The sequence below is a fragment of the Kosakonia sp. genome, from assembly GCF_032052965.1.
Taxonomy (GTDB): domain Bacteria; phylum Pseudomonadota; class Gammaproteobacteria; order Enterobacterales; family Enterobacteriaceae; genus Kosakonia.
Genome location: NZ_DAMBVN010000001.1, coordinates 230,687 through 288,357, shown reverse-complemented (window position 1 = coordinate 288,357; position 57,671 = coordinate 230,687). Strand labels below are relative to the sequence as shown.

Here is a 57,671-nt window from a genome sequence, read left to right as displayed (position 1 = left end):
CTGGTGAAGATCGAGCAGGAATATAACGACATTGCCGCGTTGCCCCGACAGGCAAAACTGAAGATCAAACGGCCGGTAAAAGTCCAGCCTATTGCGCGGGTCTGGTACGCCGGGGAGCAAAAGCAGGTACAGTACGCCTGCCCGACCCCCCTGATTGTGTTGAATGCCGAAGAGAATGGGGCAGCGGTGCCGGATATTGGCGAGCTGCTGGATTATAACGCCGACGCGGTGCAACACCGCTATAAACCGCAGGCACAACCGCTGACGCTGTTGATCCCGCGGTTGCACCTCTATTTAGCAGGTTAAGCAGGTTTCATACTGCCGACCATCGATTCCGGGCGAACCCAACTGTCGAATTCGGCCTCCGTCAGATAGCCCAACGCCAGTGCCGACGCTTTTAGCGTCAGGCCGTCTTTGTGCGCTTTCTTGGCGATTTCCGCCGCTTTATCGTAGCCGATATGGGTATTCAACGCGGTAACCAACATCAGCGACTCATTAAGCAACTGCGCGATACGCTCCCGGTTTGGCTCAATGCCGACGGCACAATGCTCGTTAAAGCTCTCCATACCGTCGGCCAGTAAACGCACCGATTGCAGGAAATTGTGGATCACCATCGGCCGGAATACGTTGAGTTCAAAGTTGCCAGACGCACCGCCAATGTTCACCGCCACATCATTGCCCAGCACCTGAGCACAGAGCATGGTCATCGCCTCACACTGTGTCGGGTTAACTTTACCCGGCATGATAGAACTGCCAGGTTCGTTTTCCGGAATGGCAATTTCGCCGATACCACAGCGCGGGCCGGAAGCCAGCCAGCGAACATCGTTGGCGATCTTCATCAGCGACGATGCCAGACCTTTCAGCGCACCGTGCATATGCACCAGTGCATCGCAGGTCGCCAGCGCTTCAAATTTATTCGGTGCGGTGATAAACGGCTGACCCGTGAAGTGCGCCAGCTCTTCAGCGACTCGCCGGGCATATTCCGGATGCGTATTTAGCCCGGTGCCCACAGCTGTCCCGCCCAGCGCCAGCTCGCCCAGGTGCGGCAGATTCAACTCAATGTGTTTCAGATTGTGCTCCAGCATCGCAACCCAGCCGGAGATCTCCTGGCCAAGGGTCAACGGCGTGGCATCCTGCAGGTGTGTGCGGCCGATTTTGACGATATCGGCAAAAGCGCTGGCTTTCTCACTGAGGGTATTCTTGAGCACCTGAAGTTGCGGGAGCAACTGCTCGCGCACCGCAATCACCGCAGCAACATGCATGGCGGTCGGAAACACATCATTTGAACTCTGGCTTTTGTTAACGTCATCGTTCGGATGGATTTTGCGCTCCATTCCGCGTACGCCGCCGAGGATCTCACTGGCGCGATTCGCCAGTACCTCGTTCATATTCATATTGCTCTGGGTGCCAGAGCCGGTCTGCCAGATAGCCAGCGGAAACTCGTCAGGGTGTTTTCCATCCAGCACTTCGTCCGCCGCGGCAATAATAGCGTTGGCTTTTTCGGCGGGCAGCAGCCCCAGATCCTGATTGACTTTCGCCGCCGCTCGCTTGGTTAGCGCCAGCGCGTGGATCAGCGAGACGGGCATTTTTTCCGTTGAAATACGGAAGTGCTCAAGCGACCGTTGGGTTTGCGCCCCCCACAGTTTATCTGCCGGGACGTCAATCGCGCCCATTGAATCTTTCTCACTGCGATGCGTTGTCATTACTTTCTCCTTGAGTACAAAGTGGTGTTGAGTGCCGACATTGCTCACTTGCAAACAAGTAAAAGTATTGATGCTTTTTATTATGTTGCTTAATGGTTCGTGCTTTAAAAAACCGCCCCGTAGGGCGGTAATGTTATTTCACGCAGCGGGCGCACTGCCCGGACTGGATCTGCTGGAAGAAGTCGTTACCTTTGTCATCCACCAGGATAAACGCCGGGAAATCTTCAACCTCGATTTTCCAGATGGCTTCCATACCCAGTTCCGGGTAGGCCACACACTCCAGACTTTTAATGCTGTTTTGCGCCAGGATCGCCGCCGGGCCGCCGATGCTGCCAAGATAGAAACCGCCATGTTTATGACAGGCGTCTGTTACCTGCTGGCTGCGGTTGCCTTTTGCCAGCATGATCATACTGCCGCCCTGCGACTGTAACTGATCCACGTAGGAGTCCATACGGCCTGCCGTCGTTGGCCCCAGTGAGCCAGAGGCATAGCCTTCAGGCGTTTTAGCCGGTCCGGCATAGTAAATTGGGTGATCTTTAACGTACTGCGGCAGCGGTTCGCCCTTATCCATCAGCTCTTTCAGCCTGGCGTGGGCAATGTCACGCGCCACGATAATGGTTCCGGTCAGCGACAAACGCGTGGAGACGGGATATTGCGTCAGTTGCGCAAGGATATCCGCCATCGGCCGGTTAAGATCCACCTTCACCGCCTCACCCTCGCCTGCCTGGCGCAGTGCCTGCGGAATGTATTTCCCCGGGTTCTGCTCCAGTTTTTCCAGCCAGATCCCCTCGCGGTTGATTTTCGCCTTAATATTGCGATCCGCTGAACAGGACACGCCCATGCCCACCGGGCAAGAAGCTCCGTGGCGCGGCAGGCGGATCACGCGAATATCATGCGCAAAGTATTTACCGCCAAACTGCGCGCCCAGGCCAAGGTTTTGCGCTTCCACCAGCAGTTCCTGCTCCAGTTGCACATCGCGGAAGGCCTGACCATGTTCATTACCTTCCGTTGGCAGCGCATCGTAATATTTGGTAGACGCCAGTTTCACCGTTTTCAGCGTCGCTTCCGCCGAGGTTCCGCCGATGACAAACGCAATATGGTACGGCGGGCAGGCTGCGGTACCGAGCGTGCGCATCTTCTCGACAAGATAGTTTTTCAGCTTCGCCGGGGTGATCAGCGCCTTGGTTTCCTGGTACAGGTAAGTTTTGTTGGCGGAACCGCCGCCTTTAGCAATGCACAGGAATTTATATTCTTCGCCATCGACACTGTAGAGGTCGATCTGCGCTGGCAGGTTGGTGCCAGTATTGACCTCTTTATACATGTCCAGCGCGGCGTTTTGCGAATAGCGCAGGTTGTCTTCGATATAGGTGTTATAGACGCCACGCGCCAGCGCTGCTTCATCGCCGCCACCCGTCCACACACGTTGCCCTTTCTTGCCCATAATGATGGCTGTGCCGGTATCCTGGCAGGTGGGCAAAATACCTTTTGCCGCGATTTCAGAGTTACGCAGGAATTGCAGCGCAACGTATTTGTCGTTTTCGCTGGCTTGTGGGTCATTCAGAATGTCTGCCACCTGCTGCTGGTGCGCCGGGCGCAGTAAAAAAGAGGCGTCATGAAAAGCATGCTGGGCCAGTAAGGTCAGCGCCTGCGGATCAACTTTTAGGATCTCCTGTCCGTCGAATTCCGCCACAGAAACATGGTCACGGCTGAGCAGATAATACTCGGTATCATCCTTTCCTAGCGGGAAAGGATCCTGATAATAAAAGGGTTTGTTCGACATTGTTCTCTCACTTACGGCACGATCTGGTTATTGTTCCGGCAGCGCTTCCTTCTGCCCTGTATCAAAGCGAGTCGACTTATCCTACACAATTTTTTAACAAAAACTGAGACTAATACGACTTTTTATCCCCGCTGGTTACATCGCCCCGCTTTATTGCTTTAATGGCGCGATAGTGTGTTCAATTGAAAGGGCTTGATAATGCAAAAACTCATCAACTCAGTGCAGAACTACGCCTGGGGAAGTAAAACTGCGTTAACGGATCTCTATGGGATCGCCAATCCGAATAACCTGCCGATGGCTGAGTTATGGATGGGCGCCCACCCGAAGAGCAGCTCAAAGGTGCAGGATACCAATGGCGAAACCCGCGCACTGCGCGAGGTGATCGACCAGGATAAGCAGAGCTTGCTGGGCGCGGCTGTGGCAGAACGCTTTGGTGAGCTGCCGTTCCTGTTCAAAGTTCTGTGTGCCGATCAGCCGCTGTCGATCCAGGTGCATCCTAATAAAAAAAACTCAGAGATTGGCTTCGCCAAAGAGAATGACGCGGACATCCCTCTGAACGCCGCAGAACGCAATTACAAGGATCCGAACCACAAACCGGAACTGGTATTCGCCCTGACTCCCTTCCTGGCGATGAATGCGTTTCGTGAATATGCCGACATTGTTTCGCTGTTGCAGCCGGTTGCCGGCGCGCACCCGGCCATTGCCCATTTTTTACAGGCTCCTGGCGCAGAGCGCCTGAGTGAACTGTTCGCCGCGCTACTGAATATGCAGGGCGACGAAAAGTCCCGCGCGCTGGCGGTACTGAAATCGGTGCTTGAGCAGCAACAAGGCGAGCCCTGGCAAACCATCCGTACGATTGCGGCCTTTTACCCGGATGACAGTGGCCTCTTCTCCCCGCTGTTGCTTAACGTAGTGAAACTGAATCCAGGCGAGGCAATGTTCCTGTTTGCCGAAACACCGCACGCTTACCTGCAAGGCGTGGCGCTGGAAGTGATGGCCAACTCTGATAACGTGCTGCGTGCGGGCCTGACGCCAAAATACATTGATATTCCAGAGCTGGTCGCCAACGTCAAATTTACCCCTAAACCGGCTGACACACTGCTGACCCAGCCAACACGTAACGGTGCAGAGCTGGATTTCCCTATCCCGGTGGATGATTTCGCGTTCGCCCTGCATGACCTTTCGGCGAGTGAAACTGCGCTGGCGCAACAGAGCGCAGCGATTGTCTTTTGCGTTGAGGGGGAAGCCGTGCTCAGTAAAGATAGCCAGCGTCTGGTGCTCAAACCTGGCGAATCGGCATTTATTGCCGCCAGCGAGTCACCGGTGGCCGCCAGCGGCACGGGCAGACTGGCGCGAGTGTTTAATAAGTGAGACTAAGTTACTGTATTTTTTAGCAAGGATTGCTAAGCTTGAGGTAACTTATTTCAACAGTCCAGGCGGCGTATACCGCCTGGTTTCATTTTTTATGGATAAACGCTATGAAAAAAACGCTGGTTGCCGCAGGAGTGATTGTTGCGCTGGGGGTCGTCTGGACCGCAGGCGCCTGGTATACAGGGAAACAACTGGAGGGGCGTCTTGCTGAGAGGGTCAGCGAGGCCAACGCGCAAATTAAGCACAACGCGCCGGAAGCCAACATCGAACTTTCCGCGCAGGATTATCATCGCGGCCTCTTTTCCAGCCAGTTTACCTTGCTGATCAAACCGGTTGCAGGTAGCGAGAATACCTGGCTAAAACCTGGTCAGTCTATTGTGTTGCAGGAAGTTGTCGATCACGGCCCCTTTCCGCTGACCCAGGTTAAGTCGTTTAACCTGACCCCGTCAATGGCCTCGGTGCATACGCAACTGGTCAATAACGACGTGACCAAACCGCTGTTCGATATCGCCAAAGGCGAATCGCCATTCATCGCAGATACGCGTATCAGCTATAACGGCGACACCCGTAGCGATATCAGCCTGCGCCCGCTGAATTCAGAAAAAGATGGCGAAAAAGTCTCCTTCAGCGGCGGCGAGTTCCGCCTGAATGTGGACAAAGACGGCAATGCTATTGGGCTGAGCGGTTCAGCTGAAAGCGGCCTTGTCGATGCCGTGAACGAATATGGCCAGAAAGTCCAGCTGTCGTTTAATAACCTGAAAACCGACGGTATCAGCGAAGTCGCCAGTTTCGAAGAGCGTGTTGGCAGCCAGAAACTGAGTGTGGATAAGCTCACTATCGCGATTGAGAATAAAGAGATGGCGGTGCTGGATGGAATGCATTTCACCGCCAAATCCGAGGTGGCGGCAGACAAAAAAACCATTAACAGCCAGCTGGATTACGACCTTAACAGCCTGAAAGTACAGGGGCAGGATCTGGGTAGCGGCAAACTGACACTGAAAGTCGGGCAAATTGATGGCCAGGCGTGGCACCAGTTCAGCCAGCAATATAATGCGCAGACCCGCGCGCTAATGGCGCAGCCGGAGGTGATGCAAAACCCGGAACTTTATCAGCAAAAAGCCACTGAAGCGTTTCTGAATGCCGTGCCGGTGCTGCTGAAAGGCGAGCCGGTGATCACTGTAGCCCCGTTGAGCTGGAAAAATGCCAAAGGGGAGACAACGTTCAACCTTTCGCTGTTCCTGAAAGATCCATCCACTGCGACCGGGACGCCGCAAACTCTGGCAGAGCAAGTCGACCGGAATGTGAAGTCACTCGATAGCAAGCTGACCATTCCGGTAGATATGGCCACAGAATTTATGACGCAGGTGGCGAAACTGCAAGGTTATCAGCAAGAAGATGCCACAAAACTGGCCAACCAGCAGGTGAAAGGCCTGGCGGCAATGGGCCAGATGTTCCGTATCACTACGCTGGAAAATAACAACATTCTCACCAGCCTGCAGTATGCCAACGGTCAGGTCACACTGAACGGCGAGAAAATGCCGCTGGAGCAGTTTGTGGGTATGTTTGGTTTGCCGTCTCTGCAACAGCCGGATAGCAACACCCCACCCGTACCTGCCGTGCCGCAGCAATAATCATCCAGCCCCTCTTTTGAGGGGCTTTTTTTGTTTTGCACTCTTGTTGAAATCTTAAAAAGCGACGTGCGCTTAATTACGTGCGTTGCCTCGCAACAAAACCCGATAAAATCCTTACTCTCTGCGGTCCTGACTCTTATTACACATTTAAATTGAGGACGCGTTATGACAGGGAAAACTGCACAAAAGATCACCCTCTGGGCGTTTTTTCAGCAGCTTGGAAAAACATTTATGCTGCCGGTGGCGCTGCTCTCGTTCTGCGGGATCATGCTCGGCATCGGCAGTTCATTAAGCAGTCGCGACGTGATCACCCTGCTGCCGTTATTAGGCCACCCCATATTGCAGGCAGTCTTCATCTGGATGAGCAAAATCGGTTCCTTCGCCTTCAGCTTTTTACCGGTGATGTTTTGCATTGCCATTCCGCTGGGGCTGGCACGGGAAGAGAAAGGTGTCGCCGCGTTTTCAGGGTTCGTTGGCTATGCCGTGATGAATCTGGCGGTCAACTTCTGGCTGACCGCACAAGGCGTTTTGCCCACCAGCGATGCAGCGATCCTGAAAGCGTACAATGTGCAGACTGTGCTGGGTATCCCGTCGATTGATACCGGTATTCTTGGCGCGGTCATTGCCGGCGTGATTATCTGGCGTCTTCATGAACGTTTTCACGCTTTACGTCTGCCGGACGCGCTGGCCTTTTTCGGCGGCACCCGCTCTGTGCCGATCGTTACCAGCGTGGTGATGGGGCTGATTGGTCTGCTGATCCCGCTGGTATGGCCATGGTTTGCGCTGGGTATTAGCGGCCTTGGGCACCTTATCGATCGCGCCGGTGAGCTCGGCCCGATGATCTTTGGCACCGGCGAACGCCTGCTGCTCCCCTTCGGCCTGCAGCATATTCTGGTGGCGCTAATCCGCTTTACCGAAGCAGGCGGCACAATGGACGTGTGCGGACACACCGTTAACGGCGCGCTGACCATTTTCCAGGCTCAGTTAAGCTGCCCCGAAACAGAAGGCTTCTCGGAAACTGCGACACGATTTCTGTCGCAAGGCAAAATGCCAGCCTTCCTGGGAGGTCTACCCGGTGCGGCGCTGGCGATGTATCACTGTGCCAGGCCGGAAAACCGCCATAAGATTAAAGGGTTAATGATTTCAGGTGTTATCGCATGCGTGGTCGGCGGCACCACAGAACCTATTGAGTTTTTGTTTCTTTTTGTGGCTCCGGCGCTCTATTTAATCCATGCACTGCTCACCGGTTTGGGTTTCACCGTGATGGCAATGCTCGGCGTGACGATTGGCAATACCGACGGCAATGTGATCGACTTTATTGTTTTTGGCGTATTGCATGGATTGTCGACCAAATGGTACCTGGTACCGGTCGTCGCGGCACTGTGGTTTGCCGTTTACTACGCCCTGTTCCGTTTCGCCATTACCCGCTTTAATCTGCAGACTCCCGGGCGCGAGAGCGCCGCGGCCGACCCCGCGATAGCGGGAAACGTTGGCGCATCGGGGTATAATGCCCCGGCGTTGCTGGCGGCACTCGGCGGTGCAGGGAATATCACCTCGCTGGATAACTGCATCACCCGTTTACGGCTGTCGGTTAATAAGATGGAACAGGTTAGCGCCGACGCCCTGAAGGCTAACGGCGCGATTGGCGTGATTAAGGTTAATCAGCACAACTTACAGGTGGTGATTGGCCCCCAGGTGCAGTCGGTGAAAGATGAAATGGCCTCGCTGATACGCGCATCAACGGCCGGAGGGGAAACCGGGCATGAGTGAAAAAAAATTCGATTTTTCGACAGTCATCGATCGCCATGGCACCTGGTGTACACAGTGGGACTTCGTCGCTGACCGTTTTGGTCGCGCCGATCTCCTGCCGTTTACCATCTCCGATATGGATTTTGCCACTGCGCCCTGCGTTATCACCGCTATGCAGCAACGCCTGGCGCATGGTGTATTAGGTTACAGTCGCTGGAAAAACGACGACTTTCTCGGCGCGATTGAACACTGGCTGGCAAGCCGTTTTCATACCGCCATTGACACCCAGGCCCTTGTTTATGGCCCTTCTGTCATCTGGATGATTGCCGAACTTATTCGCCAGTGGTCACATCCCGGCGATGCGGTAGTGGTGCATACCCCCGCTTACGATGCGTTTTATAAGACCCTTGCCAGCAACCAGCGTGAGTTACTGGCGGTGCCGTTAACGCCAGACGAGACGGGCTGGCAGTGCGATATGGCCCGTCTTGAAGCAGCGCTTGCGCGCCCACAGAGTAAAATCCTGTTGCTGTGTAGTCCGCACAATCCCACCGGTAAAGTCTGGACGGAGCAGGAGTTACACACGATGGCTACGCTGTGCGAGCGCCATAACGTGAAGGTGATCAGCGACGAAATCCATATGGATATGGTCTGGAGCACGCAGCCACACATCCCGTGGGCCAGGGTTGCACGCGGCCCGTGGGCGCTATTCTCTTCGGCATCAAAAAGTTTCAACATTCCAGGGCTGACCGGTGCATGGGGCCTGATTGACGACACGCCCTCCCGCGAGCGCTGGTTGAATGCGCTGAAAGACAGCAATGGCCTCTCTTCACCTGCAGTGCTCTCGATCGTCGCCCACATTGCAGCTTACCGTGAGGGGGCGGACTGGCTGGATGCGTTACGTGGTTATTTGCGGGCTAACCTCGCGTATGTCGCCAGTACCTTGAATGGCGCATTTCCGGCGTTGCGCTGGCAAATCCCGGCGTCGACCTATCTGGCATGGATCGATCTGCGTCCATTGATGATCGACGACACGGCACTCCACGTTGCGCTCATTGAGCAACAGAAGATCGCCATGATGCGCGGCGACACGTATGGCCCGGAAGGCCGGGGGTTTTTGCGGTTAAATGTCGGATGCCCGCGGCTAAAACTGGAACGTGGCGTACATGGATTGATTGCTGCCCTGCAGTCGCTGACCTGAAACCCGGCGTCAGCCATCTGCCTGCTCATGCGTGCATTATTATGAAAGGTGATCGGTAACAGAGGGGGTGTTATGATATGAAAGCAACTAAGATAACTTGCAACGTAATGATAAATTGCACATTTTATGATGGATTTTCATACGCTTCTCATTTCTGTTAAGCACCTGTTTCCTGCGGGCGAACTCATTAAAGCAGTGACCAATGTTAAAATTATTCACTAAATACACATCTGTTGGGGTATAGATTTATGCCCGCTCGAAATCCTTTATTTTGCTCATCTCAGGCTAGCATTCTTCTTTTCCACATCTTGCCAGAGCCTTTTAAGAAAAATCACCAACGGAAAAAGCCGGTGGAGTATTTTAGGTAGAATTACCGATACTAAGTGTCGCATACCGACATTCTGAAAAGATCTACACCATATCCAGTGCCTGCATATCCATCACTTTTATACCCCGCCGCCGTATGGGGACTTTTTATGTACCTGATTGTAGCGGCAAGTATTGCTTTTGGTTATTTACTCAACGTGTATAAAGGGTTGCAATATATTGTTCCTGTCATCTTGTTATGCCTGCTCAATAAGACCACCGATCAGGACAAATCATTACGTGAATCCCACAATGGCAATCTGCCTTACGCGACAGCTAAAGACGTCAGCCAGTTTATGATTGATCAGGTTATCAGTGCAGATAAGGCCGGACGTAAGTCGATGACGCTGATTGTTCCTAAAGGTGATGATATTGATAACTGGCCTTTTCCGCTCACCCGGGGCAAAGAGATCGCGGAAACATTGAAATCTAACGGAGTGATTAAGAACGATATCGATATTACGGTACAGGCGGATCGAGCCGTCAACGAAAAATTCCATTTACCACCTGGATTTTAATCCTTCATGGCCACCGTTACGGTGGATTTTTTTTGCGCCAGCGAGACGGTTAATTTAACCGCATTGTTCTGCTGGTCGTGAAAATTAACCGTGCTCTTTCCCTCCCCGAAAACGGTTGCGTTGATAATGCATACTGAAAAACAGACGTGAGGCAGCAATATATGTAATCACCCTGGCTGCTGATGTATAATAACGTGCACATTTTCAAAAATAAGAGTGCGACCATGATTGATCCTAACCTGCCACTAACTGATATTCATCGTCATCTCGACGGCAACATCCGTGCCCAAACAATTCTGGATCTTGGCCGCCAGTTCAACTTATCTCTGCCAGCTGAGACTCTCGACGCCCTGCGGCCGCATGTCCAGGTCACCTCTAACGAACCGGATTTGGTGAGTTTCCTTGCCAAACTTGACTGGGGTGTGAAAGTTCTGGGCTCGCTGGAGGCCTGCCGCCGCGTCGCGTATGAGAATATGCAGGATGCAGCGCAAAACGGTTTGCATTATGTCGAGCTGCGTTTTTCTCCGGGTTATATGGCAATGACCCATAACCTGCCGGTGGCAGGTGTGGTAGAGGCGGTGATTGCTGGCGTGCGCGAAGGCAGCCGCGATTTTGGAGTTGAGGTACGCCTGATTGGCATCATGAGTCGTACTTTTGGCGAAGCTGCCTGCTTGCAGGAGCTGGAAGCCCTGCTGGCTCATCGCGACGGCATCACTGCGCTGGACCTGGCGGGTGACGAGCTGGGTTTCCCCGGAAGTCTCTTCCTGTCGCACTTTAATCGCGCCCGCGATGCCGGCTGGCATATCACTGTCCATGCAGGTGAAGCGGCCGGGCCGGAGAGCATCTGGCAGGCGATCCGCGAGCTGGGTGCCGTGCGCATCGGGCATGGGGTGAAAGCCGTTGAAGATGCCGCGCTGATGGACTTCCTCGCCAGCCAGCGAATTGGCATTGAATCCTGTCTGACATCGAACATCCAAACCAGCACCGTCCCGTCACTGGCGCGTCATCCGCTGAAAACGTTCCTTGAGCATGGCATTCTGGCCAGCATCAATACAGACGATCCCGCCGTTCAGGGCGTGGAGATTGGTCATGAATATCAGGTCGCTGCTCTGGCAGCGGGATTAAGCCGCGAGCAGATCCGCCAGGCGCAGGTTAACGGTCTGGAGATGGCCTTCCTGAGCGCTGCAGAAAAACAGGCGCTGCGGGATAAGGTCGCAAACGCCTGAGAAAAACCGCTCACGTTGCGGCGTGAGCGGTCTGTTTTCAGGTCAGATTCAGCGTAGCGCGGTGTTTAGCCGATTCAATACCCAGCTCGATCAATTCCATAATCTGAATAGCCTGACTGGCCGGAACCGGATTATCACCGACGCCGTTCAGCGCATCGCGGATGGCGGCATAATAAGCCGGATAATTGCCCGGCAGCGTCAGCCAGTTCTCTTCTTTACGTTCTTCGCCATCAACTCGGGTTAATACCCCGTCACGCATATCGTAGCCCCAGTCGGCCTGCGGCAGGCGCGCACCATTTTTCAGGCACTCCTCCTGTGGATCCAGACCATATTTCACATAGCTTCCACGCGTGCCATGCACGATATAGCGCGCAGATTCTGCCGCCGCCAGCATGGTACCGTGCAAGACCACGCGACGCTGTGGATAAGCCAGCACAGCATGGAAATAGTCCGTCGCCTGCGCACCCGGGCGCAACTGTGCCAGATCGACCGTCATTGAAACCGGTAAACCAAACAGATTTACTGCCTGATCGAGCAAATGCGGCGCCAAATCATACCAGATGCCGCTACCCGGCCCGCCCTGTTCGCGCCAGCGGTTACGCACCTGCGGGCGAAAACGGTCGAAATGCGATTCAAAGTAGGCCACTTCTCCTAACGCACCGTCGGCCAGTAAAGCTTTAACTGTCAAAAAGTCGCTGTCCCAGCGGCGATTGTGAAACACCGATAATACGCGGCCAAGGCTGCGCGCCAGCGCATCCAGTTCACGCGCCTGTGACAGTGTCACGGTAAAGGGTTTGTCTACCACCACGTGCTTTCCGGCTTCCAGCGCGGCTTTTGCCAGCGGGAAGTGAGTGTCGTTGGGGGTGGGAATGACAATTAAATCGATTTGCGGATCGTTGAACAGGTGTTTTGGTTCTGAAACGACCGGTACCGCCGGCCAGTCTGCTTTCACTTTGGCTTCATCACTGCTGGAAACCGCCGCCAGCTCCATTCCAGCGGTTCCGGCAATCAACGGCGCGTGAAATGTTTTACTGGCATACCCATAACCAATTAATCCGACACGGATATTATCACTCATAGTGCGCCTCTCCTCTTTTGTCAGGCTATTTCACACTATCTGACAGGCCAGGACAACCCGTTCGCACGTGGCCAGGTTAAGTGTATAAAGAGATGCCGTTTCGCCCTGGTTTGGCGCCTCGGAATCTGCTTAAATCCTCCATCAATGCCTTGCCGCGAGCGGGCGGCATCAGTAACATGCGTAGGCTAACATCAGGGAGTAGTAGAAGTATGGCCGCAATCGTCAATCGGATCATTGAATTAATGGGCTGGGTAGTGCTCGGGGTATCGACTATTCTGTTGGTTTTTGCCAGTCATATCGATAATTACCAGCCGCCAGAACAAACAGCCATTGCGCAGAAAAAATAATCGGCTTAATGTCGCCGCTGCGTAAAACGGGGCGTGCAGATGTTTATTGCCAGTCGTGGGGAAGATCGTTAATCTTTTACCGGGGCGCTGTTCTGGCGTCTGGTTTTATTCGCAAAGAAAACTCTTAATTTAATGGCAGGGCGTTAAGCAGCTATTTACGTGCTGTTAAGAATGTTTATTATTCGAACGAATTACACATGCGCATAATCCTGCCTCTTTCAATATATGGATAACCCTCAATATGACCGTCCAGGACTATTTATTAAAATTTCGCAAAATCAGTTCGCTTGAAAGTCTGGAAAAATTATTTGATCACCTCAACTACACGCTGAGCGATAACGACGAGATCATTAACATGTACCGCGCTGCAGATCATCGTCGTGCTGAGTTGGTCTCCGGCGGCCGCTTATTTGACATTGGGTGCGTTCCAAAGTCGGTATGGCATTACGTGCAGTAACGCTACTGGCAATCAGCGTGTAATGCTTTATACTCAGCGACCGGCAAAATGACCAGTAGCTGTAACGCCTTCAGTGAGGAAAAAGCATGACAACAACATCCGCAGAACGCATTGGAGGCTGGTTACTTGCGCCTCTGGCCTGGCTGTTGGTCGTGCTCTTCAGTTCCACACTGGCATTATTGATGTATGCCACGGCACTGCTCACGCCGCAAACTTTCACGCTACTCGGCGCACAGCCGCTAAGTACGCAACTGCTGTGGTTCGCCTCATTCGCGTTTGCTATCGCTATCTGGTTTTACACCCTTTGGCTGGCCATAGCCTTTTTTAAACGCCGTCGCAGCGTGCCAAAGCATTATATTATCTGGTTGTTGATCTCCGTTTTGCTTGCAGTCAAAGCGTTCGCTTTTTCACCGGTTTCCGATGAACTGGCCCTGCGCCAGTTGCTGTTTCCGCTGCTTGCCGCTGCCGTAATGGTGCCCTACTTCAAGCGCTCGACCCGCGTTCAGAAGACCTTTATTAACCCGTAATAACCTTACAGTTATCCTGTTGTCGCCCGGTGCTGTTTGGCCGATAATAGGCGGCTTTTTTTATTTCAGGCCACATAATGACAGACTATCTGCTGCTATTTATCGGAACGGTACTGGTCAATAACTTCGTCCTGGTGAAGTTTCTTGGCTTGTGTCCGTTTATGGGCGTTTCCAAAAAACTGGAAAGCGCAATGGGTATGGGACTGGCGACCACGTTTGTGATGACGCTGGCCTCCATCTGCGCCTGGCTCATCGATACCTGGGTACTGATCCCGCTGGATTTGGTCTACCTGCGCACGCTGGCATTTATTCTGATTATCGCGGTAGTGGTGCAGTTCACGGAAATGGTGGTGCGCAAGACCAGTCCAGCGTTGTATCGCCTGCTGGGCATCTTCCTGCCGCTGATCACCACTAACTGTGCGGTGCTGGGTGTGGCCCTGCTCAACATCAATCTTGGGCACAATTTCATGCAATCCGCATTGTATGGCTTTGCCGCCGCAGTTGGCTTCTCTTTGGTGATGGTGCTGTTCGCCGCAATCCGCGAACGTCTGGCTGTTGCCGATGTACCCGCGCCATTTCGCGGTAATGCGATTGCTTTAATTACTGCGGGTTTAATGTCTCTGGCCTTTATGGGCTTTAGTGGTCTGGTGAAACTGTAATGAGCGCAATTTCGATTGCCGTTGCCGCCCTGAGCGTGCTCGGGTTGCTGTTCGGCCTCATTCTCGGTTATGCCTCCCGCCGTTTTGCGGTGGAAGACGATCCGGTTGTTGAAAAAATTGATGAACTTTTACCGCAAAGCCAGTGTGGGCAGTGCGGCTACCCCGGCTGTCGGCCTTACGCTGAAGCGGTAGGCATTCAGGGTGAAAAAATTAACCGCTGCGCGCCGGGCGGAGAAGCCGTAATGCTGAAGATCGCCACCCTGCTCAATGTCGATCCCCAACCGATTGACGGCGATGCCGATGCGCAAGAGCCGGTACGCATGCTGGCGATTATTGATGAAGATAATTGCATCGGCTGCACCAAATGCATCCAGGCCTGCCCGGTCGACGCGATTGTTGGCGCGACGCGCGCCATGCATACCGTAATGAGCGATCTTTGCACCGGCTGTAATCTTTGCGTAGATCCATGCCCGACGCAGTGTATCGAATTGCGCCCGGTGGAAACGACCACCCAAAGCTGGAAATGGGATTTGCAGACCATTCCTGTGCGCATAATTCCTGTGGAACACCATGCTTAAGTTATTTTCCGCTTTCCGAAAAGAGAAACTGTGGGATTTTCACGGTGGCATTCACCCGCCGGAAATGAAGACGCAGTCCAACGGCACGCCGCTGCGGCAGATACCGCTGGCGCACCGCTTTGTTATTCCGCTGAAACAACATATCGGCGCTGAAGGGGAACTGTGCGTTAAAGTTGGCGACAACGTATTGCGCGGTCAGCCGCTGACGCGTGGTCGTGGGCGTATGCTGCCTGTCCATGCGCCGACCTCGGGCCGGGTTGTGGCCATTGCTCCGCACTCAACCGCCCATCCTTCGGCACTGCCGGAAATGAGCGTCATTCTTGAAGCAGACGGCGAAGATCGCTGGATCGACCGTGATGGCTGGCAGGATTACCGCTCGCACAGTCGTGAAGAGTTGATCACACGAATTCACCAGTTTGGCGTCGCCGGGCTGGGCGGCGCCGGTTTCCCTACCGGCAACAAGCTACAGGGCGGCGGTGACAAGATCACCACGCTTATCATCAACGCCGCGGAGTGCGAACCGTACATTACCGCCGACGATCGTTTAATGCAGGATTGCGCCGCACAGATTATGGAGGGGGTGCGGATTCTGGCGCACATTCTTCAGCCGCGTCAGGTCATGATCGGCATTGAGGATAATAAACCTCAAGCGATTTCGATGATGCGGGCGGTGCTGGCAGGCTCACATGATATTCAGCTGAAAGTGATCCCGACTAAATACCCTTCCGGCGGCGCGAAGCAGTTAACGCAGATCCTGACCGGTAAACAGGTGCCGCACGGCGGACGCTCTTCCGACATCGGTATTTTGATGCAAAACGTCGGTACCGCTTATGCCGTTAAGCGTGCCGTGATCGACGGCGAGCCGCTGACTGAACGTGTCGTCACCCTGACCGGCGAAGCCGTGACCCGGCCCGGTAACGTCTGGGCGCGCCTGGGCACACCGGTACGCCACCTGCTCGACAATGCCGGTTTCTCTCCTTCTGCTGAACAATTAGTCATTATGGGCGGCCCGCTGATGGGCTTTACCCTGCCGTGGCTGGATGTTCCTGTCATAAAGATCACCAACTGCCTGCTGGCACCCTCTGCCAGTGAAATGGGAGAGCCGCAGGAAGAGAAAGGCTGTATTCGCTGTAGCGCCTGTGCCGACGCCTGCCCGGCGGATTTGTTACCCCAGCAGTTGTACTGGTTCAGCAAAGGCCAGCAGCACGATAAAGCGACAGCGCATAATCTTTCCGACTGTATTGAGTGTGGTGCCTGCGCCTGGGTATGCCCGAGTAATATTCCCCTGGTGCAATATTTCCGCCAGGAAAAGGCGGAGATTTACGCCATCGCAGAGGAAGAAAAACGGACTGCCGAAGCTAAAGCACGCTTTGAAGCCCGCCAGGCGCGACTCGAGCGTGACAAGCTTGCCCGCCAGGAGCGTCATAAACAAGCGGCGGTGCAACCCGGCGCGAAAGACCAGCAGGCCATAGATGCCGCGCTTGCCCGTGTGAGGGAAAAACAGACCCGTGCCGCGCAGTCCGTCGTCATTCAGGCAGGCGCGCAGCCCGACAACAGCGAAGTGATTGCTGCCCGCGAAGCACGTAAAGCACAGGCACGCGCTCGTCAGGCGGAGAAAGCACAAAACGCAGCACAATCCGACGCAGCCACGACCAGCGACAGCAATGATCCACGCAAAGCCGCCGTTGAGGCTGCCATTGCCCGCGCCAAAGCGCGCAAACTGACACAGACAGATGCCGCCGCGCCGCAGCCGGACGCGGTTGAGCCGGACACCGTCGACGCGCCTGTCGACCCGCGCAAAGCCGCTGTCGAGGCTGCCATTGCCCGCGCCAAAGCGCGCAAACTGGCACAGGCAGATGCTGCCGCGCCGCAGCCGGACGCGGTTGAGCCGGACACCGTCGACACACCTGTCGACCCGCGCAAAGCCGCAGTCGAGGCTGCCATTGCCCGCGCCAAAGCGCGCAAATTAGCACAGGAGCAGGCGCGAGACACATCGCCTGCCCCGGAAGCCGCCAATGACGACCCGCGCAAAGCCGCCGTCGCCGCTGCCATCGCCAGGGTTCAGGCTAAAAAAGCCGCGCAGCAAGCCGTAAACGAGGATTAAATGGTTTTCAGAATCGCAAGCTCCCCTTATACCCATAACCAGCGCCAGACCTCGCGTATTATGTTGTTGGTCACGCTGGCTACATTGCCGGGTATTGCCGCACAGTGTTGGTTTTTTGGCTGGGGTACGCTGGTACAGATCGTCCTCGCCATTGCCAGCGCTCTGGTCGCCGAAGCGCTGGTGCTGAAATTACGTAAGCAACGTGTGCGGCCGATCCTCGCCGATAACGCTGCACTGCTCACCGGGTTGTTGCTGGCGATCAGCATTCCTTCTTTCGCTCCGTGGTGGATGATCATACTCGGGACGGTATTTGCGGTGATCATTGCCAAGCAACTGTATGGCGGTCTGGGCCATAACCCTTTCAACCCGGCAATGATTGGCTATGTGGTGCTGCTGATCTCATTCCCGGTACAGATGACGAGTTGGTTGCCGCCTTATGAGATTGCCCGTACGGTGCCAGGTTTTATTGATGCGTTACAGGTGATTTTCACCGGACATAGCGCAACAGGCGCGACCATGGACACCCTGCGTATGGGGATTGACGGTGTCAGCCAGGCAACGCCACTCGATACCTTTAAAACATCGCTGCATGCCGGTCATTCCGTTGAGCAAATTCTGCAGTCTGCTATTTATCATGGCGCGCTGGCCGGGGTGGGCTGGCAGTGGGTAAACCTGGGTTACCTGGCTGGCGGTCTGTTCCTGCTGTGGCAGAAAACGATCCGCTGGCATATTCCGGTCAGTTTCCTGCTGACGCTGGCGATTTGCGCGACCCTCGGCTGGATCTTTGCCCCGGAATCGCTGGCGGCCCCGCAGTTGCATCTGCTTTCTGGCGCCACCATGCTCGGTGCGTTCTTTATTTTGACCGATCCGGTCACCGCCTCGACCACCAATAAAGGTCGCCTGATTTTCGGCGCGCTGGCAGGCGTGTTGGTATGGCTGATCCGCAGTTTTGGCGGCTACCCGGACGGTGTTGCTTTTGCCGTCCTGCTGGCGAACATTACCGTGCCGCTGATTGATTACTACACACGTCCCCGCGTGTACGGGCATCGTTAAGGAGTGGCCATGTTAAAGACAATGCGTAAACATGGTGTGACGCTGGCCCTGTTCGCTGCGGGCTCCACCGGGCTGACGGCGGCTATCGATCAACTGACCAAAACCACTATTGCCGAACAGGCGGCAATCCAGCAGAAAGCCCTTTTCGACCAGGTTATCCCGGGTGATAGCTATAATAACGCGCTGCAGCGGAGTTGTTTCGTGGTCAGCGATCCGGCGCTGGGTAAAGGCCCGCACCGGGTGTGGATCGCGAAAAAAGATGACCAGCCCGTGGCGGCGATCGTTGAATCCACCGCACCAGACGGCTATTCCGGCGCCATTCAATTGCTGGTCGGTGTGGATTTTAGCGGTACCGTGCTCGGCGTACGCGTAACGGAACATCACGAAACTCCGGGCCTCGGCGATAAAATTGAACTGCGCGTGACTGACTGGATCACCCATTTCACGGGCAAAAAAATTGACGGTGCGAATGACAGTCATTTTGCCGTGAAAAAAGATGGGGGCGATTTTGACCAGTTTACCGGTGCGACTATCACCCCTCGTGCGGTGGTCAATGCAGTCAAACGTACCGGACTGTATGCCACGACGCTGCCCGAGCAGCTATCCCGTTTACCGGTTTGTGGAGAGTAGCCATGAGCGAAGTGAAAGAGGTTATCGTCCAGGGGTTGTGGAAAAATAACTCCGCGCTGGTTCAGCTTTTGGGAATGTGCCCACTGCTGGCGGTTACTTCCACGGCAACCAATGCCCTTGGTCTGGGGCTGGCGACCACGCTGGTATTAACCCTGACCAACCTGTTTATCTCTACATTGCGGCGCTGGACGCCGGATGAAATCCGTATTCCTGTCTACGTGATGATCATCGCCTCGGTGGTCAGCGCGGTCCAGATGCTGATTAACGCCTATGCATTTGGCCTTTATCAGTCGCTGGGGATCTTTATTCCGCTGATCGTAACCAACTGTATTGTTGTCGGGCGCGCAGAGGCGTTTGCCGCTAAAAAAGGTCCGGCGCTGTCGGCACTGGATGGTTTTTCTATTGGTATGGGAGCCACCAGCGCAATGTTTGTGCTGGGTTCGCTGCGTGAAATCCTCGGCAATGGCACGCTGTTTGACGGCGCAGACGGTCTGCTGGGCGGCTGGGCGAAAATCCTGCGTATTGAAGTATTTCATACGGATTCTCCTTTCCTGCTGGCAATGCTGCCTCCTGGTGCGTTTATCGGCCTCGGAATGATGCTGGCGGTTAAATATCTGATTGACCAGCGTATGAAAAAACGACGTGAAGCGGCAACCCTTGCCAGCGAAGGCCCGCAGGCATCCCCAGAGAAGGCATAATGAATAAAGAGAAACGGCTGGAAATTTTATCCCGTTTGCGGGACAACAATCCCCACCCGACCACCGAACTGAATTTTAGCTCGCCGTTTGAACTGCTGATTGCAGTTCTGCTTTCGGCTCAGGCGACTGATGTCAGTGTTAATAAAGCCACCGCATTGCTTTACCCGGTAGCCAATACGCCAAAAGCCATGCTCGAGTTGGGCGTCGAAGGTGTGAAGCAATACATCAAAACCATCGGCCTGTTTAATAGCAAAGCGGAAAATGTCATCAAGACCTGCCGTATTCTGCTGGAACAGCACGGCGGCGAGGTGCCGGAAGATCGGGCAGCGCTGGAAGCATTACCGGGCGTCGGGCGTAAAACGGCAAACGTGGTGCTGAATACCGCTTTTGGCTGGCCCACTATCGCGGTCGATACGCATATTTTTCGCGTCGCCAACCGCACCCGTTTCGCACCGGGGAAAAATGTAGAGCAGGTGGAAGAGAAGCTGCTGAAAGTCGTGCCGGCGGAGTTTAAAGTTGACTGTCACCACTGGCTGATCCTGCACGGGCGATACACCTGCATCGCCCGTAAACCGCGCTGCGGTTCCTGTATTATCGAAGATCTGTGCGAATACGATAGCAAAGTCGATATCTGACACGCTTCAGAAGGGGCGCAGGATCGCCAGTAGAATAATCACCCCCACCGCCACAATGATAAGCGTAGTCGCTTTGCCGACCATAGCGGTGCCTTTCGCCGCTTCACCTGCAACCCTTCGGCGCAGTGTGGCGGAGAGAAAACCATGCAGCCCAGACAACAACACCACCACCAACGCTTTTAACAGCAGCCAGCCATGCGGCCACTGGCCGTGCGCCAGTACCATGATGATGCCCGCCGCCCACAACAGTAACATTGCGGGCGTAGTGATTCTTCGGCTCCAGCGCCTCACCTCCACCAGTAACCCGTCGGTGAGCGAAGGATCTTTCTGCACCGCACTCCAGCCAGCGACCACTGCCATTACAAACATACCGCCAATCCAGATAATCGCCGCAATAATATGCAACGCGTTGAGCCAGGGGTGAAAATTCATCGGTTAACTCCGTAAAAAAGGATTCAGGAAAGTCTGACAGCCGGACCGCCTGATGTCATGAACAATGCGCGGCTTTTCCACAAAAATTATCTCCTTATTGATCTTTTAAAGCATTCCGTTGCGGCAATACCTGCTGAACGCACTGATTTTCTAGAATTTCAGCACGTGACGATTCTCACATCTTTGAAAGTTTCTTTCTGAGGACGATGATTCGGCTAAACACACCTCACCTGCAGATAATCTGCCGCTTATGCGTAATTAATAAGTTAAAACCTTTTTTTATACGAAAAAAATCCTACTAACCTGTGAGAATGATGACATTGCTAATGCATTGTTAAAAAAGTGTGTTTTATACAGCTCTCAACCTCGGCAGTACAAACTTTACCCACTCCTTGTCGAGACATATGACCAGATATCTTTCACAAACCAGCCCAATACACTACTTCATAGGCAAAACAGCAGAACATATACCTTAATAACCCTAACCACCGGGTTCGAGTAGTGAAAAAAACCATGATTATTGCAATGGTGAAATTTAACTCTGAATAACAATTGAATTCACCGAGGAATGTAACGACACGGATCTATGTAACAGAATATTTCAAAGGGCTTGCCTGAACGGCCAGGATAGTGAACATTACCCGCCGTTTCCCCTCCCAATATAACTATAAGCGTGATGAACTCTGGTCATTACGCGCCGAACACCCCCGTTAATATGGGATGTAAAAAAAGAGGTATATGTGTCGACTGCAAACAAACCAACCGAAAGCGTGAGTTTAAACGCTTTTAAACAACCGAAAGCGTTCTATCTCATTTTCTCCATTGAGCTCTGGGAGCGTTTCGGTTACTACGGCCTGCAAGGGATCATGGCCGTTTACCTGGTTAAACAACTGGGTATGTCAGAAGCGGACTCTATCACTCTGTTCTCCTCTTTCAGTGCGCTGGTGTACGGTCTCGTCGCCATCGGCGGCTGGCTGGGCGATAAAGTACTGGGTACCAAACGCGTGATTATGCTGGGCGCAATCGTACTGGCGGTGGGTTATGCGCTGGTTGCCTGGTCCGGTCATGATGCAGGTATCGTATACATGGGTATGGCGGCTATCGCCGTGGGTAATGGCCTGTTTAAAGCCAACCCGTCTTCCCTGCTCTCTACGTGTTACGAGAAAAATGACCCGCGTCTCGATGGCGCATTCACCATGTATTACATGGCTGTTAACGTTGGCTCCTTCTTCTCCATGCTGGCGACACCGTGGCTGGCTGCACGCTTTGGCTGGAGCACCGCTTTCGGTCTGAGCGTTGTTGGTTTGCTGATTACCATCGTTAACTTTGCATTCTGTAAACGTTGGGTTAAAAACTACGGTTCTAAACCGGACTTCGCACCGGTGCGTGTTGGCTACCTGCTGGCGACTATCGTCGGGATCGTTGTCCTGGTCGCGATTGCAACCTGGTTGCTGCATAACCAGGGCATCGCACGTATGGTTCTCGGCGTCGTAGCGTTGTGCATCATCTGCATTTTTGCAAAAGAGACGTTTGCACTTAAAGGCGCGGCACGTCGCAAAATGATTGTTGCCTTTATTCTGATGCTGCAGGCGATTGTCTTCTTCGTACTGTATAGCCAGATGCCGACCTCGCTGAACTTCTTCGCCATTCGCAACGTAGAGCACACGCTGTTCGGTATTGCGTTTGAACCTGAGCAGTATCAGGCGCTGAACCCGTTCTGGATCATTATTGGTAGCCCGATTCTCGCCGCTATCTATAACAAAATGGGCGATACGCTGCCAATGCCGCACAAATTCGCCATCGGTATGGTGCTGTGCTCCGGTGCGTTCCTGATCCTGCCGCTGGGCGCGAAGTTCGCCTCTGAGGCCGGTATTGTTTCCGTTAACTGGCTGATCGCAAGTTATGGTCTGCAGAGTATCGGTGAGCTGATGATTTCGGGGCTGGGACTGGCCATGGTGGCACAACTGGTGCCGCAGCGCCTGATGGGCTTTATTATGGGTAGCTGGTTCCTGACCACTGCAGGAGCGAACATCATCGCGGGTTATGTGGCAAACCAGATGGCAATCCCGGAAAACGTCACCGATCCGCTGATGTCGCTGAATATTTATGGCAGCGTCTTCCTCCAGATTGGTATCGTCACTGCCGTGATCGCAGTGCTGATGATTCTGGCGGCACCGAAACTTAACCGTATGACGCAGAGCGACGACAGCGCTGCGAAAGCAACGGAAACCGCCGCTGCTTAAGACCTGCGGGGAAGACGACAGAGAAAGCCGATAACGCACGTTATCGGCTTTTTTTTTATGCCTGGGCGTAATAACCTATGCCGGAATTCAGCCATAAGGAAAAAACAATGAAACTGTTTTACAAGCCCGGCGCCTGCTCTCTTGCTTCCCATATCACCCTGCGTGAAGCCGGAAACGAGATCTCCCTGACCAGCGTAGATTTAATGAAAAAACGCCTGGAAAATGGTGAAGACTTTTTTGCTATCAATCCCAAAGGCCAGGTTCCTGCACTGCAACTGGATGACAATACGCTGCTCACCGAGGGTGTGGCGATCATGCAATACGTTGCTGATAACGCACCACAAAGCCAGTTGCTGGCGCCGACAGGCACGCTGCCGCGTTACAAGACGCTGGAGTGGCTGAACTTCATCGCGACTGAACTGCATAAAGGTTTTACGCCGCTGTTCCGCCCGGATACACCGGAAGAGTACAAACCTACCGTACGTGCGCTGCTGGCGAAGAAACTGCAGTATGTCAACGAGGCGTTGGGCAATACAGCGTGGATAAGTGGTGAACATTTCACCATCGCGGATGCCTATCTGTTTACCGTCCTGCGTTGGGCGCGCGCGGTAAAACTGGATATGACCGGCCTTGCGAACATTGATGCGTTTATGGCGCGTGCTGCGGCTCGCCCTGCGGTGGCTGCAGCCATGGCAGCAGAAGGGATTGCCTGAGCAAGGCTCCCGGTTCCCGATATGCATGCCGGTGACACAACGTTACCCGGCATGCAATGCGGTTTTACGCTATGGCGGGGATCTCCCCGCCATTTTTATAACTGCGTGGCGCTAAACAGATGCTCCGGCTGCGCAATGCGGTCCTGCGCCGCCACCACCTGCAGTTCATATTCCTGCATCGCCTGGGTGGTTTTCATTATTTCGTACACCGCTGCAGTGACATGCTCCAGCGCCTCGCGCACGCTGGCTCCCTGCAACAATTTCACTAACAGTAGCCCGCTGGTCACATCGCCGACCCCAACAGGCTGACGCGCGCCAAAATCCACCAGCGGCCGGCTAATATGCCAGGCCTCGTGCGGCGTTACCAGCAACATTTCAAACCTATCCACGCTCAGCCCGGCACGGGCGAGATGCTTCACAAGCACAATTTGCGGCCCCTGCGCAATTAACTCGCGTGCCGCCTGCACAGCTTCTGCTACGGTATTCACCGCATGCTCGCAGAGGATCTCCAGTTCAATCAGATTTGGCGCGATAATATCGCTGGCGGGTAATGCGTGGCGCACATGAAATTCGGCGACGCCCGGCGCCACGATACAGCCCTTTTCAGGGTGGCCCATTACCGGATCGCAAAAGTATTTCGCCTGCGGATTCGCTGCTTTCACCTGTCGCACAATGCCAAGGATATGCTCGCCCTGCTCCGCCGATCCCAGATATCCGCTCAGCACGGCATCGCAATGCTGAAGCTGGTCGATGGCGGCGATACCCTGCACAATCTCCGTTAAATGGGCTGGCGGCATCACGCTGCCGGTCCACTTGCCATATTGCGTATGATTAGAAAACTGCACGGTATTCAATGGCCAGACATTGGCGCCCAGACGGCGCATCGGAAATTCGGCAGCACTGTTCCCCGCATGTCCGAAAACCACATGCGATTGAATGGCGAGGATATTCTTCATGTTGAGGGCCTTGCAAGATAGGGCAATAAAAGAAGGGAGTGATTTCTCACTCCCCTGGAAAGGCAACAGATTACTTCCAGCAAATCAGGCAGTAATTCTTTTTACCGCGACGCAACAGCGTGTAACGACCAAACAGGCGATCGCTGTCGGCAAAGAAATACTCCGGATCGGACTGTTTTTCACCGTTAATGGTCACCGCATTAGAGGCAATGGTTTTACGTGCCTGGCCACGCGACGGCTGCAGCTCAGAATCTACCAGCGCCTGCATCAGATCCGCGCCTTTTTCCATTTCTACCATCGGCACGCCATCCTGCGCCAGCTGTTCAAAGTCAGCCTCGCTCAGCGCGCTCAGCGTACCGTTAAACAGGCTTTCAGTAATGCGTTTCGCCGCAATCAGCCCCTCTTCGCCATGCACCAGACGAGTGACCTGCTCCGCCAGCACATACTGCGCGCGCGGCGCTTTACCGCTGTTCTTGTCCTCTTCTTCCAGCGCATTAATTTCTGCGATGTCCATAAAGGTAAAGAATTTCAGGAAACGGTAGACATCTGCATCTGCGGTGTTGATCCAGAACTGGTAAAACTTATACGGACTGGTTTTCTTCGGATCCAGCCAGACCGCGCCGCCTTCGGTTTTACCAAATTTAGTGCCATCGGCTTTGGTGATCAGCGGAACCGTCAGACCAAACACCTGATTCTGGTGCAGACGACGGGTCAAATCGATACCGGAGGTAATGTTGCCCCACTGATCAGAACCACCAATCTGCAACGCCACGCCGTGCAGTTCGTTCAGGCAGGCAAAGTCATAACCCTGCAGCAGATTGTAGGAAAACTCAGTGAACGAGATGCCGACATCATCGCGGTTCAGACGCTGTTTCACGGCTTCTTTGTTAATCATCTGGTTAACAGAGAAGTGCTTACCGATATCGCGCAGGAAGGTCAGCACATTCATGTTGCCGAACCAGTCATAGTTGTTTGCAGCAATCGCTGAATTATCGCCACAATCGAAATCAAGGAATGGCGCAACCTGCTTACGGATTTTATCCACCCACTCCTGCACGGTGTCTTCGGTATTCAGTTTACGCTCGGTGGCTTTAAAACTCGGGTCGCCGATCAACCCGGTTGCGCCACCCACCAGCGCGACCGGCTTATGGCCCGCCTGCTGAAAGCGTTTCAGGCATAACAATGGAACAAGATGCCCCAAATGCAAGCTGTCAGCGGTGGGATCGAAGCCGCAATAGAGCGCGATCGGGCCCTGCGCCAGTCGCTCTGCTAACGCTTCCTCATCCGTCACCTGGGCCACAAGGCCCCGCTCTTGCAATTGTTTAATCAAGTTACTGCTAGCCATCAAATTCTCCATGTATAAAACGGACTGCACCTATGCCGGTACACGACTTTTCGCCAGATGCGAAAGGATACTTCATGGGGGGCAGATAGAATAAAGCGCCGGCACACGGAGTGCCAGCGCTTAACGCAACATTTTTCAGTGATTACGGGGCAAGACGGTCAATTTTCCACGCGTCATTTTCGCGCTGGTATAAAAAACGATCATGCAGACGGTTTGCGCCCCCCTGCCAGAACTCCATCTGCTCAATACTGATACGGTAACCGCCCCAGAAACTTGGCAGGGGGATCTCGCCTTGCTGGAATTTTTGCTTCAGTTCGAGAAACTTACTTTCCAGAATGCCGCGCGCAGAAATGCGGCTGGACTGTTTTGACACCCAGGCACCAATCTGGCTGTCGCGCGGGCGGCTGTGGAAGTATTTCATTACCTCCAGCGTCGACAGACGCTCTGCCTTACCGGTGACCATCACCTGGCGCTCAAGAATATGCCACGGGAAGAGCAAACTGACGGACGGATTGTGTTCGATATGGTGCGCCTTACGGCTGCCAAGATTGGTGTAGAACACAAGGCCTTTTTCATCATAATGCTTGAGCAACACAATACGCTGGTAGGGCTGGCCGTGCTCATCCACCGTCGCGACCACCATGGCCGTTGGGTCAACCAGTTTTGCTTCGCAAGCCTGGCCCAGCCAGTGTTCAAAGAGTTTCAGCGGTTCAGCGGGGAGGTCGCCGCGGCGCAGGCCACCTTTGGTGTATTCACGGCGCAGATGCGCGATTTGCTGCAATTGATCGTTATCAGACATGGCGTTAGCGAGTGTAGTCATCAGGTAGGGCTATTATGCGCCCCCCTGTGAAAATCTCAACGCTGCGGATTTTGTAACTGGCAGTTATTCAGCACGATACGGTCACGTTTATAGACCGTCGCGGTATCCCCTTTCGACCAGAAGACATACACGCCGTCAGTGTAACGAGCGCCAGATGCGGATAAGCCTTGCTGGAGGTTGAGTAACTTGTCATCCCAGACAAAGCTGACTTGCTGGCGCGAATTATTGCGTTTCACGGTAAGCGGCTTTTCATCACACTGGTACGCAAGCGTATCGGTTTGCATCCGTTCAACAAACTGATGGTAATAACTGCATCCGGCAAGCAGCGCGGGCAGGCAGACGATCAACAATTTTTTCATGTGGTATTCCCGGGACTGTCCTGGTCATGGAGGGCAAACAGCCCTCCCTAAGCATGGTCAGTCTAACGGTGTGCCAGCAAGGTGAAATTAAGTTAACTCTGATTCTGGCGCGGGTTGGCGGGGAAAATCGCCCCCAGCACCGAGGGGGCAGACGCGCCGGTGACCGAAGGTAGATTTCCCGGTAGCCCTGCCAGCGTGCGCCATGCCAGCCAGGCAAAGGCCAGTGCTTCCATATCATCGCCGCTGATACCCGCATCGTCGGTCGTGCCGACCTCAATCCCCGGTAACAGCCCCGCCAGACGCGCCATTACCAGCGGGTTGCGACTACCGCCACCGCATACCAGTAACCGCTCACAGCCACCGCTCAGCAGTACCTGCTCCGAAATGGTGATGGCCGTCAGTTCGGCCAGCGTCGCCTGCACATCGCTTCCGTTCAGTGCCGGGAAGCTTGTCAAATGACGCTCCAGCCAGCCGTAATTAAAATATTCACGGCCTGTGCTCTTGGGCGCGGGGGTTGAAAAATAGGGATCGCTCAGCATATTTTGCAGCAATGGCAACACCACTTTGCCTTCGCTCGCCCACTGGGCATCTTTATCGTACGGCTTACCTTTTTGCCGCCAGATCCAGGCATCCATCAGCATATTACCTGGCCCGGTGTCATATCCGCGCACCGGCTGGCCTGGGATCAGCAATGAAAGATTCGCAATGCCGCCAATATTCAGCACCATGCGGCGTTCGACCGGATGCGCCAGTAGCGCATGATGAAACGCAGGTACTAACGGCGCGCCCTGACCACCAAGCGCCATATCGCGCCGACGAAAATCCCCCACCACGGTCACGCCAGTGCGGGCAGCGATCTGGTTGTTATCGCCAATTTGCAGGGTGTGAGGCGCAATGCCGACAGGTTCATGCCACACGGTCTGCCCGTGGCAGCCGATGGCGACAATGTCTTCCGGGCGCAGGTGTTCTTTGTCCATCAGAGCCAGCACCGCATCGGCAAATAATTTGCCCAGTTGGGTGTCCAGCCTCCCCAGTTGCGAAAGCGTGAGTTGCTGGCCCTGGCAGATGCTGAGGATCGCCTCTTTTAACGGCAGCGGAATAGGAAATGTCAGGCTGGCCTGCTGGGCGACCATCGTTTCGTCAATTGCCGCGAGTACGACATCAATACCGTCCAGACTGGTTCCCGACATCAATCCAATGTAGCGACCCGATTTCATACGCCTTCCTTTAATGCGTGGCAGAGGGTTAACACTCCACCACAAAGTGTAGGTTAACGCCATTACGTACAAACACTTTTTAACAATCCAGTCGCTTTTCGCTAAGTGAAATTCATCTGACCAGCGCTTATAATCGCTTCGTTTAAAACCGGTTAAAGTCCCTTTGATTACTCTTTTTGCCGGGATTTGGCAGAAGATATGACCTGGCCTTGTTAAAATGCCATATAATTTAACCATGACGGATGCTCATACGAGCGTTACATGGTGAACAGGAGATTCATAAATGATGTTACGTGCACTGGCAGTTTCGCTGATTGGTTTTACTTTGGCAGGCTGCGTGAACAACGATACGCTTTCTGGTGATGTTTATTCTGCATCCGAAGCCAAACAAGTGCAAAATGTCACTTACGGCACCATTGTGAACACACGTCCGGTACAGATTCAGGGTGGCGATGAGAATAATGTCATCGGCGCGCTTGGCGGTGCTGTCCTGGGTGGCTTCCTCGGTAACACGGTTGGCGGCGGTACAGGTCGTTCTCTGGCGACGGCAGCCGGTGCTGTGGCAGGTGGCGTAGCGGGTCAGTCGGTACAGGGTTCGCTGAACAAAACACAGGGTGTTGAACTGGAAATCCGTAAAGACGACGGCAACACCATTATGGTGGTACAGAAACAGGGCAATACCCGTTTCGCCGCAGGTCAGCGCGTTGTGCTGGCAAGCAATGGCCGTCAGGTAACCGTTTCCCCGCGCTAAGCCCGGTGGTCACATGGTTTCATTTGCCCTCTCAGGGGCATAAAAAAAGCCTTGCGAATGCAAGGCTTTTTACTGTTAATCACGCGACTGTAGCTCATGAATATTTTGCTCCAGCCGGGCAATCATCTTAATTAATAGATCGAGTTCTTCAGCAGAGATCCCGGAGAGAATTTCCCCCCGCGTTTTGCGAATAACCGTTTCCATCTCTTCGATGATAGGTGACGCTTTTTCTGTCAATTTGATCCGCTTAGCCCGGCGGTCGTTGGCACAGGTCTGGCGGGAAATGAGCCCCTTATCTTCCAGTTGGTCCAGCGTACGCACCAGCGAAGGCTGTTCAATGCCAATCGCTTTTGCCAGTTGAATTTGCGACTGATCGGGAGGCAGCTGGTGAATATTGTGCAGCGTTACCCAGTGAGTCTGCGTTAATTCCAGAGGTTTCAGGCGATGGTCAATCAAAGCGCGCCAGACGCGCACTAAGCGTGCCAGATCAGAACCTAATGGCGATTCCAATTTCATCTCCTTATAATTAGCTTGCTAAGTTATTATACTCATTTTAAAATAGTTTGCAGTATTTATATTGCTAAAACAAATGTATTGCAGCACTCGTCAGGGCAATTGCAGCGCGTTACACCGTTATTATGGTGTAATTTTCGCGCTTTTATGACTGTCTCTCCTGGCCCGGCGATGTGCGTGACGGCACAGGACACCTACGCGTGAAGTTAACTTCCAGTTCCCCGGTTCTCCCCCTGCAGGACCTGATTTTCGGCGCATCGGTTTACTTTCCTCCCTTATTTAAAGCGGTGATGCTGGGCTTTTTACTGTGGCTTATTGCCCACCGCGCCCTGCGTGACTGGATCTATGCCGGCGACATCTGGCACCCCATCCTGATGGATCTTTCTCTGTTTGTTATTGCGCTGAGCCTCGCCCTCGGCTTGTTGATTGTGTGGTCATGATGAATCTGAAATCGCTGAAATATTTTTCCACGTTACTGGTGCTGGCAGTGGCAATTGTCGCCGCAGGGTGGATGTGGAACTATTACATGCAATCGCCCTGGACGCGCGACGGCAAAGTCCGCGCCGAGCAGGTCAGTATTACTCCGCAGGTTTCTGGCAGTATCCGCGAGTTTCATATCACCGATAACCAGTGGGTAAAAGCTGGCGACACACTGTTTCGCATTGACGACACCCCCTACCACATTGCTGTCCTTAACGCCGAAGCTCAGTTGGCCAAAACGCAGACCGAACTGGCAAAAGCCAATAACGAAGCCAACCGCCGTCGTCATCTTTCGCAAAACTACATCTCCGCGGAAGATCTCGATACTGCCAATATTAGTGTAAAAGCGGCACAAGCGAGTGTCGCTGCCGCCGGGGCCCAACTGGCACAGGCAAAATGGCAGTTAACACAAACAGACGTCAAAGCGCCTGTCGATGGCTGGGTCACAAACCTCACCGCGCGCAAAGGGAACTACGCAACCGCCGGGCAACCTATTTTTGCACTGGTGGATGGTCATTCGTTTTATGTGATGGGCTATTTCGAAGAGACCAAACTGCGCCATATTCATCCTGGCGCGACGGCGAAAATTGTTCTCTACAGCGGCAACGTAACGTTACAGGGTCACGTTTCCAGTATTGGTCGTGCCATTTATGATCAGAGCATAGAAACAGACAGCGGACTGGTACCGGATATCAAACCTAACGTGCCGTGGGTGCGCCTGGCGCAACGCGTGCCCGTGCGGATCCAGCTCGACAGTGTGCCGCAGGATGTCACCATGGTTTCCGGCACCACCTGCACCGTAGCCATCGGCGGTCGGTGATGATCTCGCCGCTCTCGCTCTGGAACAAACTGCCGTGGGTGAAAGCCAGCGCCGGTCAGTGGCGATATGCATTGCGCAACGGCATCGCCATGTGTCTGGCGCTGACGGTGGCGTATTATCTTGATCTCGACGAGCCTTACTGGGCGCTGACCTCCGCCGCTGTGGTCAGTTTCCCGACTGTGGGTGGCGTCATCAGTAAAAGCCTTGGGCGTATTGCGGGTAGTCTGCTGGGGGCCTGCGCCGCGCTGATCATTGCCGGGCAGACGCTGAACGATCCATGGCTGTTTCTGTTTATGATGTCCGGCTGGATTGCATTGTGTACCTGGGCCTGCGCCCAGTTCAGCAATAATGTCGCCTATGCCTGCCAGTTGGCCGGTTACACTGCGGCGATCATTGCCTTTACAATGGTGAATGTCACCGATATCACCGAATTGTGGGATATTGCCCAGGCGCGGGTATGCGAGGTAATACTTGGCATCGTGTGCGGCGGCATGATGATGATGATCCTGCCCGGCACCGCCGATGGCCCGGCGCTGCTCACCGCGCTGAAAAAGATGCACGCACGCTTGCTGGAACACGCCAGCCTGCTCTGGCAACCCGAAACAACTGATGCTATCCGCAGCGCCCATGAAAGTGTGATTGGCCAGATCCTGACGACAAATTTACTGCGCATTCAGGCTTTCTGGAGTCATTACCGCTTCCGGCGGCAAAATACGCTGTTGACCTGGTTGCTGCATCAGCAATTACGCATGACCAGCGTGATCTCCAGCCTGCGCAGAATGCTGCTGAACTGGCCCGATGCCCCGGCGAATCTGCGCCCGGTTCTTGAGCAGTTACTGGCTGCGCTGGCGCATCCGCATACCGATGCGCTAACTGTGGCGCGGATCATTGCCCCCCTCGCGCCAACAGAGACTGACGATTACCACCATCGGGCTTTCTGGCAGCGTTTACGTTATTTTTGTCGTTTGTATCTGGTCAGCAGCCGCTGGCTGTTACGAGTGGAGAATGCCACGCCGATCAGCGCTTATACGGTGCCCCGCAGTCCGGGTTTAATGCGCTATACCGACCACGCTGAGGCGCTCTGGAGCGGGCTGCGCACCTTCTGTGCACTCAGTCTGGTTGGGGCATGGAGCATTACCACGCAGTGGGAAAGCGGCCCGGCGGCACTGACACTGGCGGCAATTAGCTGTGTGCTTTACTCGGTTTCACCAGCGCCATTCAACTCATTGACGCTACTGCTGCGCACCTTAACGCTGCTGTCGCTGTTCAGCTTTGTGGTGAAGTTTGGGCTGATGGTGCAAATCAACGAGCTCGCTTCGTTTTTGCTGTTTCTGTTCCCGTTACTGACCACACTGCAGTTGCTAAAACTGCAAATGCCGAAACTGGCCGGACTGTGGGGGCAGTTGATTGTGTTTATGGGCTCGTTTATCGCTGTAACTAATCCGCCGGTGTATGACTTTGCCGATTTCTTAAATGACAACCTGGCGAAGATCCTCGGTGTGGCACTGGCCTGGCTGGCCTTCGCCGTCCTGCGTCCTGGGTCAGACGCGCGAAAAAGTCGCCGTCATATTCGCGCATTGCGCCGCAGTTTTGTCGATCAACTTAGCCGCATACCGCAACTGAGCGAACATGCGTTTGAATCGGTGGTCTACCATCACATCAGTCAACTCAGTAACAGCAAAGATGCCCTGGCGCGCCGCTGGCTGTTGCGCTGGGGCGTCGTATTATTGAACTGTTCACATGTGGTCTGGCAACTGCGTGAATGGGAGATCCGTTCCGATCCTTTATCAAAAGTGCGTGATATTTGCATCGCCTTACTGCGTGATGTGATGAGTGAACGTGGCGTTCAGCAACGAACGCTTACCGCCACGCTGGCAGAACTGCAGCAGATTTGTACGACGCTGGGTAAACACCATCAACCCGCTGCTCGCGAGCTGGCCTCCGTTGTCTGGCGCCTGTATTGCGCACTGTCGCAACTGGAACAGGCACCACCGGCTGGCACGCTTACTTGATAACGCCACAGGCGTAACGCGCGCCACCGCCGCCCAACGGTTTCGGTTGATCGGACATATTATCGCCGCCAACATGCACCATCAGCGCTTTATCTTTCACGTCGCTAAGTTTTTTCAACCGTGGCGCGACCACCGCTTCCGTAGCTTTACCGTCGTTATTCACCACTAGCACGGGTAAATCGCCCAAATGCCCGTCCCCTTCAGGACCAGCATGTTTACCGCTATGTTGAGGATCAAGATGGCCGCCTGCCGCTTCCGCCGCCGACGCTTTGCCCTCTTTCATTGCTGGTTCGCAACTGCCTTTGGCATGCACGTGAAAACCATGTTCGCCCGGCGGCAGGGCTTTCAAATCGGGAGTGAACTCCAGGCCCTTATCGGTTTCGCTGATTTTTACGCTGCCGATCGATTGCCCTATTCCCTGAGCGGTAACGAGATGCATATCCACTTCTTCACTGGCTGCCTGCGCGCCGGCACAGACTAACAACCCCAGTATTGCCAGACTAAAACGCTTCATATGACCTCCTTAGAATTACTTTTACCCTGTAAGTCTAAACCAGGGTAAAAGATTTCACCGGAAAGTCGCCTGTGCGGCTTTATGGAACGTCATAACCCAGCGCCGCTTTACGAATGCGGAACCACTGCTGGCGGGTCATTTGCAACTGTTCTGCCCCTAATGCTGCCCGTACACGTTCGATTTTACCCGAGCCAATGATCGGCAACGGTTGCGACGGCAGACGCATTACCCAGGCATATACCACCTGCTCGATGTTATCCGCATTCAGTTCCTGCGCCACGGCCCTCAGTTCTTCGCGTAGCGGCTGGTATTCCACGTCATTAAATAAACGGCCACCGCCAAGGCAGGACCAGGCCATCGGGCGCACGCGCAGCTGTTGCAACTGATCGAGCGTACCGTCCAGCAGCAGCGGTTGATACAACGGGGAAATTTCCACCTGGTTAGTGGCAAGTGTAAATGGCAAGCGGGATTGCAGCAGCGCAAATTGCGCCGGGGTGAAATTAGAAACGCCGAAGTGGCGCACCTTACCACTCTGGTGCAGGTTGAGGAATGCCTCAGCCACTTCATCCGCATCCATTAACGGATCCGGGCGGTGGATCAACAACAGGTCCAGATAGTCAGTCGACAGATTGCTGAGCGATTGCTCTGCGCTGTGAATAATATGAGAGCGATCGGTAATGTAATGACCAATGGCATGTTCAGCTTTAGCGGTAGTGGCAATACCACATTTGCTGACGATCTCCATCTTCGCGCGCAACTGCGGCACCAGCTTCAACGCCTCGCCAAATGCGGCTTCACACTGATATCCGCCATAAATATCGGCATGATCAACAGTTGTCACACCCAGTTCAAGATGAGATTCAATAAACCCGACCAGTTCCCGGGCAGACATTTTCCATTCCAGTAAACGCCAGTAACCCATAACAAAGCGGGAGAACTCCGGACCTTGCGGCGCAAGGGCAATACGTTGAACCATAACGATTTCCTCGAAGGTAATTTCCTTCGATTATACGCAATTACGGCGTCAAAACAGTGAAGGCTGCTGAGGTTCTTCGGGAGGAAGTGATTTCGCGGCGCGCATTTTGCGCAGCCAACGCTGGCGACACAGACGCAGAACCTCCTGCTTTTGCGTGTCGCTCATGTGCTGCCAGTTGAAACGTTCATCCCGGCTCCGCATACAGCCGCGGCAAAAGCCCTTATCATCGGACTGGCAAATTCCCCGGCACGGGCTCTGGATAGGGAAAAACTCCAGTTGTTCTGGCACTGTCCTCTCCTGCAATGCAAGCGTCTACTTCTATTGAAGACTGCCAGGTCATAACGCGCAACCCCTAAAGCGCATTGTTTGCCAATTGCAACAGACCGATTGGTCTAGTACAGTAATCTGATGACCAGACATACCGAACACGACACACGCGAACATTTACTGGCGACCGGCGAGCGGCTTTGCATGCATCGCGGGTTTACCGGTATGGGCCTGAGCGAATTACTGAAAACAGCCGAAGTACCGAAAGGCTCTTTCTATCACTATTTTCGCTCGAAAGAGGCCTTCGGCGTGGCATTGCTTGAGCGTCATTACGCCGGGTATCACCAGCGACTGGCCAATCACTTTGCCAGTGGCGCAGGAAATTACCGTGACAGAGTGTTGGCCTACTACCAGGAAACGCTCAATCAGTTTTGTCAGCAGGGCATCATTAGCGGTTGTCTGACGGTGAAACTCTCTGCTGAAGTGTGCGATTTGTCGGAAGATATGCGTGCAGCGATGGACAAAGGCGCCAGCGGTGTCATCGCCCTGCTCGCAGATGCGATTGAAAAAGGACGGCGCGAGCAAAGTCTGTCTTTCGCTGGCGATGCGTTCACCCAGGCGCAGGTGTTGTATGCGCTGTGGCTCGGAGCTAATTTGCAGGCAAAAATTTCGCGCAGCGCCCTTCCGCTGGAAAGCGCGCTGGCGCATGTGCAATCCATCATTACCACGTCTGAATAATTCAGGCGTTTTTATTTCTTTTACCACTAGTCGACCGGTCTATTCAGGAGTTGTTATGTCGAGTAAATTATTTACGCCGCTGAAAGTGGGCGCAATTACCGTACCAAACCGTGTTCTGATGGCGCCGCTGACGCGCTTGCGCAGTATTGAGCCGGGCGATATCCCGACGCCATTGATGGCGGAGTACTACCGCCAGCGCGCCAGTTCCGGTCTGATTATCAGTGAAGCCACGCAGATTTCCGCGCAGGCAAAAGGTTATGCCGGTGCGCCAGGGCTGCACAGCCCGGAACAAATCGCCGCATGGAAAAAAATCACCGACGCAGTACATGGTGATGACGGTCGTATTGCTGTACAACTGTGGCACACCGGTCGTATCTCTCATAACAGCCTGCAACCCGGTGGCGCAGCACCAGTAGCCCCTTCCGCCATCAGCGCAGGTACTCGTACCTCACTACGTGATGCCAACGGCAATGCCATTCGTGAAGATACCTCCATGCCACGCGCGCTGGAAACCCACGAAATTCCGGGCATCGTTGACGATTTCCGCCAGGCCGTTGCCAATGCGCGCGAAGCCGGTTTCGATCTGGTCGAACTGCACTCCGCCCACGGCTACCTGCTGCACCAGTTCCTGTCGCCTTCCGCTAACCACCGTACCGATCAGTACGGCGGCAGCGTCGAAAACCGTGCCCGTCTGGTGCTGGAAGTGGTCGATGCCGTGAGCAAAGAGTGGAGCGCCGACCGTATTGGTATTCGTGTTTCTCCGATTGGCTCGTTCCAGAACACCGACAACGGCCCGAATGAAGAAGCTGACGCGTTGTATCTGATTGAAGAGCTGGGCAAACGTGGCATCGCCTATCTGCATATGTCCGAGCCGGATTGGGCAGGCGGCCAGCCTTACACCGAAGCCTTCCGCCAGAAAGTACGTGAACGCTTCCATGGACCGATTATCGGCGCAGGTGCTTATACCCCGGAAAAAGCGGAAGATCTGATTGAAAAAGGCTTAATTGATGCCGTCGCCTTTGGCCGCGCCTATATTGCTAATCCGGATCTGGTAAAACGCCTGCAGTTGAAAGCCGAGCTGAACCCACAATTCCCGGAAACCTTTTACGGTGGTGGCGCCGAGGGCTATACGGACTACCCAACGTTGTGATCCTCTGATTGTTGATTGATAGCGGCGGCTTCCCGCCGCTATACTAAAACAGTGTTTCTGACCGCAAGGTTAAACCATTTATAAAAGAGGACATTATGCGCTTACTTCACACCATGCTGCGCGTTGGCGACCTGCAACGCTCCATCGATTTCTATACCAACGTGCTGGGAATGCAACTGCTGCGCACCAGTGAAAACCCGGAGTATAAGTACTCTCTGGCGTTTGTGGGCTATGGCCCGGAAACCGACGAAGCGGTGATTGAGCTGACCTACAACTGGGGCGTAGAAAGCTATGACCTGGGCACCGCTTACGGTCACATTGCCTTGAGTGTGCCAAATGCGGCAGAAGCCTGCGAAGCGATCCGCAAAAATGGCGGCAACGTTACGCGTGAAGCGGGCCCGGTTAAAGGCGGCACCACCGTTATTGCCTTTGTCGAAGATCCTGACGGCTACAAAATTGAGCTGATTGAAGAGAAAGACGCAGGCCACGGTCTGGGTAACTGATCCTTTCGGGCGCTCTTCGCGCCCGCTGTTTTACATCCCTTCGTAAAATTTGCCATAATGCGCTGCCATTTTTCCGTCTCAAGAGATCCTGATGTCCGATAACGCTCAACTTGCTGGTCTGTGCGACCGTTTTCGCGGTTTTTATCCTGTCGTGATTGATGTCGAAACCGCAGGGTTTAACGCCAAAACCGACGCGCTGCTGGAAGTCGCCGCCATTACCCTGAAAATGGATGAAAACGGCTGGCTGATGCCAGACACTACGCTGCACTTTCACGTTGAGCCATTTGAAGGAGCAAACTTGCAGCCGGAAGCGCTGGCCTTCAACGGTATCGATCCGACCAATCCGCTGCGTGGCGCGGTGAGTGAATACGATGCGCTTCATGCCATATTCAAAATGGTACGCAAGGGCATCAAAGATCAGGGCTGCAATCGTGCCATCATGGTGGCGCATAATGCTACGTTCGATCACAGTTTTATGATGGCCGCCGCAGAACGCGCCTCGCTGAAGCGCAACCCGTTTCACCCCTTTGTCACTTTCGATACCGCGTCACTGAGCGGCCTCGCCCTCGGACAAACGGTGTTATCAAAAGCCTGTACCGCTGCAGGCATTGCTTTCGATGCCACACAGGCACATTCCGCCTTGTACGATACTGAGCAAACCGCCCTGCTTTTCTGCGAAATCGTTAACCGCTGGAAGCGCCTTGGTGGCTGGCCGCTTCCGCCTGCCGAACCACAGGCATAAAAACCCATCCCGCCAGATGACTGGCTTTGATTATCTTGTTTCTGGCAGGCTTTGGTGCCTGCCGGAAGTTACGCCCACCCCGACTCCAGCGCACGATACCCCCCGTCGCAGGCTGTTTTGGTTTCTCGCGCTCGTTGTCTCTTCTCCTGCATTGTAAAAAACATCCTTCATCAGCGCATTTTTTGATTACCGGCGATAACTATTTTTTACCGTGATGGCTGAACGCATCACATATGCTTAACTTTATAAAATATCGTTATAACAACAAAAAACTCATAAACATGCTGAATTAGCTAAGAGTACATAAGATGTAATAAAAAGAATTTTTAGCTATAAATTGTTATTTTTTGGGATTTAAAAACCACAAAATTAAAAACAATACAATTAATGTGTATGAAAAATCACAAATTAAAGCTTAATTATCCCATTTATCCTTCCAGCATAAAATTTGCGTCAGTGCAGCCGATGATCCTTTTGCGTACCTGAATGATGTCCTATGCATGGGTTAATGATTAGCAAAGCAAATGCGTCACACTGCAACATCCCGTTAACACATCTTCGCAGAGGTACCCATTTGGAGATTCTTTAAATTAAGGTGAACTGATGCACATGTTAAAAATTTTCGCTTTTGCGATTTGCGCGCCACTGGCTTATTCAGCCATGGCAGAACCTCAACCTCCAATGTTTAATTGGGATCACGTTACTGCGGGTGTGAACCTGGGCTCACTGGGTGGAAAAACCAGCGAAAGGGCATATTCCCCGGCACAAGGGGGACGTAAAGTCAGCCAACTGGACTGGCGTTATAGCAACGCGGCGGTGATTCAGGGCTCGCTGGAATGGAGTGCCATGCCGTGGTTTTCGCTTGGCACCTCAGGCTGGACCACCTTCACCCGCAAAGAAGGGCGAATGGATGACTATGACTGGCAAAGCGCCTCTCAAAATGGCTGGACAGATCATAGCTCACACCCGAATACGCATCTTAATTTTTCTAACCAGTTCGATATTCACGCGACCGGCTGGATTTTCAAATACCCTGAATGGCGCATGGGTGTCATGGCAGGGTACCAGGAGAGCCGCTTTAGCTTTAACAGCCGTGGCGGGAGTTATAGCTACAATAACGGCGCTAATACCGGCACCTTTGCGCCAAATGTGATGAGTATCGGCTATAAACAGCGTTTCAGCGTGCCGTATATCGGTGTTACCGGTCAGTACCGTTACCGGGATTTTGAAATCGGCGGGACATTTAAATACAGCGCATGGGCGCGGGTTACAGGAAACGATGAGCATTACCTGAGGACCCTGACCTTTACCGATAAGAGCAGCGGCCAAGATTACTTTTCGCTGGCAGCCAATGTCGGTTATTACGTCTCGGAAAATGTCAAAGTTTATGTCGAAGGGACCTGGAATCGTGCAACCAATAAAAAGACCAACGTTAACGTCAATAACTACCGCAGTGGCGTCTCGACAGACTACAGAGACGCTGGCGGCATAGAAAATTACAACTTTCTCACGACAGCGGGAGTGAAATACACCTTCTGATGTAAAGATGCTGCTATAGGAGTCGGTGTTGATTACATCAAAGAAGATATATCCAGCGCCTTAAAACAGGGTCTGCCCTTCAGTGAGATTTAATTCCGGCACGTTAACTTAGGGTCAAAACCCATCGAGGACCGCGTCCGCAGGCTGTGATTTTCTTCTGGCAGTAAAAAAGGGTTCATGCACAAACATGAACCCTTTGACGTTTATGGAATATCAGGCGAGCCTTATTCCGCTGACGGCTGGTCTTTATGTTTTGCTGCAGTCTCTTGAATCAGGGGAACCAGTTCGCCACGCTGGTACATCTCAATGATGATGTCACAGCCGCCAATCAATTCGCCTTCCACCCACAGTTGCGGGAAGGTCGGCCAGTTAGCATATTTCGGCAGTTCAAAACGGATATCCGGATTTTGCAAAATATCCACATAGGCGAAACGTTCGCCACAGGCAGTAAGCGCCTGTACAGCCTGCGCGGAGAAGCCACAGCTTGGCAGCTTCGGAGAACCTTTCATGTACAGCAGAATCGGGTTTTCAGCGATTTGACGTTCGATTTTTTCAATAGTCGTGCTCATTGTCTTACTTCCTTCAACATCTTCGGCAGATACAAACATTGTAACGGCTCATGCCTCTAACAGAAAATAACAATTTGTTAGCGTTTTACGTACTGCTTTCTAAATGTTTCATCTAAACGATGAATGTGCACAATTCGGATTGCGCCTGTTGCTTAACTCTTACTCACGATCGAAACGTTTTGCCGCTTTTTTTTGCGCTTGTTAACGAAACGAAGCTATAGATGCAAAAACACTATTAACTTTTGGGCTTTTTATGGATTAGAATCGACGGGTTTTGAAAATCATATGCATGCATGTTTAATGCCTGCTCTAACAGGGGATTGCTCAGTGGCGCGGATACCTAAGGCTTCAGTCACGCTCTGTGCTTTGTTGTTCACTACGCTTTCTTTCACGCCATTAGCCAGCGCTTCTGAACAAGCGCGAGCGTCGGCCGTGCAAAAATCGCATCTGGTGAAAGCATCCGAACGTAAGAAAAAAAGCACTTCACAAAAGACCACAAAGAAAAACAGTCGCAATGCAGTAACAAAAACAACCACTAAAAAAACCACGGAGACCAAAAAGTCTTCAGTAAAGAAAGTCACCACCAGCAGCAAAGCCAGCCAACTCTCTTCGCGTCGTAGCAAGCCCAGCCAGGTTAAAACCGCAACCGTCACCTGGACGGAAAAATGTACGCCGCGCAAAGGCCACAAGCCACACTGTATAAAAGTCAAAAGCAGCAAACCGGCAACCATTGCTGATGCGCACAAAGTTCGCATCCAGAAAGCGCAAAAAACGGCGATGTCTAAACTGATGAATCAGATTGGCAAACCGTATCACTGGGGTGGCACCTCACCGAACACCGGGTTTGATTGCAGTGGTCTGGTCTACTACGCCTATAAGGATCTGGTGAAATTCCGTATTCCACGTACCGCCAATGAAATGTATCACCTGCGTGATGCCTCGCCCGTGAACGTGGCTGAACTGGAAAGCGGCGACCTGGTATTCTTCCGCACACAAGGGCGCGGGACTGCCGATCATGTCGGCGTATACGTAGGCAACGGCAAATTCATTCAGTCGCCTCGCAGCGGCCAGGATATTCAGGTGACGTCCCTGAGTGAAGATTACTGGCAGCGTCACTATGTCGGCGCACGTCGCGTTGTCACGCCGAAAACCATCCGCTAATTTCATCACCTGCCGCGCAGGCGGCAGGTAACTCTCTCTTTTGCCAGCGCTTTCTATTTGCTACTCTATCCATACACTCAGTAGGGCTATTGAGTGTATTAAAATAATGAAGGAGAGCAGCAATGTCGTTCGAATTACCTGCATTACCGTATGCAAAAGACGCCCTGGCGCCACATATTTCGGCCGAAACACTCGAATACCACTATGGTAAGCACCAACAGGCCTATGTCACAAACCTTAACAACCTGATCAAAGGCACCGCGTTTGAAGGCCAGACGCTGGAAGCGATCATCAAAAACAGCGAAGGCGGCGTGTTCAATAACGCAGCGCAGGTCTGGAACCATACTTTTTACTGGCACTGCCTGGCCCCTCATGCAGGTGGTGAGCCAACTGGCGAACTGGCCGCTGCCATTGAGACATCCTTCGGCAGCGTGGCCGACTTTAAGGCGCAGTTTACTGAAGCAGCAGTGAAAAACTTTGGCGCAGGCTGGACCTGGCTGGTGAAGAAAGCGGATGGCGGACTGGCGATTGTATCGACCTCGAATGCCGGTACACCGCTCACTACCAATGCCACGCCGCTGTTAACGGTGGATGTCTGGGAACATGCTTATTACATTGACTACCGTAACGCCCGTCCGAACTATCTGGAACACTTCTGGGCGTTGGTAAACTGGGAGTTTGTGGCAAAAAATTTCGCCGCCTGAGATGACTGGAGGGGAAATCTCCCCTCCTGCTTAATCACTCTAGCGCAGTACAGACACGCTCCGCTTGCGAACGACGGGTAAACAGCACCAGCAGCAGTCCCAGCCCGGCGATGATCGCCCCCATCACCGGCACAAAGGCGTAACCCAGACCACCCGAAATCACCGCACCGCCGGCGGCGGCACCCAGCGCATTACCGAGATTAAATGCCCCAATATTGACAGAGGACGATAAGCCAGGTGCCTCATGCGCGACACGCATCACGCGCATCTGCAGCGGTGGCACCACAGCAAAGGTCGCCGCACCCCAGATCACCATACTGATAGCCGCACCTGCCTGACTTTGCGCCAGCAACGGGATCGCCAGCATAATAGCTATCAGTAGCACCAGAAAACCTTTCAGCGTAGCGGTTACAGAACGATCCGCCAGCTTACCGCCCAAATAATTACCAATCGAGAAGCCGACACCGATTAATACCAGCATGGCGGTAACAAAGACCGGCGTTGCGTCAGTGAGGGTGTGCAGCACCGGCGCAATATAGGTATAAAGCGTGAACATCGCACCGGCGCCCAACACCGTCGTGAGCAGTGCCGATAAGACTTGCGGACGCAGCAACACGGCCAGCTCTTTACGCACATCGGGGCGCTCGCCCGCGCCACCTTTCGGCAGCGAGAAAAACAGGCTCAGCATCGCTATCACGCCCAGGCCTGCGGTAGCTAAAAACGACATCCGCCAGCCGATGGTTTCGCCCATCCAGGTGGCTGCAGGCACGCCGCCAATATTGGCAATGGTTAGCCCCATAAACATGGTGGCCACGGCGCTGGCCTGTTTCTCTTTCACCACCACACTGGCTGCGACCACCGAGCCAAGACCAAAAAAGGCACCGTGGTTAAGACTGGTAACAATACGCGCCAGCATCAACGTGGCGTAATCCGGTGCGATTGCTGAAAGCACATTACCGAGCGTAAAAATCGCCATTAAAAAGATCAGCGCGTTACGTCTGCCGCGATGTGAAAGTAGCAGTGTCATTAACGGCGCACCGACCATCACACCGACGGCATATGCGCTAATCAACATCCCCGCCGCCGGAATAGAAACATCAACGCCGCGGGCAATCACTGGCAGTAACCCCATCGGGGAGAACTCAGTGGTGCCAATGCCGAAGGCGCCAATCGCCAGGGCAAGCAAAGGAAAATTCACTTTCATAGATAGACTCCGGAAACACCGTGTCGGTGGATGACACTGTTGTAGAAGCCAAAAGTATGACAGTAATCACAAAAAACAGCAGTTAGCAAAATGACAAAAGATTATTGCGGGTTTGATAACAATGGGCAGAAAAGCGGGCAAAACGGAGGGAGAAAAAGCCTCTCCCTCGCGCGGGATCAATGCAGAGCTGCGGTCAGAGCGCCGAAAACAATCAGGCTCAGAACGATAATGGTGGTGAACAGTGAATACTTCAGGTCGGTGCTCATCAATTTTCTCCGTTTTAATTTCCACACAAAAAGTGCGTTAGCGCATTTTTGCACAAATAATCATAAAAATCTTGCAGGAATTCGTGAGACGAATGTTTTATCTCTTCCCCTTTTGCTCAAGATCAGACAAAATTCGACGCTAAATTTATTAGCGTACCGGCCATTGACTCCCCTCCTGACGTCCAGTGTCTTTTTCCCGGCGTACCGCATTCCCTTTCGCGGGTACAGGGTGATTGAAGGCAAACGTTTACCTTATGTATTATCAGGAGCTTAAGATATGGTCTGGAGTGACATCTGATGGCAACGATCAAAGACGTAGCGAAGCGAGCAAACGTTTCCACCACAACTGTATCACACGTAATTAACAAAACCCGTTTCGTCGCCGAAGAGACGCGCAATGCTGTGTGGGCGGCGATCAAAGAGTTGCACTATTCACCCAGCGCCGTCGCGCGCAGCCTGAAGGTGAATCACACCAAATCGATCGGTTTGCTGGCAACCAGTAGCGAAGCGGCGTATTTCGCTGAAATCATTGAAGCTGTCGAGAAAAAGTGTTTTCAGAAAGGGTATACCCTGATTCTCGGCAACGCCTGGAATGACCTTGAAAAACAACGCGCTTATCTGTCCATGATGGCGCAAAAACGCGTCGATGGTTTGTTAGTGATGTGTTCGGAATATCCGGAGTCGCTGCTCAGCATGCTGGAAGAGTACCGCCATATTCCGATGGTGGTGATGGACTGGGGCGAAGCCAAAGCTGACTTTACTGACTCGGTGATTGATAACGCCTTTGAAGGCGGCTATATGGCTGGTCGTTATCTGGTGGAGCGTGGGCATCGTGACATTGGCGTTATTCCCGGGCCGCTGGAGCGCAACACCGGCGCTGGGCGTCTGGCAGGCTTTATGAAAGCCATGACCGAAGCCATGATCACAGTGCCGGAAAGCTGGATTGTGCAGGGTGACTTTGAGCCGGAGTCCGGTTATCGCGCTATGCAGCAGATCCTGTCGCAGGCGCACCGTCCGACAGCCGTCTTCTGTGGGGGCGATATTATGGCCATGGGCGCGCTCTGTGCCGCCGATGAAATGGGCTTGCGCGTACCGCAGGATATTTCGCTCATTGGCTACGACAATGTGCGCAACTCCCGTTTCTTTACGCCGTCACTGACCACTATCCATCAGCCGAAAGACTCGCTGGGAGAAACGGCGTTTACCATGCTGCTGGATCGCATCGTTAACAAACGTGAAGAATCGCAATCCATTGAAGTCCATCCGCGCCTGATTGAGCGCCGTTCGGTTGCTGACGGCCCGTTCCGCGACTACCGTCGTTAATACTTTTCGGTGGGAGCCTTCACTCCGGCTCCCGCAACCATTCCCGGTTCAGTGTTTCACTGTCGCCCAAATAGTCCAGCAACCAGTTTAGCGCTGGCGAGGCTTCGTTTTGTTGCCATGTCAGGCAACAGGCTGCATCCGGGAAGGGATTTTCCAGTTCCAGCGCTACCCAGTCTCCGCTTTCCAGCCATGGTCGGGCAAAATGCGACGGGACCATTCCCACACATACGCCTGCCGACAGACACGCTTCCGACGAGGCCCAATCCGGTACCAGCACCCTCTTCTGGTTATCCAGCAGCCAGGTGATCCGCTTTGGCAGAGAACGGGAAGTATCTTCCTGGATCAATGAAGGCCAGTTGCGCAACGTTTCATCACTCAACGGGCTGTCGAGGCTCGCCAGCGGGTGACGGCTGGAAACAACGCACTTCCAGCTCAACATACCCATATCGCGGAACGCATAGCGCCCGCCCACCGGGATCGCCTGAGTGGCACCAATAGCCAGTTCAACTCGCCCGTCGGCCAGCGCATCCCAGACGCCGTTAAATACTTCCTGGTAGACCTGCAATTCCACATCGTCGAAGTGACGATAAAAATCGACGATCAATTGCCGGGTTCGGGCGGGCCTGACGATATTGTCGACGGCAATCGCCAGTTTCCCACGCCAGCCATTGGCAATCTGTTGACACCGCTGACGTGTGACCTGCATTTTTTTGATAACAGAGCGCCCTTCCTTCAAAAACCAGACGCCTGCAGGTGTTAATTCCACGTCACGGTGGCGACGCTCGAAGAGCGGAACCGCCAGCCACTCCTCCAGCTGGCGCACGGTATAGCTCACCGCAGAAGGCACACGATGCAACTCCTGCGCTGCGCCGCTAAAACTGCCATTCCGTGCGACAGCATCAACCACTTCAAGAGAATATTCAGACCACATAATCTGCCTGCAAAAAAATTGAAATCACCACGCAAATATTAGCGTTTCACAAGCAGCAATGCACTCCTTACACTCGACTCCCCTGAACACCTGCACAAGAGATAAAATATCACCATGCAACCTGGCAAAGGATTTTTAGTCTGGCTCGCGGGCTTAAGCGTACTGGGCTTTTTAGCCACAGATATGTACCTGCCCGCTTTCAGCGCGATACAGCAAGATTTACAAACCTCCTCCGCGGTGGTCAGCGCCACGCTCAGTTTGTTTCTCGCTGGCTTCGCTGTCGCGCAGCTGATTTGGGGGCCGTTATCGGATCGGTATGGTCGCAAACCTGTCCTGTTAAGCGGGCTGGCTATTTTCGCCATCGGCTGCCTGGGCACTCTATGGGTGCGGGATGCCACATTATTGCTGGTCCTGCGTTTTGTACAGGCTGTCGGCGTGTGTGCCGCTACGGTAAGCTGGCAGGCTCTGGTGACGGATCACTATCCGTCACATCGCGTGAACCGTATCTTCGCGACCATTATGCCGCTGGTCGGGCTGACACCGGCACTGGCACCGTTGCTGGGTGCCTGGATCCTCGCGCATCTCTCCTGGCAGGCCATTTTCGCCACGCTGCTGATGATTACCTTACTGTTGATGATCCCGGCGTTACGGCTTAAAACCTCAACAAAAGCAGCCGCGCATGACGCGCAGCCGCTGACTTTTATGGATCTGCTCCGCGCCAGAGATTATCGCGGTAACGTGATTATCTATGCTGCCTGCTCGGCCAGCTTCTTCGCCTGGTTGACCGGTTCGCCGTTTATTCTGCACGACATGGGTTATGGCCCCGCGGTGATCGGCCTGAGCTATGTGCCGCAGACGATTGCTTTTCTGATTGGCGGTTACGGCTGCCGCGCCGCCCTGCAAAAATGGCAGGGAGAGCAGTTATTACCGTGGTTGTTGAGCGGGTTCGCGCTGAGTGTAATGGCAACCTGGGCCGCGGGCTTTATGCCTGGCGTGTCACTCACCGCGCTGCTGATCCCCTTCTGTTTCATGGCAATGGCAAACGGCGCTATCTATCCCATTGTTGTGGCCCAGGCGCTACGCCCTTTCCCGCAGGCCACCGGCCGTGCCGCAGCATTGCAAAATACGCTGCAACTGGGGTTATGTTTCCTCGCCAGTCTGATGGTTTCCTGGCTGATTGCGACACCGCTACTGACCACCACCAGCGTAATGCTATCAATGGTGGTGCTGGCAACGGTTGGTTATCGCCTGCAACGTGCCCAACACCGTGACGCCACTGCAACAGATACCGTCACCACCTCGCGGTAAACATCGCATAGTCGCGCCAGCGACTATGCTTAAGTCACTGATTAGCATGCTAACAGTTTTCTGTTGAATCACCTGATATTGAAGCCTATACTAAATTTCGCTGTTCTATAAATACGATAAATATTATCAATTAACGGGCGTTGGATAGCGCCCGTTGTGCCATGGAAGACCATTCTGGCAAGGGTCGTCTCCCTTCCTCTGTTCTACGTCGGATATCAGCCTCACGGCGAAAACCGTGAGATTTCTCACAAGCCCGAAAAAGCGTCTACGCTGTTTGAAGGTTCTGATCACTGATGAGTGATGGAGAAGTTATGAGTTCATCGTGTATAGAAGAAGTTAGCGTACGGGATGATAATTGGTTCCGTATAGCAAACGAACTACTGAGCCGCGCAGGTATTCAGATTAACGGTCCTGCGGCGTCGGATATTCAGGTGAAAAATCCTGATTTTTTTAAACGCGTATTACAAGAGGGTTCGCTCGGACTCGGCGAAAGTTATATGGACGGCTGGTGGGACTGCGACCGTCTGGATATCTTCTTTACCAAAGTGCTCCGCGCTGGCCTCGAAAAACAACTCCCGCACCACTTAAAAGATACACTCCGCATTGCCGGAGCAAGATTATTTAATCTGCAAAGTAAAAAACGGGCCTGGATTGTCGGTAAAGAGCATTACGATCTTGGTAATGATCTGTTTACCCGCATGCTGGATCCACAGATGCAATACTCTTGCGCCTACTGGAAAGAGGCCAAAACGCTGGACGACGCACAACGGGCTAAGCTGACGCTTTGCTGTGAAAAGCTGCAGTTAAAACCGGGTATGCGCGTGCTGGATATTGGTTGTGGCTGGGGTGGTCTGGCGCAATTTATGGCGCAAAATTATGGTGTCAGCGTGGTGGGCGTGACCATTTCTGCTGAGCAGCAAAAACTGGCGCGGCAGCGTTGCGAAGGGCTGGATGTGGATATTCGCCTGCAGGATTACCGCGATTTGCATGACCAGTTCGACCGCATTGTCTCGGTCGGCATGTTTGAACACGTTGGGCCGAAAAATTACGCCACGTACTTCAGGGTGGTTGACCGTAACCTGAAACCGGACGGGCTGTTTTTACTGCACTCCATCGGTTCAAATCAGACTGACCATAATGTTGACCCGTGGATCAACCGCTACATTTTCCCTAACGGCTGCCTGCCTTCAGTGCGCCAGATAGCCGAAGCCAGCGAACCCCATTTCGTGCTGGAAGACTGGCATAATTTTGGCGCCGATTATGATCGTACACTGATGGCATGGTATGAGCGTTTTCTTGCCGCCTGGCCGGAAATCGCCGACAACTACTCCGAACGTTTTAAACGTATGTTCAGTTACTACCTGAACGCCTGCGCGGGCGCTTTCCGTGCACGGGATATTCAGCTTTGGCAGGTTGTTTTTAGCCGGGGTGTGGAAAACGGGTTGCGCGTCGCGCGCTAACGCATGTCGCAGAGGACCAGAGGCCGCCCTGTTTCCAGTGCGGCCTCTGTTATTTTGCCCGTCAGGATCACTCTTCGTTGATCACCACAACAGCGGCTTCTTTCGCGGCCAGCACACGTTCTACCGTATCCACGACCGCCTGCGTTTGCGGATCGATCTCAATATTCACGCGATGACCCAGTTTCTTCGCCCCAAGCGTAGTGCGCTGTAATGTTTCCGGAATCAAATGAACGCAGAAACGCGTGGGCGTGACTTCACCCACCGTCAGGCTGATACCGTCAATGCCGATAAAGCCTTTATAAAGAATGTATTTCATCAGTGCAGGATCCTGCACCTTGAACCAAATCTGCCGGTTATTTTCGGAGGTGAGGATTTTGACGATTTCAGCGGTGGTCATAATATGGCCGGACATTAAATGCCCGCCGATTTCGTCGCTAAATTTGGCGGCGCGTTCAACATTGACCGTATCCCCGATCTCTAATTCACCGAGGTTAGTAATCCGCAGTGTTTCTTTCACCAAATCAAAACTGATATGGCTACCGTTGATCGCCGTGACCGTCAGGCAACAGCCATTATTGGCGATCGACGCACCGGTTTCGATGCCCTCCAGCATATACTCAGGGAGTTCAACAACGTGGGTGCGGAAATTGGGTTTATCATCAATAGACACCAGTTTTGCCGTGCCCTGTACAATACCAGTAAACATACCTACCACTCCTGTTACCATTCATACGGCGTGACCGTTTTCTTTACGCACAATAACAGGTGAAAATTGCCCTTGCCAGTCACAATCCCGGGGGCACCCGTTTTCCCTGACAGATGATGATAAGTTGTGCAAATCAGCGCCCGATAAGAAATAATTTTGTTCTATGGTTAACGTGGCAAAAAAAGCACATAGCAGGTACTATTTGAGCACATGCCACATTTATTACGCTGTGGCATCGTTTAGCACAAGGATAAAACTCCTTCCTGATTAGCTGTTCCATTCTCTCTAATAACTACAAAACAATATAAAAGGTGTTCACGTGCAGAAGTATGTTGCAGAAGCGCGTCAATTGCTGGCCCTCGCATTGCCAGTTATTTTCGCGCAGGTAGCCCAGACAGCGATGGGCTTCGTTGATACGGTGATGGCCGGGGGTTACAGCGCCACAGATATGGCGGCTGTGGCCATCGGAACCTCTATCTGGTTTCCCGCGATTCTATTTGGCCATGGGTTGTTGCTGGCCATGACCCCGGTCATTGCCCAACTTAACGGTTCGGGTCGTCGCGATCGCATTGCGCACCAGGTCGGGCAAGGTTTCTGGCTGGCAGGTTTTGTCTCATTACTGATCATGATTGTGCTGTGGAATGCCGGGCATATCATTCATGCGATGCAGAACATTGACCCGTTACTGGCCGAAAAAGCGGTACGTTTTTTACGTGCGCTGATGTGGGGCGCGCCGGGTTACCTCTTTTTCCAGGTCATGCGTAACCAGTGCGAAGGCCTTGCCCGTACCAAACCCGGCATGGTAATGGGATTTCTTGGGTTACTGGTCAATATTCCGGTGAACTATATCTTTATTTATGGCCATTTTGGCATGCCGGAGCTGGGCGGTGTGGGTTGCGGTGTAGCGACCGCCTCCGTCTACTGGGTGATGTTTATTGGTATGCGGTTGTATGTAAAACGCGCCCCTGCAATGCGGGATATTCAAAAAATGCAGCGTTTTGCCAAACCCGATGCCGGGGCGCTGAAGCGCCTGACGCAACTGGGGTTGCCTATCGCACTGGCGCTTTTTTTCGAGGTCACGTTATTTGCCGTTGTGGCCCTGCTGGTTTCGCCACTCGGTATTATTGATGTTGCCGGTCACCAGATTGCGCTCAACTTTAGTTCACTGATGTTTGTACTGCCGATGTCGCTGGCGGCTGCGGTGACAATCCGCGTGGGCTTTCGTCTTGGGCAGGGTTCGACACTCGATGCCAAAACGTCAGCCCATACCGGGTTGATTGTCGGTGTCTGTATGGCAGCGCTCACAGCGATTTTTACCGTGCTGATGCGCGAGCACATTGCCCTGCTCTACAACAAAAATCCGGAGGTGGTCGCGCTGGCATCACATCTGATGTTATTAGCGGCGATTTATCAGATCTCAGATTCTGTTCAGGTGATCGGCAGCGGTATCCTGCGTGGTTATAAAGACACCCGCTCGATCTTCTATATCACCTTTATTGCCTACTGGGTGCTGGGATTGCCCGCAGGTTACACGCTGGCATTGACGGATGTGCTGGTCGACAGGATGGGCCCGGCGGGGTTCTGGACAGGCTTTATTATTGGCCTGACATCGGCTGCAATTATGATGATGCTGCGCATGCGTTTCCTGCAACGCCAGCCTTCGGCGACAATTTTGCAGCGCGCTGCGCATTAAAATGGCGGTAGCCGCCCGCTGGCGGCTACTTTCACGACGTTTTGTTCAGTTGTTCCGCAATCGGGTGAATTCAGGAAGAAAATTGCCATTTTCTGCTTGCCACTTCCCTGACCTGCCGCTAATATTCGTTCCCGTTGTCAACCGCAACACTGCGTTCATAGCTCAGTTGGTTAGAGCACCACCTTGACATGGTGGGGGTCGTTGGTTCGAGTCCAATTGAACGCACCATCCTTCTTCAGTGCGTCCGTAGCTCAGTTGGTTAGAGCACCACCTTGACATGGTGGGGGTCGGTGGTTCGAGTCCACTCGGACGCACCATTCTTAGTAAATCTCAGTTTCTTTCCCGGTTTTTCATCTCAGCATAAATACCACTGCTGCACCTTAGCGACAGTAATAATGCAATCTTTCCGTATTCGCTGAAAAAACAGGCATAAAAAAACCGCACCTTTCGGCGCGGCTTTTCGTTTTACAGTCTGGCTATCAGAAACCGACTTTCAGCGTGATTTGACCGCCGTAGCCCCCGGTGCCCGCATCGTTGATGCTCCGGGTATAGCCTGCGCGCACTCCGAGGGTAACGTTGTCGCGGATCTGGCCGTCGATGCCGACATCCAGTGCTGCCGCTGCCCCGTCCTGATCCGGATTAAATGCGACCTCACTGCCTGCTACGCCTGGCGCGTTGACGTTCAGCGTGCCCTTCGAATCAAAGGTCTGGATAAAGGATGGACGCACCCACCAGCTTACCGGTACGGGTTTGCCAGTCTCTTTCAGCGTCGCGTTGTTACCCAGACGCAGACCGGCACGTACTTGCTGGCTGTGACCGTCGCCAAACTGCACGTTTGCTACGTCATCATTACCATCTTTCAGGTTTACTCCGCGATACTGGTACTGCACCTGCGGTTCCAGCATCAGACCGCCGCCAATCTCAAACGGCAGACCGGTTTCGAAGGAGCCAACGTAGCCCCAGCCGTGGGTTTTCAGGCCGTCGCCGTCGCGCGGGTTGGTATCGAAGTTGTGGCGTGTACCCTGGGCCACCACATCCATCCACCAGCCACTCTCATGCACACCGTTGAGATAGAGGCCACCGCTGTAAGCATCGTCGCGTACCGTACCGGCTTTCGACTTGTTGTTACGCTGCACGTCGACGGCAGAAAGTCCCGCCGCACCGTACACGCCAACGCTCCACTCCATGGTAGAAGCCGATCCCTGCCACAGATCGCTCCCGATTTGCAGGAAGGTATAGCCGCCTTTACTGTCTGGTGTGTTGCCGCTGCGCAGATCGTTGCTGCCGTGATCGTGGCTCATCTGGCCGGCCTGGAAACGGGCCCACATGTTGGTCCCACTTTCGGCTGCGGTACGCGCCGCATAGCGACGGGCATCCAGTGAACCGAGCAGCGCACTGTCGTAGTCCATGGCCTGAGCATAGACGGAGTTATAGAGATACATCGCCGAACGGTAGTTCTGCGGACCGTTCTCATTGCTGCCGGCGTCAGCAGTCGTCAGATACCAGCTCTGGTCGGCACTGCCCTGTTGCAGGGTGTAGTTATATGCACCTGCCTGCAAGCTGCCGCTAAGACTGAAGGCATCATCGGTAGTGGTCGCGCCGTTGATGGCATTCACCACCTGAATACCGTTTCCGGTAGTACGTGCCCCCAGACCGCCCTGACTGCGGATGGCGATCTGTGTATTACCGGTAGCTGTGCCGCCGTCCAGCACCAGGCTGTCACTCACTGCGGTATTGCCGTTAAACAGCGTATTCAGGGTAATGGTGCCACCATTGCCTACCAGATTGGTGACCGTCAGGGTTTTCGGAACGAAGGTCCCGGTCGGTGCCTGGAAATCAATCGAACCGCCCAGCGTCAGGTTATCGAGCAGGGAATTAGCGGTCATCAGCCAGTTTGATCCGGCATCAATGGTCAGATCTGTCGGGTCAATCATCCCGGTCAGCGAGGTGCCGTTGGTCAGCTGTAGTGAGGTGCCGCTCTGGGCGATGATGTCAGTCACGGCATCCAGCCCGCTGAATACCAGGGTGCCGCTCTGCAGGTAGGTACCGCCAGATTGTTCAAGCACACCGCTCAGGGTCAGGGTGTTACCACCCTCTTTATAGAGCGTACCGTTACCGATAATGGCCGCGTTAACGGTATTGTCGCTGGTATCCGTGGTGATATGCAGTTCGCCGCTGTTGTTAACGTTACCGGCAAGCGTTGCGCCGTCGTTGACCTGGGTTACGCCGGTCAGCATACCGCCCTCGGCAACGCTCAGTGTACCGTTCTCGCTTACCACGGTGTTGTTGGCACTGCCATCTGCAGCAACCAATAGCAGGCCGCCACTTTCCAGCAGTACGTTTTCCGCAACACTATTGGCAATGGAGAAACTGCCAAGCGCGTTGGTGCCGGTGAGCGTGGTGTCAGTGCCCGCCATCAGCGCTGCGCCGCTATTAAGGTTGATATTGGTGACCGTTGCGCCATCTTCCAGCGCCAGTATGCCGCCGCTTTCAATCGCTGTCAGATCCGCCACGCCCCCGGCGCGAACGAACTGGGCGCCGCCTTTGCTAACCGTAGTAGCAATAGCCGTGCCGCCGAAAGTGACGCTTTGGGTGCCATTTTCGCTGACGGTTGACGAGGCAACGGTGCCGCCCTGATTGACCACCTGATCGCCCACTACCCTGTTGTCGATAACGATCGCGCCATCATTAACGTTCTGGATCCCGCCCTCACGGATGAGGGTGGAGATGACCGTCCCGCCACTGCTTACGTTCTGGGTGCCGCCATCGTTGATGGTGGTGCTGATGGAGGTCCCACCGTTAAGCACATTCTGGATCCCGCCGGCCTGGATGACGGCAAGCACCGATGAACCTCCGCTGTAAATATTCTGGATGCCGCGCTCGTAGATCGCGGTGCGAGTTGCGGTCCCGCCCCGGTAGATATTCTGCACGCCGTTCGCGGAAAGGTCGGTATCAACCGCACTGCCGCGAACATTCTGCTGGCTGGAGTTGATCATCGAGGTTTTCACTGCTGTTGCACCCGCCGCGATATTCTGCACCGCAAAATTATCCATCAGGGTGTTTTCCGCACGCCCACCGCTGTACAGGTTCTGAATACTGTTGCGGTTACGGGTATCGGTCACTACGGCACCGTCGTAAATCCCCTGCACCGCACCGTCGCTGAGCACGGTAGAGGTCGCTGAACCCCCGTCATAGATACGCTGTTCTGCATTGGTGATTTCCGACCCGGTGGTCGTGCCGAAGACCTCCTGAATGCCACCATCAATCACCACAGAGACTTCAGCATTGGCGTTTTTGTTAATCACCTGACGCCCGCCGTTTTTCACGATGCTGACAATCGACGTTCCATCAACCACTTGCAAGCCGCCATCGACAAAGGTGAAGTCAGTGACGCCGCCGGAGGCAACGTTTTGTCTGCCACCAGTGGAGATGGTCCCACCGTAGGTGTAACCGCCCGAGTTAACGTTCTGCACACCTCCCTTCTCAACGCGTGTTTCATAGGCCTGCCCGCCGCTGCCGATATTCTGCGTACCGCCCAGCAGGCGCGCAGCAAAGGATTTTGCGCCGTTATTGATGTGCTGCTCACCGCCGTTCAACACGGTGGAGATTGCCACTGCGGCGTTGCTGAGGATCTGCGTTCCGCCAGCGTTAATGACGCTCTGGCGTGACCAGCCGTACGGGTCAACGATTTGCAGGCCACCGTTATTAATCACCGCGTCGAACGATTGCCCGTCGACTCGCTGTACGCCACCGCTGTTAATCAGCGTGCCGCTGGCCTGGCCGCTCTTGGTCACCAGTTGTACCCCGCCGTCGCTGATGCTGGTGCCAGACGCAGCGCCTTCTACCAGTTGGGTACCACCGCCAAACACCGTGCCGTCAGACGCCGCACCGCCGGCGGAAACGTGCTGCACCCCACCGTTATTCACGATCGAGCCCGCTGCGAGGCCGCCGTAGTTGACGAGTTGCAGACCGCCGTCATTCACCACTGAGGAAATGGCCGTGCCGTCTACGCTCTGTACGCCACCGCTGTTGATATGGGTTTCGGTGGTTTTACCGCTCGCGGTCACCAACTGCATACCACCATTATTCAGACTGGCACCGGAGGCAGTACCTTCTACCACCTGCTTGCCGCCACCGAAGATGGTGCCGTCAGATGCCGCGCCGCCGAGGCTGATGTGCTGCAGACCGCCGCTGTTCACTGTGGTGCCTGCCGCCAGGCCACCTTGATTCACCAGTTGGGTGCCACCGTTGCGCACCACCGCCGACGTCGCGTTGCCATCGACGCTCTGGACACCGCCGCTGTTGATCAGGGTGCCGGTCGCTTTCCCGCTGGTGGTAACGATTTGATAGGCGCCATCATTCAGGCTGGTACCCGCCGCCGTGCCCGCCACCACCTGTTTTCCGCCGCCGAAGATGGTGCCCCCAGCCGCCGCAGCGCCGAGATTGATGTGCTGCAGGCCGCCGCTGTTGACCGTGGTATCTGTCGCCAGGCCACCTTTATTCACTAGTTGGGTGCCGCCGTTGCGTACCACCGATGAGGTGGCATCGCCATCCACGCTCTGAACACCGCCGCTGTTGATGATGGTGTTGGTGGTTTTGCCGGTAGCCTGCACAATCTGCAGACCGCCATCGCTGATGCTGGTTCCGGACGCGGTTCCTGCTACCAGTTGTTTACCGCCACCGAAGATGGTGCCATCAGAGGCCGCGCCGCCAAGGTTGATGTGCTGCAAACCACCGCTGTTGATGATGGAGCCAGCGGCCAGCCCACCGCTGTTCACCAGTTGCACGCCGCCGTTATTCACGACAGCAGAGGTTGCCGAACCATCCACACGCTGCAGACCACCGCTGTTGATAAGCGCCCCTGTAGCAAGACCGCCCACCTGGACGTGCTGAATGCCGCCGTCGCCGATGACCGTGTCGCCCGCCAGCCCGGCTACCAGTTGCGTTCCGCCCAGCAGCGTCGTTTTGGAAGCCGCACCGTTGGCACGCACAATCTGTACGCCATCTTTATCGACGCGAGTGTTGTTCGCATGACCGCCGCTGCGGATCAACTGTTTGCCACCGGTATAGACGACAGTGCCATTAGCCGTGCCGTCAACATCCTGGAAACCGCCGTCATAGATTTTGCTGTCCGTCGTTTTCCCGGTAACGTGAACCTGCTGCACACCGCCTGAGTCCACACGGGTGTTGGAAGCCGTACCCTCAACAATCTGGGTGCCGCCATACAGCAGCGCATCTGAGGCTGCGCCACCTTCGTTGATGTGCTGCAGACCACCGGCGTTAACCAGCGAGCCCGCGGCAAGCGCGCCGGAGTGGATCAGCTGAACACCGCTATCATTGACCACGGCGGAGATCGCCGTGCCGTCTACCGCCTGCGTGCCGCCGCTGTTGATAATAGTATCGGTGGCTTTACCGGTAGCCTGGACAAGCTGGTAAGCGCCGTCGTTGATGCTGGTACCGGAGGCCGTGCCGGCAACAACTTGCCGACCGCCGCCAAACACCGTGGTGTCGGACGCGGCGCCGCCTTCATTGATGTGCTGCAGACCGCCGCTGTTAACGGTAGCGTTATCTGCCAGCCCACCACGGTTCACCAGTTGGGTGCCGCCGTCATAAATAACCGATGAGGTGGCTGTGCCGTCCACGCGCTGCAGGCCGCCATCGTTGATCAGCGACCCGGTGGCGCTGCCGCCCACCTGCACGTGTTGTACGCCGCCTGCACCGATAATGGTGTCTGCCGCCACGCCCGCCAGTTGCTGAATACCGCCCAACAGCGTGGTGAAAGCGGTTGACCCGCCTGAGAGCACGTTTTGAATACCACCGCTGTTGATCACCGCGCTGGTGGCGGCACCGCCGCTGCGGACTTTTTGCAGACCACCGTCATTCACTTCTGCTGAGAACGAGACGCCATCGATATCTTGTTCGCCGCCAGCGTTAACTACTGCATCACGGCTCAAGCCACTGGCGTGAATCTGTTGCAGCCCGCCGTTATTGATGACGGTGCCAGAGGCTGCGCCTTCCACCAGTTGTGTGCCGCCGAGCAAAATGGCATCGGATGCCGCACCGCCTTCGCTAATATGCTGTAGCCCACCGGTGTTCACCACGCCGCCTGTCGCCAGTCCGCCGCGATTAATCTGCTGTGTACCGCCAGTATTGACGATTGAGGAGATGGCCTGGCCGTCTACAGTTTGCGTGCCACGATTGTTGATGATGGTACCGGTCGATTTACCGGTTTGCTGCACCAGCTGCGCACCGCCATCGTTGACGCTGGTGCCGGATGCGGTCCCCGCGACCACCTGGGTGCCGCCGCCAAACACTACGCCGTCGGAGGCTGCCCCGCCCTGATTGATATGCTGAACCCCACCGCTGTTCACGGCGGTGCCCGCCGCCAGCGCGCCGCTATGCACCAGTTGGGTACCGCCGCTGTTGACAACTGCGGAGATAGCGGTGCCGTCTACGGTCTGCGTACCGCGGTTGTTGATGATAGTGCCGGTCGCTTTGCCGGTTTGCTGAACCAGCTGTGCGCCACCGTCGTTGAGGTGAGCACCGGATACCGTGCCGGCCACGACTTGCCTGCCGCCGCCAAAGATGGCGGTGTCGGCAGCGGAACCGCCGACGTTAACGTGCTGGACACCGCCGCTGTTGACCGTCGCGTCCTGAGAAAAACCACCACTGTTGATGAGCTGAATGCCGCCAGCGTTAATGACGCCCTGCGCTGAACTGCCGTTAACGGCTTGCACGCCGCCATTGTTAATAATCGTCTGGCTTGCCACCCCGCTCTGCAGCACCGTTTGCACACCGCCAGCACCGACAACGGTGCCATTAGCCATACCGGCGACCGCCTGCTTGCCGCCGCTGTTAAGCTGCGAACCCGTTGCTGTCCCGTCTACTTCAACAATTTGAGTCCCGTCAGTGACAACGGTCCCGGTCGTCTGGCCGTTCTGACGCACA

At 54.2% G+C, this 57,671-nt stretch carries 53 protein-coding genes and 2 tRNA genes (2 of these 55 running past the window's edge); 36 read left to right on the top strand and 19 right to left on the bottom strand.

The genetic code is table 11. The features are described 5' to 3' along the window. Window positions 1-306, top strand: the final stretch of a protein-coding gene (tus, locus tag RTX30_RS01420) for a DNA replication terminus site-binding protein (protein WP_312686089.1). 624 nt of this gene lie to the left of the window's left edge; only the last 306 of its 930 coding nucleotides appear in the window; its start codon lies beyond the left edge, outside the window; it ends in the stop codon at window positions 304-306. Here tus and fumC read toward each other — a convergent pair. Beyond that, complete coding sequence (gene fumC, locus RTX30_RS01415; protein ID WP_312686087.1) at window positions 303-1,703, bottom strand: class II fumarate hydratase; 1,401 nt, start codon at window positions 1,701-1,703, stop codon at window positions 303-305. The genes tus and fumC overlap by 4 nt on opposite strands. 133 nt (window positions 1,704-1,836) lie before the next feature. Beyond that, window positions 1,837-3,483 carry a class I fumarate hydratase FumA gene (gene fumA / locus RTX30_RS01410; RefSeq protein ID WP_312686085.1) on the bottom strand — a complete coding sequence of 549 codons (1,647 nt, stop codon included), beginning with the start codon at window positions 3,481-3,483 and terminating at the stop codon, window positions 1,837-1,839. 198 nt (window positions 3,484-3,681) lie between these two features. Here fumA and manA point away from each other — a divergent pair, with 198 nt between their 5' ends. The 6 genes from manA to add all read left to right on the top strand — a co-directional run bounded on the left by manA (window position 3,682) and on the right by add (window position 11,542). Then, window positions 3,682-4,854, top strand: coding sequence for a mannose-6-phosphate isomerase (gene manA, locus RTX30_RS01405; RefSeq protein WP_312686083.1), 1,173 nt, complete (start codon window positions 3,682-3,684; stop codon window positions 4,852-4,854). Window positions 4,855-4,961: 107 nt separating this feature from the next. Further along, the gene (locus RTX30_RS01400) at window positions 4,962-6,485 is read left to right on the top strand and encodes a YdgA family protein (protein WP_312686081.1); all 1,524 of its coding nucleotides are present in this window, start codon (window positions 4,962-4,964) and stop codon (window positions 6,483-6,485) included. A 165-nt stretch (window positions 6,486-6,650) separates the two neighbouring features. Next, on the top strand, window positions 6,651-8,255 hold the full coding sequence (malX, locus tag RTX30_RS01395) for a maltose/glucose-specific PTS transporter subunit IIBC (RefSeq protein WP_312686079.1): 1,605 nt from the start codon (window positions 6,651-6,653) through the stop codon (window positions 8,253-8,255). Continuing rightward, window positions 8,248-9,432 (top strand): MalY/PatB family protein, encoded by a 1,185-nt coding sequence (locus RTX30_RS01390; protein WP_312686077.1) that lies wholly within the window; start codon window positions 8,248-8,250, stop codon window positions 9,430-9,432. Before malX ends, RTX30_RS01390 begins: the two co-directional genes overlap by 8 nt. A gap of 476 nt (window positions 9,433-9,908) precedes the next feature. Continuing rightward, window positions 9,909-10,316: a hypothetical protein gene (locus RTX30_RS01385; RefSeq protein WP_312686074.1), complete on the top strand. Its 408-nt coding sequence runs from the start codon at window positions 9,909-9,911 to the stop codon at window positions 10,314-10,316. Window positions 10,317-10,540: 224 nt separating this feature from the next. Continuing rightward, window positions 10,541-11,542, top strand: a complete 1,002-nt coding sequence (add, locus tag RTX30_RS01380; protein ID WP_312686071.1) for an adenosine deaminase — start codon at window positions 10,541-10,543, stop codon at window positions 11,540-11,542. A gap of 37 nt (window positions 11,543-11,579) precedes the next feature. Here the strand turns inward: add and RTX30_RS01375 are convergent, their stop codons facing one another. Continuing rightward, window positions 11,580-12,620, bottom strand: coding sequence for an oxidoreductase (locus RTX30_RS01375; protein ID WP_312686069.1), 1,041 nt, complete (start codon window positions 12,618-12,620; stop codon window positions 11,580-11,582). A 209-nt stretch (window positions 12,621-12,829) separates the two neighbouring features. Here RTX30_RS01375 and blr point away from each other — a divergent pair, with 209 nt between their 5' ends. The 10 genes from blr to nth all read left to right on the top strand — a co-directional run bounded on the left by blr (window position 12,830) and on the right by nth (window position 20,308). After that, window positions 12,830-12,967 carry a division septum protein Blr gene (gene blr / locus RTX30_RS01370; protein WP_312686067.1) on the top strand — a complete coding sequence of 46 codons (138 nt, stop codon included), beginning with the start codon at window positions 12,830-12,832 and terminating at the stop codon, window positions 12,965-12,967. A 241-nt stretch (window positions 12,968-13,208) separates the two neighbouring features. Further along, window positions 13,209-13,424, top strand: coding sequence for a transcription modulator YdgT (gene ydgT, locus RTX30_RS01365; RefSeq protein WP_312686065.1), 216 nt, complete (start codon window positions 13,209-13,211; stop codon window positions 13,422-13,424). Window positions 13,425-13,510: 86 nt separating this feature from the next. Further along, window positions 13,511-13,951 carry a DUF2569 domain-containing protein gene (locus tag RTX30_RS01360; RefSeq protein ID WP_312686064.1) on the top strand — a complete coding sequence of 147 codons (441 nt, stop codon included), beginning with the start codon at window positions 13,511-13,513 and terminating at the stop codon, window positions 13,949-13,951. Between the two features lie 77 nt (window positions 13,952-14,028). After that, window positions 14,029-14,610 (top strand): electron transport complex subunit RsxA, encoded by a 582-nt coding sequence (rsxA, locus tag RTX30_RS01355; protein WP_017456621.1) that lies wholly within the window; start codon window positions 14,029-14,031, stop codon window positions 14,608-14,610. Then, window positions 14,610-15,188 (top strand): electron transport complex subunit RsxB, encoded by a 579-nt coding sequence (rsxB, locus tag RTX30_RS01350; RefSeq protein ID WP_312686058.1) that lies wholly within the window; start codon window positions 14,610-14,612, stop codon window positions 15,186-15,188. The genes rsxA and rsxB overlap by 1 nt, the downstream gene beginning before the upstream one ends. Then, window positions 15,181-17,292, top strand: a complete 2,112-nt coding sequence (rsxC, locus tag RTX30_RS01345) for an electron transport complex subunit RsxC (protein WP_312686056.1) — start codon at window positions 15,181-15,183, stop codon at window positions 17,290-17,292. Before rsxB ends, rsxC begins: the two co-directional genes overlap by 8 nt. Then, window positions 17,293-18,345, top strand: coding sequence for an electron transport complex subunit RsxD (gene rsxD, locus RTX30_RS01340; protein WP_312686054.1), 1,053 nt, complete (start codon window positions 17,293-17,295; stop codon window positions 18,343-18,345). It begins immediately after the preceding gene. 9 nt (window positions 18,346-18,354) lie between these two features. Next, the gene (gene rsxG / locus RTX30_RS01335) at window positions 18,355-18,975 is read left to right on the top strand and encodes an electron transport complex subunit RsxG (protein WP_312686053.1); all 621 of its coding nucleotides are present in this window, start codon (window positions 18,355-18,357) and stop codon (window positions 18,973-18,975) included. Between the two features lie 2 nt (window positions 18,976-18,977). Next, window positions 18,978-19,673 (top strand): electron transport complex subunit E, encoded by a 696-nt coding sequence (locus tag RTX30_RS01330; RefSeq protein ID WP_312686050.1) that lies wholly within the window; start codon window positions 18,978-18,980, stop codon window positions 19,671-19,673. Next, a complete protein-coding gene (gene nth / locus RTX30_RS01325) occupies window positions 19,673-20,308 on the top strand; it encodes an endonuclease III (protein ID WP_312686048.1) in 636 nt (211 codons plus the stop codon). The genes RTX30_RS01330 and nth overlap by 1 nt, the downstream gene beginning before the upstream one ends. Window positions 20,309-20,314: 6 nt before the next feature. On the opposite strand, the gene RTX30_RS01320 is transcribed toward nth, so the two are convergent. Further along, window positions 20,315-20,740, bottom strand: a complete 426-nt coding sequence (locus tag RTX30_RS01320) for a CopD family protein (protein ID WP_312686046.1) — start codon at window positions 20,738-20,740, stop codon at window positions 20,315-20,317. A 740-nt stretch (window positions 20,741-21,480) separates the two neighbouring features. Between RTX30_RS01320 and dtpA the strand changes: the two genes are divergently transcribed. Together dtpA and gstA are read left to right on the top strand one after the other, a co-directional pair. After that, the gene (dtpA, locus tag RTX30_RS01315; protein ID WP_312686044.1) at window positions 21,481-22,983 is read left to right on the top strand and encodes a dipeptide/tripeptide permease DtpA; all 1,503 of its coding nucleotides are present in this window, start codon (window positions 21,481-21,483) and stop codon (window positions 22,981-22,983) included. A 107-nt stretch (window positions 22,984-23,090) separates the two neighbouring features. Next, window positions 23,091-23,696, top strand: coding sequence for a glutathione transferase GstA (gstA, locus tag RTX30_RS01310; protein ID WP_312686042.1), 606 nt, complete (start codon window positions 23,091-23,093; stop codon window positions 23,694-23,696). Window positions 23,697-23,791: 95 nt separating this feature from the next. On the opposite strand, the gene pdxY is transcribed toward gstA, so the two are convergent. The 5 genes from pdxY to anmK form a co-directional block, all read right to left on the bottom strand. Then, complete coding sequence (pdxY, locus tag RTX30_RS01305; protein ID WP_312686040.1) at window positions 23,792-24,652, bottom strand: pyridoxal kinase PdxY; 861 nt, start codon at window positions 24,650-24,652, stop codon at window positions 23,792-23,794. Between the two features lie 70 nt (window positions 24,653-24,722). Then, window positions 24,723-25,997 (bottom strand): tyrosine--tRNA ligase, encoded by a 1,275-nt coding sequence (gene tyrS, locus RTX30_RS01300; protein WP_312686037.1) that lies wholly within the window; start codon window positions 25,995-25,997, stop codon window positions 24,723-24,725. Between the two features lie 142 nt (window positions 25,998-26,139). Further along, entirely contained in the window at window positions 26,140-26,796 is a 657-nt protein-coding gene (gene pdxH / locus RTX30_RS01295) for a pyridoxamine 5'-phosphate oxidase (RefSeq protein ID WP_312686800.1), read from the bottom strand. A 56-nt stretch (window positions 26,797-26,852) separates the two neighbouring features. Next, window positions 26,853-27,176, bottom strand: a complete 324-nt coding sequence (mliC, locus tag RTX30_RS01290; protein WP_312686035.1) for a C-type lysozyme inhibitor — start codon at window positions 27,174-27,176, stop codon at window positions 26,853-26,855. Between the two features lie 92 nt (window positions 27,177-27,268). Next, complete coding sequence (gene anmK / locus RTX30_RS01285) at window positions 27,269-28,393, bottom strand: anhydro-N-acetylmuramic acid kinase (RefSeq protein ID WP_312686032.1); 1,125 nt, start codon at window positions 28,391-28,393, stop codon at window positions 27,269-27,271. A 283-nt stretch (window positions 28,394-28,676) separates the two neighbouring features. Between anmK and slyB the strand changes: the two genes are divergently transcribed. Next, the gene (gene slyB, locus RTX30_RS01280; RefSeq protein WP_312686030.1) at window positions 28,677-29,144 is read left to right on the top strand and encodes an outer membrane lipoprotein SlyB; all 468 of its coding nucleotides are present in this window, start codon (window positions 28,677-28,679) and stop codon (window positions 29,142-29,144) included. 75 nt (window positions 29,145-29,219) lie between these two features. On the opposite strand, the gene slyA is transcribed toward slyB, so the two are convergent. Further along, on the bottom strand, window positions 29,220-29,660 hold the full coding sequence (gene slyA / locus RTX30_RS01275; RefSeq protein WP_312686028.1) for a transcriptional regulator SlyA: 441 nt from the start codon (window positions 29,658-29,660) through the stop codon (window positions 29,220-29,222). A 197-nt stretch (window positions 29,661-29,857) separates the two neighbouring features. Between slyA and RTX30_RS01270 the strand changes: the two genes are divergently transcribed. The 3 genes from RTX30_RS01270 to RTX30_RS01260 are packed head-to-tail and all read left to right on the top strand — an operon-like array spanning window position 29,858 to window position 32,969. Next, window positions 29,858-30,097 carry a DUF1656 domain-containing protein gene (locus tag RTX30_RS01270; protein ID WP_312686026.1) on the top strand — a complete coding sequence of 80 codons (240 nt, stop codon included), beginning with the start codon at window positions 29,858-29,860 and terminating at the stop codon, window positions 30,095-30,097. Then, complete coding sequence (locus RTX30_RS01265; protein ID WP_312686799.1) at window positions 30,097-30,957, top strand: HlyD family secretion protein; 861 nt, start codon at window positions 30,097-30,099, stop codon at window positions 30,955-30,957. Before RTX30_RS01270 ends, RTX30_RS01265 begins: the two co-directional genes overlap by 1 nt. After that, on the top strand, window positions 30,957-32,969 hold the full coding sequence (locus RTX30_RS01260) for an FUSC family protein (RefSeq protein ID WP_312686025.1): 2,013 nt from the start codon (window positions 30,957-30,959) through the stop codon (window positions 32,967-32,969). The genes RTX30_RS01265 and RTX30_RS01260 overlap by 1 nt, the downstream gene beginning before the upstream one ends. Here RTX30_RS01260 and sodC read toward each other — a convergent pair. The 3 genes from sodC to RTX30_RS01245 all read right to left on the bottom strand — a co-directional run bounded on the left by sodC (window position 32,962) and on the right by RTX30_RS01245 (window position 34,747). Next, window positions 32,962-33,483, bottom strand: a complete 522-nt coding sequence (gene sodC / locus RTX30_RS01255; protein ID WP_312686024.1) for a superoxide dismutase [Cu-Zn] SodC — start codon at window positions 33,481-33,483, stop codon at window positions 32,962-32,964. The genes RTX30_RS01260 and sodC overlap by 8 nt on opposite strands. Before the next feature lie 79 nt (window positions 33,484-33,562). Then, window positions 33,563-34,459, bottom strand: a complete 897-nt coding sequence (locus tag RTX30_RS01250) for an aldo/keto reductase family oxidoreductase (protein ID WP_312686023.1) — start codon at window positions 34,457-34,459, stop codon at window positions 33,563-33,565. Window positions 34,460-34,507: 48 nt separating this feature from the next. After that, window positions 34,508-34,747 carry a DUF1289 domain-containing protein gene (locus RTX30_RS01245; RefSeq protein WP_312686022.1) on the bottom strand — a complete coding sequence of 80 codons (240 nt, stop codon included), beginning with the start codon at window positions 34,745-34,747 and terminating at the stop codon, window positions 34,508-34,510. Window positions 34,748-34,867: 120 nt separating this feature from the next. Between RTX30_RS01245 and RTX30_RS01240 the strand changes: the two genes are divergently transcribed. From RTX30_RS01240 to RTX30_RS01220, 5 genes are all read left to right on the top strand, one after another. After that, the gene (locus tag RTX30_RS01240; protein WP_312686020.1) at window positions 34,868-35,464 is read left to right on the top strand and encodes a TetR/AcrR family transcriptional regulator; all 597 of its coding nucleotides are present in this window, start codon (window positions 34,868-34,870) and stop codon (window positions 35,462-35,464) included. 55 nt (window positions 35,465-35,519) lie between these two features. Further along, complete coding sequence (locus tag RTX30_RS01235; RefSeq protein WP_312686018.1) at window positions 35,520-36,614, top strand: alkene reductase; 1,095 nt, start codon at window positions 35,520-35,522, stop codon at window positions 36,612-36,614. A gap of 95 nt (window positions 36,615-36,709) precedes the next feature. Then, complete coding sequence (gene gloA / locus RTX30_RS01230) at window positions 36,710-37,117, top strand: lactoylglutathione lyase (RefSeq protein ID WP_312686016.1); 408 nt, start codon at window positions 36,710-36,712, stop codon at window positions 37,115-37,117. A gap of 91 nt (window positions 37,118-37,208) precedes the next feature. Beyond that, window positions 37,209-37,859, top strand: a complete 651-nt coding sequence (gene rnt, locus RTX30_RS01225) for a ribonuclease T (RefSeq protein WP_312686014.1) — start codon at window positions 37,209-37,211, stop codon at window positions 37,857-37,859. A gap of 603 nt (window positions 37,860-38,462) precedes the next feature. Beyond that, window positions 38,463-39,398, top strand: a complete 936-nt coding sequence (locus RTX30_RS01220; RefSeq protein WP_312686012.1) for an omptin family outer membrane protease — start codon at window positions 38,463-38,465, stop codon at window positions 39,396-39,398. 224 nt (window positions 39,399-39,622) lie between these two features. On the opposite strand, the gene RTX30_RS01215 is transcribed toward RTX30_RS01220, so the two are convergent. Continuing rightward, complete coding sequence (locus RTX30_RS01215) at window positions 39,623-39,967, bottom strand: Grx4 family monothiol glutaredoxin (protein ID WP_312686009.1); 345 nt, start codon at window positions 39,965-39,967, stop codon at window positions 39,623-39,625. Between the two features lie 327 nt (window positions 39,968-40,294). Between RTX30_RS01215 and RTX30_RS01210 the strand changes: the two genes are divergently transcribed. Together RTX30_RS01210 and sodB are read left to right on the top strand one after the other, a co-directional pair. Next, on the top strand, window positions 40,295-41,128 hold the full coding sequence (locus RTX30_RS01210; RefSeq protein WP_312686007.1) for an NlpC/P60 family protein: 834 nt from the start codon (window positions 40,295-40,297) through the stop codon (window positions 41,126-41,128). Between the two features lie 122 nt (window positions 41,129-41,250). After that, entirely contained in the window at window positions 41,251-41,832 is a 582-nt protein-coding gene (sodB, locus tag RTX30_RS01205) for a superoxide dismutase [Fe] (protein WP_312686005.1), read from the top strand. A 34-nt stretch (window positions 41,833-41,866) separates the two neighbouring features. On the opposite strand, the gene RTX30_RS01200 is transcribed toward sodB, so the two are convergent. Together RTX30_RS01200 and RTX30_RS01195 are read right to left on the bottom strand one after the other, a co-directional pair. After that, window positions 41,867-43,036, bottom strand: a complete 1,170-nt coding sequence (locus RTX30_RS01200; protein WP_312686003.1) for an MFS transporter — start codon at window positions 43,034-43,036, stop codon at window positions 41,867-41,869. Between the two features lie 176 nt (window positions 43,037-43,212). Then, window positions 43,213-43,302, bottom strand: coding sequence for a YnhF family membrane protein (locus tag RTX30_RS01195; protein WP_312686002.1), 90 nt, complete (start codon window positions 43,300-43,302; stop codon window positions 43,213-43,215). Window positions 43,303-43,599: 297 nt separating this feature from the next. On the opposite strand from RTX30_RS01195, the gene purR reads away from it, so the two are divergent. Further along, window positions 43,600-44,625: an HTH-type transcriptional repressor PurR gene (gene purR / locus RTX30_RS01190; protein ID WP_312686000.1), complete on the top strand. Its 1,026-nt coding sequence runs from the start codon at window positions 43,600-43,602 to the stop codon at window positions 44,623-44,625. 19 nt (window positions 44,626-44,644) lie between these two features. Here purR and punR read toward each other — a convergent pair whose 3' ends face one another. Then, complete coding sequence (gene punR, locus RTX30_RS01185; RefSeq protein ID WP_312685998.1) at window positions 44,645-45,556, bottom strand: DNA-binding transcriptional activator PunR; 912 nt, start codon at window positions 45,554-45,556, stop codon at window positions 44,645-44,647. A gap of 114 nt (window positions 45,557-45,670) precedes the next feature. Between punR and punC the strand changes: the two genes are divergently transcribed. After that, window positions 45,671-46,864 (top strand): purine nucleoside transporter PunC, encoded by a 1,194-nt coding sequence (gene punC, locus RTX30_RS01180; RefSeq protein ID WP_312685996.1) that lies wholly within the window; start codon window positions 45,671-45,673, stop codon window positions 46,862-46,864. A gap of 311 nt (window positions 46,865-47,175) precedes the next feature. Further along, window positions 47,176-48,324 carry a cyclopropane fatty acyl phospholipid synthase gene (cfa, locus tag RTX30_RS01175; RefSeq protein WP_312685994.1) on the top strand — a complete coding sequence of 383 codons (1,149 nt, stop codon included), beginning with the start codon at window positions 47,176-47,178 and terminating at the stop codon, window positions 48,322-48,324. Window positions 48,325-48,391: 67 nt separating this feature from the next. Here the strand turns inward: cfa and RTX30_RS01170 are convergent, their stop codons facing one another. Further along, entirely contained in the window at window positions 48,392-49,030 is a 639-nt protein-coding gene (locus RTX30_RS01170) for a riboflavin synthase subunit alpha (RefSeq protein WP_312685992.1), read from the bottom strand. Window positions 49,031-49,349: 319 nt separating this feature from the next. On the opposite strand from RTX30_RS01170, the gene mdtK reads away from it, so the two are divergent. The 3 genes from mdtK to RTX30_RS01155 all read left to right on the top strand — a co-directional run bounded on the left by mdtK (window position 49,350) and on the right by RTX30_RS01155 (window position 51,040). Continuing rightward, window positions 49,350-50,723 carry an MdtK family multidrug efflux MATE transporter gene (mdtK, locus tag RTX30_RS01165; protein WP_312685990.1) on the top strand — a complete coding sequence of 458 codons (1,374 nt, stop codon included), beginning with the start codon at window positions 49,350-49,352 and terminating at the stop codon, window positions 50,721-50,723. A 151-nt stretch (window positions 50,724-50,874) separates the two neighbouring features. Beyond that, window positions 50,875-50,951, top strand: a tRNA-Val gene (locus RTX30_RS01160). Window positions 50,952-50,963: 12 nt separating this feature from the next. Continuing rightward, window positions 50,964-51,040, top strand: a tRNA-Val gene (locus tag RTX30_RS01155). A gap of 162 nt (window positions 51,041-51,202) precedes the next feature. Here the strand turns inward: RTX30_RS01155 and RTX30_RS01150 are convergent. Then, on the bottom strand, window positions 51,203-57,671 hold the 3' portion of the coding sequence (locus RTX30_RS01150) for an AIDA repeat-containing protein (protein ID WP_312685988.1). The gene runs 335 nt beyond the window's last position; only the last 6,469 of its 6,804 coding nucleotides appear in the window; its start codon lies beyond the right edge, outside the window; it ends in the stop codon at window positions 51,203-51,205.

What these genes read in the sequence shown, in the direction of transcription:
- rsxB (WP_312686058.1), top strand. Translation starts at nt 14,610, where the DNA reads ATGAGCGCAATTTCGATTGCCGTTGCCGCCCTGAGCGTGCTCGGGTTG.
- fumA (WP_312686085.1), bottom strand. Translation starts at nt 3,483, where the DNA reads ATGTCGAACAAACCCTTTTATTATCAGGATCCTTTCCCGCTAGGAAAG.
- RTX30_RS01235 (WP_312686018.1), top strand. Translation starts at nt 35,520, where the DNA reads ATGTCGAGTAAATTATTTACGCCGCTGAAAGTGGGCGCAATTACCGTA.
- RTX30_RS01330 (WP_312686050.1), top strand. Translation starts at nt 18,978, where the DNA reads ATGAGCGAAGTGAAAGAGGTTATCGTCCAGGGGTTGTGGAAAAATAAC.
- RTX30_RS01260 (WP_312686025.1), top strand. Translation starts at nt 30,957, where the DNA reads ATGATCTCGCCGCTCTCGCTCTGGAACAAACTGCCGTGGGTGAAAGCC.
- punC (WP_312685996.1), top strand. Translation starts at nt 45,671, where the DNA reads ATGCAACCTGGCAAAGGATTTTTAGTCTGGCTCGCGGGCTTAAGCGTA.
- RTX30_RS01200 (WP_312686003.1), bottom strand. Translation starts at nt 43,036, where the DNA reads ATGAAAGTGAATTTTCCTTTGCTTGCCCTGGCGATTGGCGCCTTCGGC.
- rsxD (WP_312686054.1), top strand. Translation starts at nt 17,293, where the DNA reads ATGGTTTTCAGAATCGCAAGCTCCCCTTATACCCATAACCAGCGCCAG.
- punR (WP_312685998.1), bottom strand. Translation starts at nt 45,556, where the DNA reads ATGTGGTCTGAATATTCTCTTGAAGTGGTTGATGCTGTCGCACGGAAT.
- purR (WP_312686000.1), top strand. Translation starts at nt 43,600, where the DNA reads ATGGCAACGATCAAAGACGTAGCGAAGCGAGCAAACGTTTCCACCACA.
- RTX30_RS01385 (WP_312686074.1), top strand. Translation starts at nt 9,909, where the DNA reads ATGTACCTGATTGTAGCGGCAAGTATTGCTTTTGGTTATTTACTCAAC.
- blr (WP_312686067.1), top strand. Translation starts at nt 12,830, where the DNA reads ATGGCCGCAATCGTCAATCGGATCATTGAATTAATGGGCTGGGTAGTG.
- malX (WP_312686079.1), top strand. Translation starts at nt 6,651, where the DNA reads ATGACAGGGAAAACTGCACAAAAGATCACCCTCTGGGCGTTTTTTCAG.
- nth (WP_312686048.1), top strand. Translation starts at nt 19,673, where the DNA reads ATGAATAAAGAGAAACGGCTGGAAATTTTATCCCGTTTGCGGGACAAC.
- sodB (WP_312686005.1), top strand. Translation starts at nt 41,251, where the DNA reads ATGTCGTTCGAATTACCTGCATTACCGTATGCAAAAGACGCCCTGGCG.
- pdxY (WP_312686040.1), bottom strand. Translation starts at nt 24,652, where the DNA reads ATGAAGAATATCCTCGCCATTCAATCGCATGTGGTTTTCGGACATGCG.
- mliC (WP_312686035.1), bottom strand. Translation starts at nt 27,176, where the DNA reads ATGAAAAAATTGTTGATCGTCTGCCTGCCCGCGCTGCTTGCCGGATGC.
- anmK (WP_312686032.1), bottom strand. Translation starts at nt 28,393, where the DNA reads ATGAAATCGGGTCGCTACATTGGATTGATGTCGGGAACCAGTCTGGAC.
- RTX30_RS01195 (WP_312686002.1), bottom strand. Translation starts at nt 43,302, where the DNA reads ATGAGCACCGACCTGAAGTATTCACTGTTCACCACCATTATCGTTCTG.
- RTX30_RS01400 (WP_312686081.1), top strand. Translation starts at nt 4,962, where the DNA reads ATGAAAAAAACGCTGGTTGCCGCAGGAGTGATTGTTGCGCTGGGGGTC.
- sodC (WP_312686024.1), bottom strand. Translation starts at nt 33,483, where the DNA reads ATGAAGCGTTTTAGTCTGGCAATACTGGGGTTGTTAGTCTGTGCCGGC.
- cfa (WP_312685994.1), top strand. Translation starts at nt 47,176, where the DNA reads ATGAGTTCATCGTGTATAGAAGAAGTTAGCGTACGGGATGATAATTGG.
- RTX30_RS01375 (WP_312686069.1), bottom strand. Translation starts at nt 12,620, where the DNA reads ATGAGTGATAATATCCGTGTCGGATTAATTGGTTATGGGTATGCCAGT.
- RTX30_RS01390 (WP_312686077.1), top strand. Translation starts at nt 8,248, where the DNA reads ATGAGTGAAAAAAAATTCGATTTTTCGACAGTCATCGATCGCCATGGC.
- RTX30_RS01265 (WP_312686799.1), top strand. Translation starts at nt 30,097, where the DNA reads ATGAATCTGAAATCGCTGAAATATTTTTCCACGTTACTGGTGCTGGCA.
- ydgT (WP_312686065.1), top strand. Translation starts at nt 13,209, where the DNA reads ATGACCGTCCAGGACTATTTATTAAAATTTCGCAAAATCAGTTCGCTT.
- rsxA (WP_017456621.1), top strand. Translation starts at nt 14,029, where the DNA reads ATGACAGACTATCTGCTGCTATTTATCGGAACGGTACTGGTCAATAAC.
- RTX30_RS01360 (WP_312686064.1), top strand. Translation starts at nt 13,511, where the DNA reads ATGACAACAACATCCGCAGAACGCATTGGAGGCTGGTTACTTGCGCCT.
- fumC (WP_312686087.1), bottom strand. Translation starts at nt 1,703, where the DNA reads ATGACAACGCATCGCAGTGAGAAAGATTCAATGGGCGCGATTGACGTC.
- rnt (WP_312686014.1), top strand. Translation starts at nt 37,209, where the DNA reads ATGTCCGATAACGCTCAACTTGCTGGTCTGTGCGACCGTTTTCGCGGT.
- rsxC (WP_312686056.1), top strand. Translation starts at nt 15,181, where the DNA reads ATGCTTAAGTTATTTTCCGCTTTCCGAAAAGAGAAACTGTGGGATTTT.
- RTX30_RS01250 (WP_312686023.1), bottom strand. Translation starts at nt 34,459, where the DNA reads ATGGTTCAACGTATTGCCCTTGCGCCGCAAGGTCCGGAGTTCTCCCGC.
- RTX30_RS01220 (WP_312686012.1), top strand. Translation starts at nt 38,463, where the DNA reads ATGCACATGTTAAAAATTTTCGCTTTTGCGATTTGCGCGCCACTGGCT.
- RTX30_RS01215 (WP_312686009.1), bottom strand. Translation starts at nt 39,967, where the DNA reads ATGAGCACGACTATTGAAAAAATCGAACGTCAAATCGCTGAAAACCCG.
- slyA (WP_312686028.1), bottom strand. Translation starts at nt 29,660, where the DNA reads ATGAAATTGGAATCGCCATTAGGTTCTGATCTGGCACGCTTAGTGCGC.
- manA (WP_312686083.1), top strand. Translation starts at nt 3,682, where the DNA reads ATGCAAAAACTCATCAACTCAGTGCAGAACTACGCCTGGGGAAGTAAA.
- RTX30_RS01320 (WP_312686046.1), bottom strand. Translation starts at nt 20,740, where the DNA reads ATGAATTTTCACCCCTGGCTCAACGCGTTGCATATTATTGCGGCGATT.
- slyB (WP_312686030.1), top strand. Translation starts at nt 28,677, where the DNA reads ATGATGTTACGTGCACTGGCAGTTTCGCTGATTGGTTTTACTTTGGCA.
- gloA (WP_312686016.1), top strand. Translation starts at nt 36,710, where the DNA reads ATGCGCTTACTTCACACCATGCTGCGCGTTGGCGACCTGCAACGCTCC.
- RTX30_RS01240 (WP_312686020.1), top strand. Translation starts at nt 34,868, where the DNA reads ATGACCAGACATACCGAACACGACACACGCGAACATTTACTGGCGACC.
- rsxG (WP_312686053.1), top strand. Translation starts at nt 18,355, where the DNA reads ATGTTAAAGACAATGCGTAAACATGGTGTGACGCTGGCCCTGTTCGCT.
- RTX30_RS01170 (WP_312685992.1), bottom strand. Translation starts at nt 49,030, where the DNA reads ATGTTTACTGGTATTGTACAGGGCACGGCAAAACTGGTGTCTATTGAT.
- gstA (WP_312686042.1), top strand. Translation starts at nt 23,091, where the DNA reads ATGAAACTGTTTTACAAGCCCGGCGCCTGCTCTCTTGCTTCCCATATC.
- pdxH (WP_312686800.1), bottom strand. Translation starts at nt 26,796, where the DNA reads ATGTCTGATAACGATCAATTGCAGCAAATCGCGCATCTGCGCCGTGAA.
- tyrS (WP_312686037.1), bottom strand. Translation starts at nt 25,997, where the DNA reads ATGGCTAGCAGTAACTTGATTAAACAATTGCAAGAGCGGGGCCTTGTG.
- add (WP_312686071.1), top strand. Translation starts at nt 10,541, where the DNA reads ATGATTGATCCTAACCTGCCACTAACTGATATTCATCGTCATCTCGAC.